Raw genomic sequence first — 56,951 nt, forward strand, 5'->3', positions numbered from 1 at the left:
GAAAAGATTTTTTCATCCTTTGTCTCGAAATCATGCGCCCGGCGCAGCATCTGACGCCAGCGCGACAGGGCCGCCGGTGCAATGGCGTGCTCTCGTTGCAGCGAAGCGCTGAAGTCAGGCCAGTGCCGCAGCAGGAAGTCGGCGAACTCCTTGCGTGGGTAGCTTTGCACAGGCAGCGCAGTCGGCGCCGCAGCGAGACGTCCAATGCGTTCAGCGACTGCCGCGCCTGTCCAGATTTCAAGGCCGGCGCTCTGTGCCATGCTCTGCATCCCCTGAATCGCCAGTTGCGCCCGCCTGGAGTTTGACCGACGGTAGGCCTGAGGGCGATAGCCGGCGACGGGCTGCAGACGCGAGGCCCGCCAGCGAGCAAATTCGCTGTAACCGCTGCCAGGCGTATGGGAAAGTCCGCTGCGTTCCTCGAAGCTGGCGCCGGCCAAAGCAAGCGCAGCGCTCCCTGTTGCGCGGGCGGCCAGCAACGCCAGTCCCAGGGCATTGCGCGTTTCATTGCGAAATTCCTCAACGCTCTTGAGCGGTCCGGCGGCCAGCCATTGATCGACAGGGAGGCTACTGCGATAAAAGATCAGCGATTCTGTACATGACTCAAGCGATGGCGAACCAGCCAACCAGCTCAAAGTGCGCGGAAGCGCAAGGGAGCGCTGCAGAGCTGCGCCGAGGTGATAGTTTGTCGCCGCGCCGCTGTCGATGGAGAGCGCCAGATCGGGGCGCAGACCGGCGGCCAGCAGCGGCGCAACGGCGGTGTCTACTGCTACCACATAGAAGCGGCGGCGCTCCTGGCGCAGCAGCGCCTGCAGCGGCGCCAGATCATCGAAAAGCGTCGGCGCGGCGCCGCAATAGAGCGTCAGCGGCGAAGGGCGTTGCAAAGGCGCCGACGCTTGCAAGAATTCAATGGCGCCTGGCTGACAGAGTCGTCGCAAGGCATGCCACAGCCATTGCTGGATAAAGCGCCGTTTGGCTGATTCATCCACGTCTCCCTGAAGCGCCGATTGAAGTTCCAGAGCCAGCGCTGGCAGCATGCGACCGTAGGCCGGATGCACTTCAATTCGTACTTTGCCTGGGGGTAGCGCACTGCGCAGGCTGGCCGTATCAAAAAAAAGCGCCAGCTGCAGTTCCTGCAGCGTTTGCAGTCGATCGCTTGCTCGCCAGAATGCCAGGACCTCAGCAAGCGGTTCGAAAAAGTAAAGGTTCTTTCTGGCGAGGGGACTTAGCTCTGCGGCCGCCTCCAGCAGGTAACCCCAGCCAAGGCCGGCAACCAGCAGCGGACCTCTTTCCGGTTCGACCTGATTCAGAAAACGCAGCGCTTCTTGCTTCGGATTGCGCCGCGAATGCAGCGCACGCCCCTGCCACTCGATGTTTACGCCGCCGTCCGGATTTTTCGCCAGCCGTAGCGGCGCGGCGTCCATCACTTCGCTGCGGCCAGGGCGGCCTCAGTCCTCGTCGCCTTCGAGCTCGCCCTCTTCGGGCTCTTCTTCATCATCGTCGCCAAGCAGCGGACCTTCATCCTCGTCTTCGTCGTCGTCGAAGTCGCTGGAGTCGGAATCTTCTTCCTCCTCCTCTTCATCCTCGTCCTCGTCTTCATCTTCGCTATCGTCGTCGAAGTCAGAATCGGAGGATTCGTCCTCTTCTTCATCGCCGAATTCGTTCTCTTCTTCCTCTCCATCGAGAGGACGCAGCGGTCGATCGGGCGGCGGCGGCGGCGGCTCTTCGCCTGCGGGCCCAAAGATTCCATCGAGCTGGCTGCGCGGGGATGGGCCGAGTTCTTCTTCCAGCGCCAGGCGTTCTTCCTCGCTGATGAAATCCCATTGTACGAGCTGGTCGTGCAATGCGGTCAGGGCTTTTACGGCCGGCTTCCTGTTTTGAACCTTTTTGGGTAGATCGATTTGCTCGATCATATCAATGACTTCAAAGGCGGCAACCGTCGTAGCGTACTTCTGGTCGCGCGAAAGTTCCAGTAAGCGTGAAATCTCGAATTCTTTGGAAGAGGACATTCGTGTTCCTAGCCGGATAGGGCCATCGTGTTCTGCAAACCTGTCAGATTTGGTGGACGGAGCGCCTGGTCAATCGGTTTCTGACCAGCACCGCCATGCAGCTAATGCTTCGGCCCGCAGGCCTGTTTTCTCTACTATTTCTGGCGCTGGCGGCCGCCCAGTGCCGCCCGGCAGCACACAGCGCCTTTGGCGTCGGCAGCTGGCAGGGGCGCAGCCCCGAGGGTCGGATTCTGCGCCTGGCGGAGCTGCAAACGCCCGCCCTGATTCTCAATTTCTACAGCCCCACCTGCGCGCCCTGCATTGCTGAGCTGCCAGCGCTCAACGCGCTCTATCGGGAGGCCCGCTCCCGGGGAGCGAAGATGTTTCTGGCCGTAGAGCTGGACCCGGAAGAGTTCCAGATCGCTCTCGCGCCTGCAGCCAGCGAGGAGGAGCGCTTCCAGGCGGTTGTGGCCCGGCTGCGCCAGGACGTTGTCCGCTATCATATTGAGCCGCCGATTCTGATCATGGACCCCGATTTTCGTATCGATCCGTCTTCCGGCCTGATCACCGGGACGCCGGAGACTCTTTTCTTTCGGACGGCGCCTCTACGGCTCGACTATAACTTTATCGGGCCGATTACTACCGCGCGCGATGGCGCGACCATTGCCGCCGACACGCGCTACCAGTTTGCAGTGCGGGCGCTAACCCGCGTGCTCTCCGCGGCGTCGCCGTCCAGCGAAGCGTACTCTTCTGCAATGTAGGGCGCCATGGTTGCCAGAGCAAGAAAGCAACTGGAGCGGAACCAAAGCGTGCTGCTTTCTGCAGCGATCATCACCTACAACGAAGAACGGCGATTGCGCGAGTGCCTGGACTCCGTGCATGGCTTTTGCGACGAAGTGCTTGTGCTTGATAGCTTCTCGACCGACGCAACAGAGCGTATCGCTCGCGAGTATTCGCGGGTGCGTTTTTTGCGACACGCCTTCGATGGGCATGTGCAGCAAAAAAATCGGGCTATTGAGCTGTGCCGGGGTCGCTGGGTATTCAGCCTGGATGCCGATGAGCGAGTAACGCCGGAGCTGGCGCAGTCCATTTCCAAATTCATCCAGGCCCATCCCGAAGAGCGCGGCGCTCGAGTTCGGCGCTTGAATCTGCATATGGGCAGACGAATCAAGCACAGCGGCTGGTACGGCGCGCGCACCCGGTTGATTCGCAAAGGCCAGGGACAGTGGGGCGGTGAAAATCCGCATGACGCTTTGTATCTGGCCGGCGATCGGCCATCGCAAGCCAATCGCAGCGGGCCAATCCTTGCCGGCGATCTGGTTCACCTGAGCTTCCGCGATTTATCCGATCAGGTGGATACCATCAACAAATTCTCCAGCATCGTCGCTTTTACTCGCGCCAGCCGCGGCAAGAGCTACCGCCTGCTGGCCATGTTGCTCAAGCCGCCCATAAAATTTCTGGAAATCTATGTCTTCAAATTGGGTCTGTTGGACGGCATGCCCGGCTTTTCCATAGCTATGGCCAGCGCCTTTTCCACCTTTTTGAAGTGGGCCAAATTATGGGAGCTGCAACGCAGCGGCCTGGAGCGTCCTTCCAATTTGCGCGCCGACTACCAGGCGCAGCAGAAACCTGGCGAGGCGAAAAATGTAGCGCCAGTTGGCCGGCGGCGACGGGCGCGTTGATCGGCCTCGCGGCTCAGTCCCGGCCCCAAAACCCCATCCGTGGAGTTTTGGGACCGGCTCTAATGCAAATTGGCTTCTCTTTCGGCGCTGAATTTGTGGAGGGCTTCGCTCAATTCGCGCGCGCGGAAAGGCTTGGTCAGTGCGGCATCAAAGCCGTAGCGCGCCGCATCGGCAATCACCGGATCATTGGAGTAGCCGCTGGAAACAACGAATCGCGCCCGCGAAGATATAGCCTGCATTCGCCGCGCCGCCTCAAGGCCGCCCATTCCGCCGGGTATAGTCAGATCCAGCAACACAACATCGAAGGCCTGACCCTTTTCAAAGGCCTGCTGGTAGCGGGCTACTGCGCCGGCGCCGTCGGCGGCATCCTCGACGCTGTAACCGAGGCGTTCCAGAATCGATCGAAGCGTCTCGCGAATTTCGGCTTCATCGTCCAGCAGTAGAATGCGGCCGCTTCCCTTGCGCAGCACGGCTTGTGGCGCGGCGGCGGCCGGAGCTGCGCCGGGCTGCGCCGGCAAATAGAGCAAGAATGTTGCGCCCTCGCCGCTGCGCGAAAGTACGCGGATATGCCCGTCATGCCGCTTGATGATGGAATAGCAGCTGGCCAGTCCAAGACCGGTGCCGCCTTCCTTGGTTGTGAAGTAAGGATCGAAGATATGGTCCAGATGCTCGGGCGCAATCCCGGGTCCTTCGTCGCTCAATTCAATTACTACATAGTGATCGGCGGGTAGCAGCGGATCGCGCTGCGTCAGGGCGCGCTGATCCAGATTTCGCAGGCCGAGGCGCAGGCGGCCGCCGGAGGGCATTGCCTGCACAGCGTTGAGCGCAAGATTATTGATCACGTGGCTGATCTGTGATTCATCGACATCGGCCGGCCAGATATCGTCCGGCAGGTCATAGTGAGCGCTCACCCGGCTGCCGCGCAGCGTAAAGTCAACGGTATCATGCAGTACTTCAGCAAGCGACGTGATGCGTTTAACCGGGGCTCCGCCTTTGGCAAAAGTCAATAGCTGCTGCGTCAGGTCGCGTGCGCGCAGACAGGCCCGCTCGGCGTCTTCCAGGCGCTTCTGGATTGCTGGCGCTGCCGGCGCGTCCATCTGCGCCAGCGATAGATTGTTCTGGATGGCCGCCAGAATGTTGTTGAAATCGTGTGCGATGCCTCCGGCAAGAATGCCCAGGGCATCAAGCGATTGAACGCGCCGCAGCTCGCGTTCGGTGCGAACCTCCTCGGTTACATCGCGCATTACCAGTACGGCGCCAATGATCTGACGAGCATCGTTGTGCAGCGGATTGGCCCGACAGCTCACAAATAGTTCAGTTCGATCGGTATTGCTGCGCAAGCGTAAGAGACATCGATAGTACTCGAGCGGTTCGCCGCGCTTCAGCGTCTGGTGCAGCGGATCGGGCAGCAGCGCCTGGCTGCGCTCCTCCAGAAACTCGCAGAATTCGTTCAGTTCGTAGAGGCCGTTCAATCCCTGGCGTCCGATCCCCAGCAGCCGCCGAGCCACGACATTCAACGAAAAAATCATGCCGCTCTGGTCGCAGGTGATAACGCCATCGGAAATGCTGCCCAGCGTCACGGACTGCCATTCCTTTTCCTGAATCAGCGCCAGCTCCGCCTGCTTGCGCCCGGTGATGTCGTTGGCCACGCCCAGAATTTGCTGGGGGATGCCCTCCGGCGTTACAGCATAGACCAATTCACGTACAGCAAGCCAGCGTAAGTCGTGTTCCGGGCGTTCCAGACGCACTTCTGATTCGTGTATTTCGCCCAGAACGCCATGCTGCAGGAATTCCAATCGTCGTTTATCCGGCGATTCCAGATCGAGGGCGCGTCGAAATTTGTGGCCATCAAGGGTCATCAACTCTGCGACGCTCTCGCCGATGATTTGCTCGGATTGTCGATTGATATAGTATGGCTTAGCTTCTTGCAAATGGTAGATGTAGAGAATGGCTGGCGCCGCTTCCATCAATCCATGTAGAAAGCGCCGATTTTCCTGCATCGACTGGTCGGTCTGTTTGCGCGCCGTGATGTCGCCGAAACTGCCAGATACAATCCAGGTGCGGCCGCTGGAGTCGCGGGTCCCTGCGGCGGTGGTGTGCAGCCAGCGAACCTCGCCATCCAGGTGTACGGTGCGGTGGATGATGTCCAGCAGCGGCGACTCGCCATCGATCAGGGCCTGCACCTCCCTGGCGAAAGTGTCACGATCTTCAGGATGGATCAGGGCCCGAAACTGGGCCATGGTCGTTGGCAGCTGGTCGGCGCCCTGTCCAAAAACAGGGCCGGCGCGCGGCGAAAAGCTCAGGCGATCCGCATTGACGTCCCAATGCCAGAAGCCATCCATCAGGAGTCGGCCGGCTAGCGGCGCCCAATCCTCTGCTCGCACCAGCGCCTGCTCGCGCCGTTGGCGGAGCTGCGCCAGTTCGAGAGCCGTGTAAAGCTCCTGTTCGTTGATCGGTTTGGGAATGTAGCCGAAGGGATCGACGCTCTTGGCGCGCTGGAAGGTAGCGGGGTCGCTGTAACTGGCCAAAAAAATCAGCGGAGTCTTGCGACTCTGGCGAATTGCCGCTGCAGCCTGGATTCCGTCCATCGCGCCGGGCAGCGAGATATCCATCAAGATCAGGTCCGGCTGGTAGAGGGCGGCTTTTTCAATGGCCTCCTCGCCGCTGGAAGCCGCGGCAGCCACATGGTAGCCAAAGCTCTCCAGCAGATGCTTTAGATGGAAGAGAACAATGGACTCATCTTCGACGATGAGAACGGAGACGTGCGGCTTCGCCTGTGGATTTTCGGCCATTGCTGCTGGGAAGGGCCGAAAGCGCGGCCATGCGATTCTTGTAGAATTCGCGAACAGCGCGCAATTCCTTTTGCTTGCGCGCCGATTTCCAGGATAGCAGTCGCGCCGCACGATCGGCAATGCGCCCCAGGGCGCGTTCCTCCGGCTGCCCGAAAGACCCCATCAGCAATCGCCGGCAAACGATATCTTTCAGTGTCAATGCCGACTCGTTGAGCACGGCAAAGTCGATCTCAGCCATTACATCAAAGACGCCCGCACCCTGGCTGATGCGTTCGCCCAGCTTTGGATTTTCGCGAATCAACTCCAGCAGGGCCTCATGACGGACGCCGTAAGTCGTAATCAAGTGCCGATGAACCTCGGGCGCCAGGCGCGGCGTTGAATGGCGGCGCAGCGCAGTTTCGATATATTCCTCGGCGGAGGCCCCAAACGCTGGCGCTGAAATGAGCGCTTTGTTGCGCGTATGTGCGCGAACGGAGCGTCGGCTGGCCAATTCGGGCCGCTGCAATAGATGATGCACCACGTCCTCGCCCAGTCGCCGCGAGGTGGTCCATTTTCCGCCGGCGACGGAAAGGAAGCCATCGAAACCGTGATCGGTGTGATCGTATATTTCCGATTTGCGCGAGGCGCGATAGGTGCTCTTGCCAGAGAAAACCAGCGGGCGAATGCCGATTGGAATAAATCGAATATGCTTCTTTTCCAGCGGCGCCCCGCTCAGGGTTTCATTAACATCGCCAAACAGTTGTTGTACCTCTTCGGCGCGAGGCGCGACCCGATCCGGATGGTCCTGGTAAGACATGTCCGTCGGTCCGGTCAGCGCGAAGCGGTTCCACGGAACGGAAAAGAAATGTCGGCCGGAGGGAGTGCGGAATAGAATGCCATGGCCGCTTTTTAAGAAACTGTCGCTCAGGAAGTGAATTCCCGTGCTGCGCGATAGCGAGGTCTCCGGCGTTTCTTCCACCATGCCAAGCACCAGATCCATCCAGGGGCCGGTGGCATTTACAAAGAGTTTGCCGCGTACTTTGTATTTCTTGTTGGTCAGTGTATCGCGAAATTCAACGGCCCGGAGTCGCTTACGATCCAGATTGCGGGCAACGTCGAATGCAAAGACTTCAGCATGGTTGTAGAGCAGAGCGCCATCGCGCGCCGCTGTCATCGCCCAGTCCATAGCCAGTCGTTCCGGAAACAGGCTCTTGTAGTCATGAAAGAGGAAGGCGCCGCGCAGTCCTTCCATTGGCACGGTTGGCTCCAGGCGAGCGACCTCATCTGCTGAAAGCCAGCGATGGCGCGGAATCCGCTTATCTTTGGGCACGCCCCAGTTGCGATCGAAGGCCAGGGTGTCATAGAAATACATCCCCAGCTGGATCAGCAATCGGCCCGGTTTGCTGTCGGCGTACATCGGGAAGAGCAGCGGCAAGGGCATCACCAGGTGCGGCGCGGCGCAACCCAGAATGCGTCGCTCAGCCAGCGACTCCCGCACCAGGCCGAATTCATAGTTTTGAAGATAGCGAAAGCCGCCATGAATCAGCTTGGAGGTGCCAGCGCTGGTGGCATTGGCAAAATCGTTCTTTTCCAGGAGGCAGGTCTTCAGGCTGCGCACGGCGCACTCGCGGGCGATGGCAATGCCGGTGATGCCCCCGCCAACGATGACTACGTCGAACTCTTGATCGAGTCTGCCAAAATCGCGATCCAATCGGGTGATGCTCACAGTAGGCGAACCTCAATTATATATACGGATCAACTGCGCTTTTTGATCAAGACCCGGCGCTCAATTTCGAAGATCTTCTCTGGGATCTTTTCCTTGCCCATGTCTTTCTTGTCGTTTTCTTTGATGAACAGGTCTGCGCCAAAGCGCTGCAAAGCCTCAGGCGTTTTGATATTTTTGACGCCAATCAACTGCATCTGTACCACGCCGGCGCCGGCAATCGGGCCCTCTTCGCAAGATAGGATCCGGGTGATGGCGCCGACGGTATCGCCGGAGATGGCCGGCTGCGTGTGGTAGCCTTCGTTATAGCCCAGATCCCACAGCATATTCTCGGTTACGTCGCGACTGGCTAGACCTGCCAGCCAGCCAAAGACCAATCCGCCGTAGACGATTGGTTCTCCGCTCATTGGACCGGAAAGTCCCTGGGAATAGAGGCGATCGTAATGCAGCGGATGCGTGTTGCCCATGCGGTAGGTCCAGGGTACATGCTCATCGGTGATGGTGCGCATATTCTTGTGAACGATGATCTGGCCCGGTTTGAAGTTCTCGAAGTAGGTTTGCGGCCAGGTATGCCACTGAAATTCCGCGGCGGGCGCGTGCAGCTCTGGCAGTTCAACGCGCGGCGCCGATATTTCCGGAAAGGGGGCGCCCGGATCGCCATGGCGCGGCTCGCCTGACTTACGCGGAGGGATCATGATCTTGCGCTCATATTGCAGCACAACCTCCTGGCGTTGATTGATGCCCAGCGTGCGCACGTGAACGATTCCCGGCTTGCCTTCGCCGCGCTCCTTTCTGGACAGGGCCTTTGACCGGGCTGTGATGGTATCGCCAGGATAGACGGGCCTTAAAAAAGCGACATTGTAATAGCCCAGATTGGCCATCGCCTTCTCGCTGTTGTTCTGTACGCCAAGCGAAAGCACAACGTTGAAGGTCTGCAGCGGATGGACCAGCATATCGCTGAAGCCATGAGCCTGCGCATATGGCGCCGAAAGAAAGAGCGGATTGGCCTCGTGGAAAACCGTTGAGAATTCCTGAGCGAAAGAGCGGTCGATGGTAAAGGCCCGGGGATGAATGAAGACATCGCCGGCGCGAAAATCATCCAGATACCGTCCGTACTCTGGCGCACTGACCTGATCCAGGGCGGCCGCCTTGCCCGGCGCCAGTTCTTGCAGCGGTTTCCAGTCAAATTGGGCCATAGAGCACGGTTTTTGCGGGCCGCCACAGCGTCGATCCTTATTGGACAGCTCTCCCGCCGCAGCTCGCCAGAACTTACGGATGCAATTTTTTTGCATCCGCCAGCGCTGCGGCGCGGTCTCAGTCTTCAGATGTCCCTGCACAGCGCCGTACTTTCGCCAGGTCCAATGCGCAAACCAACGCGTCGATCGCGCCCTGCGCCGCCACGGGCGCGTACGCCGCGCCGCACCCTGCGCGCCGCCGAAGCAGAACTGGCCGACTTGCGCGCGCGCAGCAACCGTTTGCTGGAACGCGGCCGGCGTATGACCATGCGCTGGCGCCGGCAGATTCGCGCCGAGGTTGCTAACAGCGTAACGCATGGCGTTGGCGCCGGCCTCGCGATCGCCGGGCTTTGTGTGCTGACAGCGCTGGCTGCCCGTCACGGCGACGGCTGGAGGACAAGCGGCGTAATCATCTTTGGCGCGGCTCTTGTCGTTCTGTATCTGTCATCGACGCTCTACCACAGCATTGCACACCAACGCGCCAAGCGCGTACTGCGCATCCTTGATCACTCGGCAATTTATCTAACCATCGCCGGAACCTATACGCCCTTTCTGCTGACCTATCTGCGCGGCGCATGGGGTTGGTCGCTGCTTGCTACTTTGTGGGGTCTGGCCGTTGTCGGCGTTGTCTTTAAGTCGTTCTTTGTTGGAAAATGGGACGGCATTTCCACTGCACTCTACGTCTTGATGGGCTGGATTGCCGTCATTGCATGGAAGCCCATGCTGGAGCTGATGCCAGGCGGAGCGCTCTTCTGGCTGCTTGGCGGCGGCCTGGCTTACACCGGCGGAGTGCTTTTCTATGCCTGGGAGCGATTGCCTTACAACCACGCCATCTGGCACGGCTTCGTCGTGACCGGAAGCGTGTGCCATTTCCTGGCGGTCTTGCTCTATGTTGCCGGTCCGTTCTGATTGATCGGCGCATCCGAGACGCTTTTGCGCTCTTGTAAATCCCCGAGGCTCTCAATATTGTCCAGCAGCGGAACCAGATCGGCGACGCTGAGCTTGCTGGCCTCAGCCGCCAGCAGTCGGCTCATGCGCGCATGCAAGGCGGCCAGACTCTGTCGAAGTCGCTGGTCCAGAGCGTAGTCCGGCAGTTGAAATACGTCGGCAAAGAGCGCCCGCTGCAGAAGAGCGATGGTGATTTCACCTGGCGGTCGAACCGGAAAGTATTCGCCGCTGGACGGTTCGTATGCAATCAAGCCAGCTTCGCGAATCCGTTCGCGAGCGTAATCCAATTGCAGGTGTTTCCGCTCGAAGAAATAGAGCGCCATTTCGTCGGTGAGAGGACGCTTTTCTCGATAAAGCTTGTGGTAAACCAGAGCGATTAAGATCGCCGAGTTCCACAACAGTGAATCGGTTTCGCGATCAGCCGCTTCGCCATCGCGATGGCTGCGATACAGATAGGGGTGCTGTACCACATAGGCAGTTTGCAATCCAAACAGGATGATTTGCGTGGAGGCCAGAATGACGATCATCCCCAGCGGCAACGCCGCCCAGACGCCGTAGATGTAGGCCGCCGCCGTGAAATTTGCGGCCCATGTGCGAAAGAGTATGACAAACAGCAAAAGCGCGGTCGCCGTGATTCCGGCGCCGGCGACGGCAGGCCGCCATTCCACGCGGGTATTGGGAAAGAACAAATAGATCGCAGTAAACGCGCCCAGCAGGGCCAGGAAAATCAAGAGATAGAGACCGCTCTGGATGGAGATGCTGCGCACGTAGGAAGTACGCACAATGGTGCGCAAATCGCAACGCGCCAGCGGCCGGCCGCGCCCGTCGACTTGCTGCGATTCCTCGACCGGCGAAAGCTGCGCCAGTGCGCTCTGCTCGCCGGCCAGCAACCAGCCGCCATCCTCCAGCGGTTCGGCGGCGATCAAGTCGATCTTGTCCAGCCAGCTCGATTCAAAGCGGCGCCAGTTGCGCCCGGCATCGAAGCTGATACGCAAAAGTCCGCCGGCGCCAGCGACCAGAGCAACTCCATCCTCGCGCAGTCGAATCGTTTGTACATATTGACCAAAATCCAGGTCCAGGTCCGGAGCAATCGGGCCATCGGCGGTTTGAATCCAGAAGGCGCCATTGCGCGCTGCAAACCAGTTCTCGCCGCGCGGCGATGTAGCTGCAGCGCTGAGCTGCGCCGCACTGCCGCCGCTGATCGCTTCAAAGGGACCGGCCCAGCTCTGTCCATCATCAAGAGAAAGCAGGTAGCGCCCGCGACCCAGAAGAGCGATGGGCCCGGGCGCCTGGTTCAGCACGCTGGCCGGAGGACCCGGCGGCGCCACGACTTGATCCGGGCTTTGCTCCTCAGCTGGCGCTGGCGGCAAAGGAATCGGCGCCATGGCCGTCAGGCGCTGGTAGGCATGGGAAAACTTGCGTACGGTCCAGAGCGGAATTTCACGTCCGCGTTGATCGCGCGTTAGCAGCAGTGTGCTTGCGTCGGCGTTGGCCAGAATTTGCAGCCGGCCAAAGCGGTCGGCGCGGATATCGAGCAGACTGAGCGGTGCGGCGCGCTCGCCGGCCGTCAGCAGCGTCTCGAAATTCCAGCTTCGGCCGCCATCGTAGGAATAAAAAATGATGCCGCTCTCGGACATGGCGTAGACGTTCTGCTCGTAGCCGGTCAGTCGACGGAGCGCAAAGAAATCGCTTTCGGCCAGACGACTGCCCGGCGCCAGCGGCTCGCTGAGCGTCCGCCACGAAGGACCGGCGGCAAGCTTTTGCAAATCAACGTAGACCTCGCGCATCGGCGCGCGAGCATCAATGCGCGTGCGTAAGTCAATTGTAGCGCTCTCGCCATCGCGGATCACCCGGATCTCGCCAGTGGAAACGGCAATCATTCGCTCGCCGTTGATGCTCAAGATGTCGCTGTATTCTGGCGGTCGAATCTCATTGAACAAATAGCGTGCGCCGCTCCACATTGCGCCGCTGAGCAGAGGCAGCAAGGTAAAGGCGGCAATGGCCAGCAATACTCGAATCACGATCGGACGCTGCTTGCGCGCTCGATAGATGTGATTGAAGGATGACTCGACATGCTGCAGAAGGCTAACCGCTGAAAACAGCATGAATAACACGCCGACGCCGGTGATGGCATAGGAGCGACTGAGGATTTCGTCGAGAATGGCCAGGACTTGCGAAGCGTCGGTTAATCCATAGGCCGCCAGGAAGCGGGCGATGTTGCGGCTGAGGTCCTCGCGTTCAATGGTCGCGAATCGGACCAGCAGAGTCAAGAGTGGGATGATGGATATGACAATGGAGTAGGCGATGGCATTGGCGCGGACCACACAGCCGTCGCGCAAGTAGCGCTGCGTGGCTGCGCGCAATATGCGCGCAAGGTCGGCGAGGCTTGTGGCGCCGGCCGAAATTGCCGGCGCTGGATCGCGCACCAAAGCGTCGATGGAATGCAAAGCCTCGCGTGCGCGGGCGGCGCTGCTGCGCGCCAGATCGCCCACGGCAATACGCCGCGCCATCAGCGTTGTTCCTCCGCGGCCAGCTTCAGCAGCGCCGGTCGGTAGCGTTCTGTTTCGAAGGCCAGTTCTCGAATCGCCGTCCGTTGTGCGCGCGCTCCACGACCCGGATAAAAATCAATTATCTCCAGCCGTGCGAAGATGCGCATGACGTTTTCCGGAAAGGCAATGGAGGGCAGCGGCGGCGGCGCCTGGCGCAGGTCGATGGCGATGGGTCCAGACCGATCGGGCAAGAGGCCGGCCAATTCGGTCCAGTAGAGCGCTGGCTGCGGCGGGATATGACTGCGATCGAAGTCCGTGATCTGTTGCCGGAAAAGAATCAATCGATAGCGGCGCGGCCGCGCCGGCCGACCGTCGATCTGGTCCGGGGCATTCCAGATCCAGAGTGCGCGCAGCGGATCAAGCGCCGGCGGCTCGGCGGCGGAGTGGCTCAAGGGTCCAGCCCATTGCACGAAGCTGCAGCGCAAATCGAAGGCAAAGCTGCGACCGGCACAGAGTTGTCCATTTCTATGTAGAGGACTGCGCAAGTCGGGGCCATCGCCATCCGTTTTACCGTCGATCATTGCATCGGGCGCGCTCTGCGATGGATCTGCAAACTGGCTGGAGGAAACAATGTAGTCGATGTGCGACTGTTCCATCCTGTCGAGGCTCTGCATCGAACGGCGTAATATCCAGGCATCCATCAGCAGGGCCGCCAGCGGCAGACCAGTCGCCAGAAGAACAATACGACGCGACGCGCCAGGGGCCATGGACGGAGACTCTGGATCGCCGGCCGCCTGTCGGCCAAAAAATAGTCGCGGCCGACCCCTGCTGCGGCTTCTATGGAAGAATCTCCGCTCTCTGGCTTGCGCCGCACCCACTCACGAGAGGTTCCTTGATGTTTACACGCGTCGTTCACCTGGTATTTGGCAGCAAGCATGAGCGTGACATAAAGAAGATTCTCCCGCAAATCAGCGCAATCAACGAGCTGGAAGCGCAGCTACAGTCGATGAGCAACGCACAACTTGGCGCACAGACGGAACGGTTGCGCGGCCGACTGGCGGGCGGGGAGACGCTGGAGGAGATTCTGCCGGAAGCGTTTGCAACGGTGCGCGAAACCGCCTGGCGTACGCTTGGCATGCGGCACTTTGACGTGCAGTTGATCGGCGGCATCGTGTTACACAGCGGCAAGATTGCCGAGATGAAGACCGGCGAAGGAAAGACCTTAACCTCTACCAGTCCGATCTACCTCAATGCGCTCAGCGGGAAAGGCGTCCACGTGGTCACCGTGAATGATTATCTGGCCCGCCGCGATGCCAACTGGATGCGGCCGATCTACGATTTTCTGGGCATTTCCGTGGGCGTCATCCAGCACAATATGGACTATGCTGAGCGGCAACGCGCATATGCCTGCGACATTACTTATGGAACCAACAACGAGTTTGGCTTTGACTATCTGCGCGACAACATGGTTACCCAGCGCGACTGGCGCGTACAGCGGCCTTTCAATTTTGGCATCGTAGATGAAGTCGACTCGATCCTGATTGATGAAGCGCGCACGCCCTTGATTATATCCGGTCCCACGGAAGAGAATACTGAACAATACGGTAATATTGATCGAGCCATAAGACGATTGCTCGATGACGCCGCCAGGGCGCCCGAGCCGCCGCCGATTGAAGTGGAACCGGGCAAGGAAGAGCCGCATGTCATCCGCGGCTATTACTACGATGTCGACGAAAAGGCGCGCAATGTGCTCCTGACCGAGGAGGGCGTCAAACGCGTCGAAGAGATTCTGCACGTTGAAAACCTGTTTGCTCCTGACAAGACGGAATTGGTGGCGCACGTTTACCAGGCCTTGCGCGCACATTTGATCTTCAAGAATGAAGTCGATTACATCGTTCGTGACGGAGACGTGATCATCGTCGACGAACATACCGGGCGCACGATGGAGGGCCGGCGCTATAGCGATGGTCTGCATCAAGCGCTGGAAGCAAAAGAGCGGGTCACGGTAAAACAGGAAACGCAAACTCTGGCCAGCATCACATTCCAGAATTTCTTTCGAATGTATCCGAAGCTATCGGGTATGACCGGCACCGCCGATACGGAAGCCAACGAGTTCCACAAGATCTACAATCTCGATGTCGTCGTCATTCCTACCAATGTCATCGTGCAGCGCAATGACGCTCCGGACCGCGTCTACCGTACCGAAGGGGAGAAGTGGAACGCCATCATTGGCGAGATCCGGGATTGCAATGAGCGCGGACAGCCGGTGCTGGTAGGAACGATATCGGTCGAAAAATCAGAGTACCTTTCGAATCTGCTGAAGAAGGCTGGCGTGGCGCACAACGTGTTGAATGCGAAGCAACACGAGCGCGAGGCGGAAATTGTGGCCCAGGCCGGCAAGCCTGGCGCCGTGACCGTCGCCACAAACATGGCCGGACGCGGCACGGACATTGTCCTCGGCGGCTTTCCGCTCTACAGCAAAGATCTTGAGAAGCTGGAAGGCGTCGAGGGTCCGCTGGGCGAGTTTCGCGATCTGATGCTGAAAAAGAATTTTGATGGCGCGGCGCAATTCCTCCCCTCGCTGCCCGCAGAAAACGATCGCAGATCGGCGCGCGAGATCTATGAGCGCTCTCAGATCTGGCTGGCCGACCACAATCGAGTCAAGCAGTCCGGCGGTCTGCATATCCTCGGCACGGAGCGACATGAATCGCGGCGCATTGACAATCAGCTGCGCGGGCGCGCCGGACGCCAGGGCGACCCCGGTTCCAGTCGCTTCTACTTGAGCCTGGAAGACCATTTGATGCGCATCTTTGGCGGCGAACGCATCAAGCGCATCATGGGTTGGGTAGGCATGGAGGAAGGTCAGGAGCTTGAGGCAGGAATGGTAGATCGCGCCATCGCCCGCGCCCAGAAGCGAGTGGAAAGCCACAACTTCGACATCCGGAAGCACCTGCTGGAATACGACGAAGTAATGAATCGCCAGCGCGAGTTTGTTTACCTGGAGCGCAACAAGCTGCTCGATAACGATCAGGTGCGCGACGAACTCCTGCACTGGGCGGAAGAGGTTCTGGAAAGTCGCATTGTCAACTTTTGCGAGGGCAATGATTCGGCGCGCTGGGATCTTGAGGGTCTGCGCGAGTGGCTGCGCGGCGGCCTGGCCATCCAGCTGCCGCTGGATGGGAGCGAGTTTCATTCGGCGCGCAACGCGCAGCTGGCTTTGTTTGAGACAATCTGGCAGGAGTGCAAGTCCCGCTATCAAGCGAAGGTGGAGCAGATTGGCGATGCCAACTTCAACTATGTCGAACGTCGGATTGCGCTCGATGTCATTGACGCGCGCTGGAAGGAACATCTGTATTCCATGGACCAGTTGCGCGAAGGGATCTGGGCCACCGGCTTTGCAGAACGAAATCCGCTGGTTGAATTCAAGCTGGAAGGCTTCCGTCTGTTTGATCAGATGGTGGAGTCCATCAAGGAACAAATTACGGAGTTCCTCTTTCGCGTGCAGATCGAGGGTCCGATGACTCAGCCAGCGGATACACGGCGAACGCAGGGAGTTGCCCAGCACCAGGCGCTCGATGGCTTTGGCGGCGATCGTCAGCGACCCGCGCCGGCAAGTTCTGCGGCCAATTCGCCCAACTCCGCGGTATCTGGCGGAGGGGCCTCGCAGCGTCGTTCATCGCGCCGCCGTCGGCGCTGAGTCAGCAGCCAGGTTCCGCTCTGGCGACGGACGCGTTTCGGCGAGCGCGTCGTCGCGGTTGGATCATTCGCAATCATCAGGAGCGAGGAGCAAACAGGCTGCGGCCACATTGACATTGGGCTGAGCGCCGCTGCAAAGGGGCGCTCCGGGGCTGGCGGATCCGCCGCAACTGCGGGCCAGATCAATGTAGCCCAGCAAACATGCCGCCTGTAGATCAGTCTGCTTATCGCAGCGGCGGGGATCGCCGCCGCAGCCAGCCAACGCGACCAGAATGAGGGCCGCAGCGGCCAGTCGGTCTTTGAGCGACATGGGCCAATGCAAGCCCTGATGCCCTGCGCGGCAATCGAACATTTTGCAATTGCCGGCGACGGCGCCTGGAACAGGCTGCTGGCGAGGGACGGGATGCTCGATCTATCATCGCAAGGGCGCAGAGAGAACGGACTCATTGTCTGGCGCAGCGGGCGTCAGGACATTGAATTCACCGAATCTGAATTTGAGGAGCTCATTCTGGCCCTGCGCCGGGAGCGCCTCTTCGATCTGTTGTTGCGCAGCCGTCCGGCGTTGCGCGACCAGTTGATAGCTCTCTTCGGGCCAGATCTTGCTGAGGAAGGTTTGGAACTGGAAGACTTCCAGAATCGTCTGGAAACCGCCCTTCTGGATCTGGCCGCCCGGCTCGACGGGCGCTAGTCGAGGCGCGGCAATACTCGCACAAAATAGATCAGGGCCAAAAAGTCGTAGAGACTGTGCAGAGCGATTGGCGCCAAAAGACTGTTGCACCAGTACATCGACCAGCCCAGGAGCAGGCTCATTGCAGCGGCAAACAGTGCATAGAGCGGAGTAATCCAGTGCAGCAGCCCAAAGATCAAGCTGGCAATAGTCAATGCAGGGATCCAGCCCAGCTGCGAGGTCAGCCAGTTCTGCAAAAATCCGCGAAACAAGAATTCTTCAGCGACGCCGGCCAGTAGCGAGATGATGGCCAGATCAACGATACTGCAATGCCCGAGCAATTCGCGCAAAGTGTGATCCAGGCGCTGGCGAATCTGCCGTACCGGTCCCGGCGCAAAACGCAATAGCGCCATAAAAAAGGCGGCTGGCGGCAGGGCAAGGAGTGCGCCGTAGACCAGCGCCGTCCATTGCAGACGCAACGCGTGCAGCGGCCAGCTATCCAGCAGCCAGCCAAGCAGTAAGGACAGGCCAAGCAATGCCAGTTCAAACAGCACCGCGACCGAAAGCGCCGATGAGGCGCTGCTATTTTCTGTGGGCATAGCTGACAGCTTTTCAGGACGCTCTGTGAACGCTGCTGAAAAAGCGCCGCGGCAATCTATTCCAGCCAGGGTCCGAGAACGGATTCTGTATTTCGCTGCGGCAATCGATAGCGAATCGCAGCCTGCTAGTTCAATGCAGGATTCTGATCGCTATCGGCGAAGACGCGGTAGATGCCGCCCTTCTTGCGCAGCGCTTCTTTCCATCCGGTTTCTGGATCGGGATGAAAGACAATCTGAGCATCGGCCGCCTGATGAATCCAGGACCCAAGCTTCAGCTCGCTCTCCAGCTGGCCGCTGGCCCAGCCTGAATAGCCCAGAAACAAATGAATCTTCGGCCGATCATCGGCAGGTATTGCCTCCCAGAATTCATCCTTGAAGAATTTCTCCACGTTGCTGAAGGAAGGTTCGAAGATCACGCGCGGCGCCGGCCGAACTGCCGCCGCGGAGGGTTGATGGTCGGCGATCTCACTGTGGACTACAAACAGGAATTCCTGTTGCACCGGCCCGCCGACATAGACCGGCGTACTGCGGCTGCGCGGGCTGTCCAGCCGGGGCAATATGTCGGCCAGGCTCAGTTTGGAGCGACGATTGACCACCAATCCAAAGGCGCCTTCCTCATTGTGTTCCAGCATAAGTACAACGGTCTGGAAGAAGTTGGGATCGGGCATATTCGATTCGGAAATCAGGAAATAACCCTTCAACGACGAAGGATAGCGCGGGCCGCCGTGACCGGAGGGGCGAAAGAATGGATTGCCGGCTTCGCTCATTGTGACACTAAGAGCTTCCGGGGCGAAGTTCAGGCAACCGAAATCAATGCGGCGGATGCTCTAGAAGTTCCGTGTCCGGATTGTTTTTTTGAAAGCTCTGCAGTCGGTACTCGCTCTTAAACAGAACAACAGGTCGGCCTTCAGTATCTTTCACAAACATGTCATAGGCTGAGAATTTGTCGCGGTCGCGCTCATGAAACCAACGCGAACGCTCGTAGGACAGCGGTTCCAGACGACAGGGCGCCCCGTATTCATCCTGTAAGCGAAATGCAAATACATCAAACTGCAGCTGGCCGACGGCCCCCAGCACGTTCTGATTGTCCGCGCTCAAGAAGACCTGCACAATACCCTCTTCCGCAAGCTCCTCCAGACCTTTGCGAAATTGTTTCAATTTGCCGGTATCGGTCGGAATCAGACGGGCGAACATCTCCGGAGCAAAGCGCGGCACGCCTGGAAAATCTGGCGCCGGCCCGGCCGAAAGGGCGTCGCCAATCTGAAACTGTCCTGGATTGATCAATCCGATGATGTCGCCAGCCCAGGCGTTGTCCACCGTGCTCCGTTCTTGACCGAAAAAGGCCACCGGGCTGGAGAGTTTGACCGTTTTGCCCAGCCGATTGTGGCTGACGCTCATTCCCCGCTCAAAGGCGCCGCTGGTGATGCGAATGAAGGCAACGCGGTCGCGATGTTTTTGGTTCATGTTGGCCTGGAGCTTGAAGACAAAGGCCGTGAATGCGCCGTCGCCTGGATCGAGCAGGCCGCCTCCGCGGAGCGGAACCGGACGAGGCGGCGGACAGATCTCCAGAAATTGGTCCAGAAAAAGTTCAACGCCAAAGTTGTTCATGGCGCTTCCAAAAAAAACAGGCGAAATCCTTCCGTCTAAGAAGGACTGTCGGTCGAAGACGGGCAGGGCGCCCTGCGCCAGCTGCGCTCCTTCGTAAAACTGCTGGTAGGTTTCAGCGTCCATTATGGACTTCAATTCCGGGTCGTCAAGGCCGGCGGCGCTAACCGGCGCCATGAAGGCCCCGCCCGTGGTCCGTTCATAACGATAGACCCTTCGACTTTGCAAATCGTAGACGCCGCGAAAGTCCTTCCCTGAGCCCATGGGCCAGAGCATGGGCGCCGCGGTGATGCCCAGAGTTTGCTCAATATCATCCATCAAGGCAAAGGGATCGCGCGCCGGCATATCCATCTTGTTTATGAAAGTTACAATGGGCGTCCCGCGTTCGCGACAGACGTGAAAGAGCTTGATGGTCTGCGGTTCCACGCCGCGCGAGGCATCAAGCAGCATGACTGCGCAGTCGGCGGCCATCAACGTACGGTACGTGTCTTCGGAAAAATCCTCATGTCCCGGAGTATCCAGCAGGTTGAGAACATGGTTCTTGTATTCAAATTGTAAGGCGGCGGTGCTGATGGAGATGCCGCGGTCCTGCTCCATCTTCATCCAGTCCGATCGTGTCTTGCGTCGATCGCGTTTGGCGCGGACGTGGCCGGCCAGATGGATTGCGCCGCCGTAAAGCAGGAGTTTCTCGGTCAGCGTCGTCTTGCCGGCGTCGGGATGAGCAATGATGGCGAAGGCGCGACGCCTTGCAATTTCCTGCATCTGTGCGGCGTTGCGTTCGGCGGACATGCGGTCACAAATTCCAGCGTGCAGGCCAGGGCAAACAGATTCACTGCCAGCTGGAATGGCAAAAAAAAGTCCTGGCCAGTACGAAGGCAAGATGCCATGTTTTGCCGGGGACGCTACGTGAAGCAATGGCAACCGGAAGAGAGCTTCGAGAAGGCTGATTTTCCCTCCCGCAAACGACAAAAGCAAGATGCCGCTCCGCCTGCCTGGCGTCCGGAGCTTGATTTTGAGCGAGCCGACTTTCCGCGCCCGGCGACCCCGGCGCAGACTCCGTCGGCAGAATCGCCGCCAGCTGCAGGCAATGACTCTGGCGGCTCGCGCAGCATTCGTCGCTGGCTGCCCGGCAAAACCTCAGAGGCGTCGCCGGCGCGCGCCATTGATGCTGGCCAGGTTCTGGGCGGCGGCAAGGCGTCAGCTGCTTCGCCAGCTGGCGGCGACGGTGCGGGCGTTCAAAATCGGCTCCTACAGGAAGCAGCCTTGACGCGTCGCGAGGAGGCCCGTCATGTTCTGCGCCGCTGGTACTGGGAGAAAGCCGGGCAGGCGCAGGGAACGTTGGCGGCCATTGACCCGCACGATCGGATTGCGATAGTATTGAATCTGCTGGGCGCTGACGTGGCGCGGCGTTTGCTCGAACTTTTCTCGCCGATGGAGCGGCAACAGGTTCTATCAGTCCTGCGTCGGCCGATGCGACGCTATGCCGTTAACGAGCTGGCGCTGGTCCGCGCCGGATTCATGGAGGCCTTGCGCACTCCAGATCCGCAGTGATGCTCTGCTTGTTTGATATGGAATTGACCGGGCGTCGGTTTGCTCCAGGGTGATCGTCATGGGCAAGCGCAGCATCGAGGTCGGCGTGATAGCGGCGGCCGGCAAAGGGACGCGCGCCTATCCGCGCACCAGTTTTGTCCCGAAGCCGTTGTTTACTTTCGAGGGACAGAGTATTCTGGAACGAAATGTTGCGTTGATGTTTGAGACCCTGAAGGTAAAAAGACTCTACATCATCGTTGGCCATCTGCAAGAGCAAGTTCTGGCAGAAGTTGCACGAATTCGCCAGCTGTATCCGGGCCGTCAGATTGAAACTGCGCAATGGACCCAGCAAGGACTGGCGGCGGACGTTGCCAGTTTACGCGATCGGATCTCGGGCGACTTTGCGCTTGTACTGGGCGACGAGTTTTACTGGGATACAAACCATCAAGAAATGGCGCGAGTCTGGAAGCGTCAGACGCGCGCCCGGGCGCTGATTGCTATTCTGCGCACCTCGCTCCTTTCCGATATCCGCAAGAACTATTCCGTAGAACTGAGCGGATCGAGAGTCCAGGAGCTCATTGAAAAGCCGGAAGATCCTCCCAATGATTTGCTTGGGCTTGGATCCTACGTATTTTCCAGGGACTACTTCGACTTTTTCGATTCCACGCCGCCGGCCTCGCGCAGCGGCGTGGTTGAGCTAACGCAAGTCATTCATCGCATGGCCCATCAGAGCGACGTTCGCGCAGCGCTGCTGAAGGGACGCTATTTCAATATCAACTCGCTGGCCGACTACTACGCCGCCACCTATTCCATTCGCAGCGAAAAGTTTAATCGTTATCGAATCAGTCTGATTATGCCGGCCTTCAACAATGAAGCGACGATTGCCGATGCGGTTCACAATTTCAAGAATCAAGTACACGAGACCCTGGTGCTGGACATGGGCTCAACGGATCGCACGGCGCAAATCGCAGCCAGGGCGGGCGCTCGCGTAGTCCGAAACGCGCCGCCCGAATCTATGGCCTCGGCCCACTACGCCCCCGCCATCTATGCCGCAATGCGCGCGGCGCGCGGCGATATCCTGGTGCTGGCCACGGCAGACGGCGCCTTTCGCGCCGGCGATTTGGGCAAGCTGCTGGAGTATCTCAAGGATTGCGATATGGCCGCCGGAACGCGCACCACGCGTCAGCTCATTGAGCAGGGTTCTAACTTGAGTCCCTTCTATCGCTGGTTGAACGTATTCTTTGGCAAACTGGTCGAAGCGATGTGGTGGGCGCAGGAACCTCGACTGACTGATATTGGCTGTATCTACCGGGCCATCTGGAAGGAGTCCTTTTTGCGCGTAGCCAGCGGATTGCAGGCCCAGGATCGAACTTACTGCCTGGAGATGGTGGTAGAGATTATGCGTTTTCACATGCGCTGTATCGAGGCGCCGGTTTCCTACTATCGCCGTTACGGACAGGCGCCGGACGAGAGTTGGCCGGAGAAGTGGCGCTACTTTATGTCCGTGCTGCGACTGATCTTGCGCAAGCGGCTGCAGCGTTCCTGAGTTCGGGCGAGCTCAGTTAATTGGCGCGGTCGCTCTCCATCCAGTTCCTGATCATTTGCGCCGCTTGCTCCGGCTGGCTGCGCGCCAGGTTGCGTACGCCGTCGAGCATTGCCAGTCGTTCGGCTTCGCTAAGCGGACGCGCGCGGTCCATGCCAGTTGGCGCCGGCGCCGCCAGTCGCGGAGGCGCAGCATTTCCGGCCCTCTTGCGGAAAACAAGCCAGCCGCAGAGGGCAAGCAATATGGCGCCGCCAAGCAGCGCCCCGAGAATCTGCCAGTTACCGTCCATTGCCAGCCGCCGCCGGATCGGCTTGACTGCAGAAGGAAATCGCCAGGTCTTGCAGTATGCTGACTGAAGACGAATTTCGGCGACTTGCGCAGCTGTGCCGTCTGGATCCGGACGATACTAGCGTGGCGGCGGTGCGCGACGATTTCAACAAGATTCTGGACTACGTCGACAGTATCAAGGCTGCGGAAATCGGCGCGGTCAGCGTTTCGCCGGGGGAAGATGATACGCGCAACACCTTGCGCGTAGATCAAGCGCAAGCCCCGCTAAGCGCCGCAGAGATCGCCGCCATCGCGCCGCGCTGGGAAGCAGGGCACTTTGTAGTGCCTGGCGCAATTGAGTCGGAGGGTTGAATACAGAATGACCCTTAAAGTTGAAGAACTGCAGCGTAGCGCGCTGGATCATGCGCGCAGTCTGGAGCAAGGAGACTACACGGCACAGGAGCTTGCTGAAACAGCGCTGCAGGCTGCGCAGACGGAGGCTGATCTTGGCGCTTTCTTGCGTCTGGAAGGGGATCGGGTTCTGGCTCAGGCGCGAGCAGCTGATGATCGTCGCCGCAGCGGCAAGTCCCTGGGTTTGCTGGATGGCATTCCGGTAGCGATTAAGGACAACATTACGGCGCGCGGCGAATTGTGCACCTGCGCTTCGCGCATCCTCGAGAATTTTGTGGCCCCTTACGACGCCACCGTCATCAGCCGATTGCGAGAGCAGGGCGCCGTGCTTTTTGGCCGGACCAATATGGACGAGTTTGCCATGGGCTCGTCCACCGAAAACTCCGCCTTCCAGCGCACGCTCAACCCGCGGGATCGCAGCCGTGTGCCTGGCGGTTCCAGCGGCGGCTCGGCGGCGGCAGTGGCCGCGGGCATCGTGCCGCTGGCGCTTGGCTCGGACACTGGCGGCTCCATTCGTCAGCCTGCATCCTTTTGTGGAATCGTTGGACTGAAGCCGACCTATGGTCGCGTTTCGCGCTACGGTCTTGCCGCATACGCATCGAGTCTGGACCAGATCGGCCCGTTTGCCCGCAACGTGAGCGATGCGGCCTTGCTGCTGGCGGCCATCAGCGGCGTAGACCCGCGCGATAGCAGCACGCATCCCGAAGCGGATCGTCATCCAATCAGCTGGCAGTTGCCGCCGATTGGCGATTCCGAATGGAAGAAACTGCGTATCGGCGTTTTTCACAATGGCCAGCCGCCGGTTGGCGTGGAGAATGCGGTTGCCGCGCGTTACCAGTACTGCGTGGACGAATTTCGTCGGCGCGGAGCGACTGTACGGCCCTTGCAAAGCGCACTTGAAGAATACTTGATACCAATTTACTATATTCTGGCAACGGCTGAAGCATCAAGCAACCTCAGCCGCTATGACGGCGTGCGCTATGGATCTCGCGAGGAAAGCGCCGGGAATCTAATGGAGCTATATGTTCGCTCGCGTACGCGCGGCTTCGGCCCGGAGGTGAAACGGCGCATTCTGCTGGGCGGTTTCACGCTCTCCTCCGGCTACTACGACGCCTACTACAAGCGCGCGCAGCAGGCCCGGCGCCGAATCCAGGCGGAGTACCAGCAGTTTTTCCAGGAAGTCGACGTGATTTTGACGCCGACCTCGCCTGGCGTCGCCTTTCGCTTTGGCGAGCGCACGGCGGACCCGATTGCCATGTATCGCAGCGACGTCCTGACGATTGCCGCCAATCTCGCCGGCCTGCCGGCTATCAGTGTAGCCGTCGGCAACGACGACCAGGGCCTGCCTATCGGCATGCAGCTGACCGCAGCCTACTTCATGGAAAATTCGATGCTGCGCCTGGCCTCGGCGCTTGCTGAGTTTGCGGAGAATCGCCCCGTTGCTGGCGAAGCCTCCATCCAGCCTGCAAAGTCGACGGCGCCGACACAGCGCAAGGCTGTGCGCGAGTTGGCGACGGCGCCCGAAGCGAAGGCTGCGCCAAAAGCGAAGGCTGCGCCAAAAGCGAAGGCTACGCCAAAAGCGAAGGCTGCGCCAAAAGCGAAGGCTGCGCCAAAAGCGAAGGCTGCGCCAAAAGCGAAGGCTGCGCCAAAACGGCGCCGATGAGATCGTACCCCACCGGAACGCGACTGCCCGACTCGTTGCATGCTGTCTCCTGCAGTTTGCCAACGATGGAGTCGGTGATTGGCTACGAGGAAAAGAGGCCTGAGCTGCTGGCGCAATTGAGCAGCGGCTATCCGCGCTTTGTCAGCCATCCACTGGTGTTACGCTCAAGCGAGGTAGCGGCTCAGGAACTGGGCCTTGATGCCCAGACGCCGCGCGCGCTTCTCGGCAGCGAGTCGGCGGCGCGCGCCGCCATTGCCTATGCTGGCGGCGGACAGCTCCATGCCATTGATGATCTGTTTCTGGCGGCGACTGACGCCGGCGGCGATAGCGAACGATTGAGGCGCTTTGTGCAACACAGCGGCGCAGGCGTCTTCTCCAGGCAGGCCGAGGAGTTCTTGCTGCGCCGCGGACTGCTGTGGCAGCGCTTTGCCGAACAGCGAATGGATGCACAAGCCGCAGCGGAACACGCAGCGCAGGCAGTGGCAAAGGCCATTGGAGTCGGCTCTCAGGATGTCTACTTTGCCCGCTCCGGGATGAACGCATTCTACGCAATCTTTGAAGCGATTGGACGCATCCAGTCGCGCCGTGGACGAAGCAACTGGATTCAGCTTGGCTGGCTCTATCTCGACACGATCGAAATCCTTGCCGGCTTTCATCAAGGTCGCGTGGATATACTGGATGATGTCCAGAATCTCGATGCGCTGGCCAAAATCCTGAAACAACGCGGTCGACAGGTAGCCGGCGTGGTTACTGAGGCCCCGACCAATCCGCTGATTCAATGTGCCAGGCTCGATCGGTTGCAGGCCATGTGTCGCGAAGCCGAGGTTGCACTGATTGTAGATCCCAGCGTTGCCTCGCCGCTCAATGTGCGCTCCTTGCCCTTCAGCGATGCGGCGCCGGTCAGCCTGACCAAATACGCCGCCGGCAAGGGAGACGTCATACTTGGCGCGGTCGCGCTCAATCGGGACTCTCCCTTTTATGCGGAACTGCGCGACGAGTTGCCGCTGCAGTTGACCGCGCCCTTTATTGGCGACCTGCAACGATTGGCCTGCGAAGTGGATGAGTGGCCTGCACTCTGCAAGGCCATCAATTTCCGTACATTGATTCTGGCGCGCCACCTGGAGAAGCATCCCGCTGTGGCCAGGGTGCACTGGGCGCTCGCGGCGGAAAGCAGCGCAGCCTACTCGCAGCTTGCCTCGACAGACGCTCCGGGCGGCCTTCTGACCATCGATCTCTGCCACAAGAGCGCCGAATTCTACGACGCCTTGCAGTGTGCAAAAGGGCCCAGCTTTGGCGTCGAGTTCACTCTGGCCTGCCCCTTTCTGTATCTGGCGCACTACGATCTGGTGCGAAGCCCGGAAGGTCGAGAACGATTGCAAAGGGCGGGGCTGCAGCCGGAGTCCATTCGCATCTCGGTGGGCATCGAACCCGTTGCCGAGTTGCTGGAATGTTTCGATCGCGCCCTTGATGTGGCTCGTTAGTCGTGCGAATCACGCACGTGGTCGGTCAGTCCATGAGGCGTATAAAGCAACAGGCTGCCGCGTCCGGCGCGTTCCTCGTGCCATTCGCCGCGAATCTCCTCCAGCTCGCCGCGATCAAGGAACACGCCGCCGCACCCCGGGCATTCATCGATGGCCACAGAATCGAGCAGCTTGGTTTGCATTGTGGCCGCGCATTGCGGGCATTGCAGGCCGCGTTGCTTTAAGTCGCGCTGTGGCGCAGTTCCAGCGGCGCCGCCCGCAGATTCGTGGCGCAGCTGCGTCGCCGGCGTATGTTCAGCGCTGCGGCCGGCCTCCGCGCCGGACGCTCCATGGGGAGCTCGAATATCGGAGTCCGGCGCGCGAGTGCTTAACGGCCGCAGCGCTTTGATCAGATACTCCCACATGCCGCTGGTATGCAGCTCAGCTATGTAAAATCAAGTAACGTTTTTTTCCGATTTTGATATGGTATTCGCCCGGAAAGCTCAGCGTCCGCCGCGGATCTTCAACTACCTGTAGATCTTCGCCGATGCGAATTGACGAGGATTCGATCAACCGGCGGACCGCGGAGGCGCTCTTTTCCACCCCGGCCTCCACCAGCAGCTGCACAAGGCCGCGTTCGCCCTCGCCCTCTACGCGCATCCGAGGAGTATCTGGCGGAAGCACCATCTGTTTCCGACCGGCGCTGCCTTTTTCTCGCTCCCAGGCGGCGCGCGCTTCGTCGCCGGCGCCGGCGGAATGGAAATCATCGGTCACCAGCTGGCCCAGTTTCTTTTTCAAGTCAAAGGGCGCTTCTTTCAAACCGCTTTCGACTTCCGTCGGATCCAGGCGCGTCAAGAGCAGACAGTAATCGCGCAGCAACGAATCAGGAATGGACATGATCTTGGCAAACATCGAGAAGGGCGTTTCATTGATGGCAATATAGTTGCCGGCTGATTTCGACATCTTCTGAACGCCGTCCAGACCTACCAGCAGCGGCATGGTCAATACGACCTGCGGCCGCTGCCCGTACTCTTTTTGCAATTCGCGACCAACCAGCAAATTGAACTTCTGATCAGAGCCGCCCAGCTCAACGTCGGCCTTGAGCGCTACGGAGTCGTAGCCTTGAATCAATGGGTACATGAATTCAATCAGGGAAATAGACTCTTGAGCAGAATAGCGGCGCGAAAAATCCTCGCGTTCAAGCAGGCGAGCAACCGTATAACGCGCAGTCAGCGACAGTACATCTTCAAACGAAAGGCCCTGACACCAGCTGGAATTGAAAACAATTTCGGTGCGATCGCGATCCAGGATCTTGAAGACCTGTGTAGCATAGGTCTCGGCGTTGCGCGCCACATCTTCCCGGCTCATACGTTTGCGTGTAGCGTTGCGACCGGTGGGATCGCCAATCATGCCAGTGAAGTCGCCGATCAAAAAAAGTACATGATGGCCAAGATCCTGAAAGTCGCGTAGCTTGCGCAGCAGAACGGTATGACCGAGATGCAAATCGGGGGCTGTGGGATCAAAGCCGGCTTTGATGCGCAGCGCCTGCTTGCTTTGCCGGCTGGCCTCCAGTCGCTCCAGCAATTCATTTTCCGGGAGAATCTCGAGGGCGCCGCGCTGCAACAGGGCCAGAGCCTTCTTGCTTTCCGGCGATGCTTCTGGCGCGGCGGCGGAGGAACTCGGCTTCATCGTCGACATTCCGTCAGGGCGGGGTCCGCAGGCCAGGACTTTTCCACGGCCAGCGACGTCCTCAGGATGGGTTCCATGCTGGAAAGAGCCGGTGATCGATGCCAAAGAGAGCCAGCGCTCGACCGACGATAAAACAGGCCAGGTCCTCAAAGTTCTGGGGCGCCTGGTAAAAGGCCGGGCTGGCTGGTAGAATGATGGCGCCGGCCTCGGTCAAGGCTGTCATGTTGCGCAACTGCAGCAAAGAGTAGGGCGTTTCGCGCGGAACCAGCACCAGCCGGCGCCGCTCCTTCAGGCAAACCTCCGCGGCGCGCTCCAGCAGATTGCTGCTGTGACCGTGAGCGATGGCGGCGAGACTCTTCATCGAGCAGGGCGCCACTATCATTCCATCCGAAGGCGCTGAGCCAGAGGCGGCCCGCGCGCCAATATCGTGGTAATCCTGAATCAGGAACCTCGCTGGAACTTCTGCCGGCGCCAGGCACTCCGCAAGGTAGGCGGCCGGCGTCGCCGCCTCTCGGTTCAACTCCTGATTGTAGACGCGCAAAGCCGCTGGACTGACTATCAGCTGCACGCTCTGCAAATCGTGGACGGCAAGGGCGCGCAGCAATGCGCGGCCGTAGAGCGCGCCGCTGGCGCCGCTGATAGCAACAATCAGATTTCGAGGGCCGGCGCTCATGAACGTTGCAGCCACCAGTCGGCCAGGGCAAATACAAACAGGGCCAGCGAAACGACTGAATTTACCTGAAAGAATGCGGCCGGAATGCGGTGCAATCTGCCGCCGCGCACCATCCAGTGCTCCAGAGAAAAAAGCGCCGCCACCAGCGCCACGCCAAGGCCGAAAACCCAGCCTGCGCCGGCCAGCAAACCGGCCAGACAGAAAAAGCCAAGCGCCGCCAGATGGGCGAGGCGAGCGACGCCAAGGGCGGCGGCAACGCCAAAGCGCGATGGCAGGGAATGCAGGCCTTCGCCGCGATCAAAGTCCGCGTCCTGGCAGGCATAGAGAATGTCGAAGCCGGCGATGTAAAACATCAGGCCAAGACTCCACGCCAGCGGCAGCCAATCAAATTGTTCCAGTAAGGCAAGCCAGGCGCCCATTGGCGCAAGACCGATGGCAGCGCCGAGCGCAAAGTGACAGAGCCAGGTGAAGCGCTTGGCGTAGGAGTAGCCCAGTACCGCCGCCGCGGCCAGCGGCGACAGGGCAAAGCACAGCGCATTGATCGACCAGGCTGCAACAAAATAGACTGCCAGCGCCAGCAAGGTAAAGATCTGCGCCTGCCGCAAACCAACAACCCCGCTTGGAATTTCACGGCCAGCGGTGCGCGGGTTGCGCGCATCGATATGTCGATCCACGATGCGATTGAAACCCATAGCTGCGCTGCGCAGGGCGGCCATCGCCAGGGCGGCTTTTGCCGCCAGCGCCACCAGATCCAGCGACGGGCGACTGGCAAAAAGCAAACCGGAACGGTCGATGCCCTGGACAAAGGCAATGCCGGCGAGCGGCAAGGCAAAGATAGTGTGCGAAAACTTGATCATTCTCAAGTAGTCAGCGATTGCCTTCATGCTTCTTTCTCCTCCAGCAGGCCGCCAATTGGCGCGTCCAGCTCTTTTAGAACCTCGGAGAAATAGGCGAGACTCCGACGATCCTCGGCGTCGAGTTGATAATGCAGCGATTCGCTCAAATAGGAAAGGGCGTCGCGGTAGGGAGTCGCTGCCGCAATCTGGGGCAGCGCCGCCAGGCCGGCAAGCAGCGAATCCTCAAAGAGCGCATCGGGCAGCGGACGAAGACGAGGGTAAGCCCACAGCGCAAAAACAAAGGGAAGACCGCTTTGGGCCCGCCACCACTCAGCCAGATCTCTGCATTGCAGACCTTCCACTGGATTTGCTTCGAAGTCCAGGGCGGAATCGCCAATCAGCAGGCCAGCGCAATCGGCTTCTTGCTGGCAACGTTCAACAACCAGATCGGCGCTCAGGGCGATAACCTCGGGTCGTGCGCCAAACTCGCTGAATAGAAGCCATCGCAACAATGCCGTAGAGCTGCGCGAGGCTGCGTCGGCATAGAGTCGACGCGGAACGTCCGACGCTGCGCCAGAATAGAGGTACAATATCGAGCGTACGCGCTCTCGGGCGCAGACGCCGACCTTCTGGCAAGCCCCAAGGGCGTCGCCATGTCGTAGAAATTCCACACTGCTGATCAGCGCTGCATCCAGTTCGCCCTGTAACAGCAGATCACAGAGCGTCGCCGGAGTTGCTTCCAGGAGTTTGTATCCCTTCTGACTGGCATCGTTGCGCAGACCGTAGTCCAGAGGGCGGGCATTCACGAAACGCACCAGGCCAAGGCGCATCGCGCCAGACTCCCGGCCGCCCTCTGTTCGGCAATTCTCTCCCGCAACCAGGCGGCGAAACTGTTGCCGTCGCGAAAGCGCCGCCCATAGCATACCGGATGCGCCCAGGCATTTGGCAGCTCCTCTTGCCGAAGCGGTCGACGCTATTTGGCCGCAGCCAGTGCTCGAAAGGCGCTGCCGTCCGCGGCTTGATCCTCCTGCTTCTTGCCAGCCTGACCGTCCTTGTCGCACAACGATCCGCCCCGGCGCCGACCGAAAGCGGGCGGCTGGATCCCTTTCTGGTCCAGCCGCCCTTCGGTCAGGGTTACGGCCAATGTATTCGGGCCCTCGAAGGAAGAAGTGTGGTCTCGATTGTAGCCGGTCGAGAGATCCAATTTCAATCGGGCGCTCTGGAATTCACCTACCGTTTTGACCTGGCAGAGAGGCTTGAAGCGATAGAGACCGATACCCGCGAGCAGCAAGGACGCCAACAGGTTGTATTTCGCAGCGTTCGGCTGAGCCCCGCGATCGATCCCGACGATAGTCCGCTCTATGCGGTCCACTGGCAAACCACGCCCCATAGCATGGACTTCGATGGTCACGATGGTCTCCTTGCCAGGCTACGAGAGCTTTACCCGCAGCTAGAACGAAGCGATTCGCGACTGCTGCTGCAGGGCGGCGGTGTACAGATGCTGATCCCGCTGCAAAAGCGCGGCGAGCAATGGTACTGGCAATCGGCCCAGATTGTTTCGCTGGAGCTGACGCGCAGGCGCGCGCAGAGAATCCAGGCCTTGCAGCTGGAAATCGATCGAGCCATTCAGCGCACAATTGAGGAGAAATCACGAGAACTGCGCAGCAGCGAGGGCCAGTCTTTACACTGACAGAAGGCTGAAGAAATCGTTGGCCGGTCCTTTGCTGGCAGCGTGACAGTGCGAATTTCATGATTTCGCTGCCAGCCGGCTGCGTGGAGGCTGGTCCTCGTGTCCGCTTTCCCTGCTGCGCTCCAGGCAGACTTCCCCGCATTTCGGGTATTGCTGCGTGCGCTGGGTGAAACCCGATTGATAGATTCAAAGAGCGAAGCCTCCCGCATCGAACCTGGTCAGGCTGCCCTGATGGCCTGCCGCGGCTCAGTGCGGAGCTGGCGTTGTCTGTTTGTGACGGTACACGGCGCTGCCAGTCTGCCGCTGTCTGATTTTCTAGAATCCCTGCATTCCACGACAGTGGCCGGCGATGCCCTTGCAGCGCTGGGGGAGAAGATCCGGCATCCAGGCGGAGAGGCCAGACTGGCCATGCTGGAGATTTCTGCGGAGGAGGCGGAGGAAGAAGTCGATCAGGAAGAACTGCGCCGCATTATGGGCCGACGCTATCGGGCGGTGAAAGCCGATTCCGGGCGGCCGCTCCTGACGCTTGGCGCCTGCGTGGGCGGTCTGCCGCCCTTGATACATCTTGGCGCCGAAGGTCTTACATTGCCGATTCGATCCTGGGTTCCGGCCGGTTTGACCGAACGCTGGCGACCGCTCTGCCAGACGATCGAATGCCGACCTGGCGATCGTATGTTACTGCATAGCGAAGCGCGCGGCGAACACAGTCTGCGGTCTTTTCATGATTTGCTCAAGAAGAGCCCGGAGGATTGGACGCTGCCGGAGGGCATTGCCGCGGGCATGGAACTGCGCTTCGAGGACGGCGCTACTTGATGAGCTTTCGCCATCGCGCTTTGCTCCTGGCAGCGATCGTTGGCCAGCTTGCCTGCAAGCAGTTGCATGTTGATTCGCAGGTCCTGCCGCGCGATGCAAGCATTGCCGATCCACAGCAGGGGCCTGTAATTCAACTGCAGTTTACGGGCCAGGAAGGCGTGCGAAGCGACTTTGCCTGGTCGCGTACACAGTACCGGGTGATCTCGTCGCGCATGGAGAACGTAAGCGGCAGCCTGAATGCACTGCTGGCCCCGGCTCTGGTTGAGGCCTTGCGCCGCCAGGGCTTGCGCAGCGGCGCGTCGGGGACTACAGTCCTGCGCGTCCATTTCCAGCGCTGGCTGTTGATCTGGACCCCGCCCCGGGAGTTCATTCAAACCCCGGCGCCGCTTCGTCGAGGAATCGTGGAAGCGGACCTGGAACTGCGCTTTTCCTTGAACGCCTTTGGCGAGGAGGGCCGCTGCCGCTGGCAACGCTCAGCGGAGGCCTACGATGGCGAAGAAACCTTTTATATGGAGCAATTTGCTGCGGAGGCTTTGCGTAGCTGTGCATTGCAGGCAGCCCGCTGGACCACACAGCGGCTGAATCGTGAGGCCCGGCCTTGATTTACCTCTGGTTGATTGTATCCGCTTTGCTTGGATCGCTGGGGCAGATTCTGATGAAGATTGCCATGAATCGTGCTGGTCCCTCCCCGGAGTTCAGCAGCGGCGTTTCTGTGGCGGCGCTTTACTTTGCGCGGGCGCTATTCAGCTCGCCCATGATTGGGGCCGTAGCCGCCTACGCCCTGAGCTTCCTGCTGTGGCTGGCTGCCCTGAGCCGTACGGATTTGAGCCTCGCGCGGCCTTTTGTCTCCATCAGTTATTTGGTCGTGGCAGTCTATGGCTATTTTGCTGGCGAACGCCTGAGCTGGGAACGAGTACTGGGTATCGCCTTAATTACCGTGGGGCTGTTTTTTGTAGCCCGCAGCGGGCTGCGCACCTGATTTCTAGAACTGCTCGAATCGCCAGCTGGCCGATCAATAAAGCAGCGGCTGGCCGGGCTGCGGAGCGGAACCATGATCGTGAAGTCCCATTCCTTGATGCTGGGTTACCGTCAGTTTGACGCCCAGTTTCGTCGCCACAATGGCAAGCTGGTCCTGAGCGTGGAGGACATCGGTCCCATCTCTCCTTCTGACTACATCAAGAATGGATTTCGCGTCCTGCGAGCTTCGACTGAAGAACTGCAGGCGCTGGTACAGGGCGGCTACGAGTCGCGCACGGCGCTCTTGCGTTTCTTTAGCGATTGACCTAGATCAAGAGCTGGCGTTTTCCTTGAGTCGTTGGTAGGCCTGCATCGTGGTTCGCGCCACTGGCTGCAGACGTCGCGGCAGGTTGTGATACATCAGCGCAACTTCCATCGCTTCATTGGAAAGCCGCCCTTGCGCCTGCTTGATGAAGATCGGCTTTTTTCCGGAGAGAATCCATTCGGCGCTGATCCCGTAGGAGGCCTGGATAGCAAGGGCCACCACCTTTCGAATTCGATGGTGGCCGGTAAAGTACATGGCTACGGAGGAAAGGGAGATTCCAAGGGTGGCGCTCAATTCCTGTCGAGAGACATTGATCCGCTTCATAATGCGTTCGGTTCGTTGTTCTGCGGTCATTGCCATTCAAGGAACTTCCTGTGCTCTTGCTGCCGCCCGGTAGTATTCATCGAGCGCAAACCAGCTGGAAAAGCCGTGAATCGATTTAGCATCAATCAAATATTTCTGAAAAATCAATTTGGTTGTTCAACTAATATTGGGCGTTCAAATATTAGCGCTGACCATGATGATGCAGAGATATGGTCGATTGGCCCCTGGCAGTTCTGGTCAGGCCAGTACGTAGTTCTGCGAGCGGCAAGGCAAGGGAGCTCCGGCAACAAAAAGCCCGGCCTTTTGGGCCGGGCTTTTTGTTGCCAATCTGTCTGGCCCGTTGCCAGTCAGCTCTGGCCTTTGATGAACTTGCGCAGAACGGCATGAAGGATACCGCCGTTCTGATAATACTCGATCTCCACCGGCGTATCCAGGCGACAGATCGCCTTGAATTTCTTGCCGTCTGCCTCCACTTCCAGCGTTTGCCGCGGCTTTAGCTGGGCGTTGATCCCACGAATGGTGAATTGCTCCTTGCCGCTTAAGCTAAGGGATTCGTGGCTTTCGCCAGGCAGAAATTGCAGCGGCAACACGCCCATGCCTACCAGGTTGGAGCGATGAATCCGCTCATAGCTGGCAGCGATCACGGCGCGCACGCCAAGGGTGTAGGCGCCTTTGGCGGCCCAATCGCGCGAGGAGCCTGTACCGTATTCCTGACCGGCGAGCACTACCAGCGGGGTGCGGTCTTTGCGATAGCGTTCACTGGCTTCGAAGATGGTCATCTTTTCGTCGCCGGGCTGAAAGTTGGTCCAACCGCCTTCGGTACCTGGCGCCATCTGGTTGCGCAGCCTTATGTTGGCAAAGGTGCCGCGGGTCATGATGCGGTCGTTGCCGCGGCGCGCGCCGTAGGAGTTGAAGTCCTTTTTGGCTACGCCCTTTGATTTCAGATACTGGCCGGCGGGCGTTTCTTCGCTGAAAGAGCCGGCGGGGCTGATGTGGTCGGTCGTTACGGAGTCGGCGACCTTGACCAGACAGCGTGCGCCCACAATATCGCTGAGCGCCGGCGGATCCAGCGGCATGTCCAGGAAGTAAGGCGGTTCCTGAATGTAGGTAGAATCCAGGTTCCACTTGTAGACCTGGCCGCCAGAGGCTGGAATCTTATTCCAGCTTTCGTTCATCGTCGCCACATTACCGTAGCGTTGGCTGTACATTTCCGGCTTCAAATTTGCTTCAACCGCTGCCGCCAATTCTTGATGGGAGGGCCAGATATCCTTGAGGTAAACGTCCTTTCCGTCCTTGTCCTTGCCCAGCGGGTCATTCTGCAGATCGATATCGACAGTTCCGGCAATGGCATAGGCCACCACCAGCGGCGGGCTGGCCAGATAGTTAGCCTTTACATTGGGACTGATGCGGCCCTCGAAGTTGCGATTGCCAGAGAGCACGGAAACTGCCACCAGATTGCCGTCGTTGATAGCCTTCACTACCGGATCGGGCAGCGGCCCCGAATTGCCAATGCAAGTTGTGCAACCGTAGCCGACGGTGTGGAAGCCAAGCTGGTCCAGGTATTGAGACAGTCCGGCCTTGTCCAGGTAGTCGGTAACCACGCGCGATCCAGGGGCCAGGCTGGTCTTTACGAAGGGTTTCACCTTGAGACCGCGTTCCACTGCCTTGCGCGCCACCAGGCCAGCGCCGATCATTACGCCTGGGTTCGAAGTGTTGGTACAGGACGTTATGGCTGCAATGACCACATTGCCGTGGGTGATTTCGGCCTGGTAGCCATTGTCAATGCGACCACTGGCTTTGAGTTGTGCATCGTTCAGTTCAAATCCGCGCTCTTTGATCGGGGCCGTAAGACTCTTGCGCCACACGGATTTCATTTCTTTCAAGTTCACGCGATCTTGCGGCCGCTTAGGACCGGCAAGCGCCGGCTCGACCTCGCTCATGTCCAGGGACAGCGTGTCCGTGTACTCGGGGTCAGGGCTTTCGTCGCTGCGGAACAGTCCCTGCGCTTTGTAGTACTTTTCGACCAGGTCGACCAGTTCTGCTTTGCGACCGGTGCGTTCCAGGAAGCGCAGCGTCTCTTGATCCACCGGAAAGAAGCCGCAGGTCGCGCCATATTCGGGCGCCATATTGGCGATGGTTGCGCGGTCGGCCAGCGCCAGATTGCTTAGGCCGCTTCCGTAGAACTCGACAAACTTGTTCACCACGCCTTTCTTGCGCAGCATTTCCGTCACGCGCAGCACCAGATCGGTGGCCGTGGCGCCCTCGCGCAATTTTCCGGACAGTTTGAAGCCGACCACCTGTGGGATCAGCATGTAGATTGGTTGGGCCAGCATCACCGCTTCGGCCTCGATGCCGCCCACGCCCCAGCCCAAAACGCCAAGACCATTGATCATCGTGGTATGCGAATCGGTTCCCACCAGAGAATCCGGATAGGCAACGCCGTCTTTGACCAGAACAACTGAAGCCAGGTGCTCCAGATTGACCTGATGGACAATGCCGGCGCCAGGTGGTACAATGCCAAAATTTTCAAAGGCCTGCTGGCCCCATTTCAAGAATTCATAACGTTCGCGGTTCCGTTCAAATTCCAGCTCCATATTTTTCTGAAGCGCATCGCTGCTGCCGAAATAGTCGACCTGGACGCTGTGATCAATCACCAGGTCTACGCGCACTTTAGGATTGATGCGCGCTGGATCGCCGCCGGCCTTTACCATTGCATTGCGCATTGCCGCAAGGTCGACCACCGCCGGGACGCCAGTAAAATCCTGCATGATCACGCGGCCCGGCATGAAGGCGGTCTCTTCATCGGGTTCTTTGCGCGGGTCCCAGTTCAACAGCTTCTGGATGTCGGCTTCGGTGACAATGTAGTCATCGTAGTTGCGCAGGGCGGCTTCCAGCAGCACGCGCATCGAGTAAGGAAGACGCTGCAGGCGACTGGCGTCGCCAAGTGCGCCCAGCTTGAAGTATTTCAGCGTTCCCGCCTTGCTGTCCAGCGTCGCCTCGGCATTGAATTTTGCGGCCATTCCTGTCTTCCCTCTTTGATGATCCGGATGGTATTGCTGACTGCAGGGCCAACGACCGGGACCGAATTAGAGTCGCAAACTCGGCCTTACAGTGCGCTCAGTCAATCCTGAATTGCAGGAAGCGTGCGGCTCTCAAGGATCGGGCGCACGTACGACCTTGTTGCGGCTGCCCTGGCCCCGCAGCAAATGCAACGAGGAAACCGGGACATCGAGTTCGGCGGCAATCGATTTGAGGATTGCCTGATTGGCTTTGCCATCAATGGCCCGTTCCCGGACGCGTACCACCCAGACGCCGTCGGGTCTGCGCTCGATGCCAGGTTTATGGACGCCGGCCTTGGCCACTACGTGAATATCCATGGTTCTGGGCCGCGCCGCTCAATGGACTACAATCGATTCCAGCTGTAAGCTGCGTAGCGGCGCGCTGTCATTCATTGAGGAGAGCACGTCAATCTGTCCGGGCAGAGTCAGCCCCTGTCCCCTGACCAGCCCGGCCAGGCGCAAGATCGACCGCGAGCCGGCATAGAAGCCTCCGCCTGTAAAATCGACGTAGCGCGGCGAACCTCCGGCGGCATCCATCCACAGCACATACTCATTCTGGTCCTCCGTCCCATCCGGATTGGGACCGGCAAAGATGCGATTGCAGAGGCCTTCGCCGCATGGGCGCGCGTTCAAGCGCGCCGCACGCGGCCGGCGCGCCAATCGATAGAGCACCTCGATATGATCGACCAGCGATTCCAGGTAGAGCCGAGTCAAGGGCTGACTGGAATAATGTGGTCTTCCGGCCTCAATCGTATAGCACTCGCCTTCATCGAGGCCGATGACCTGGCCTTGGCGTTCGCCATCCAGAAATTCCAGTTGAATTCGTGCGCCGCCTGGCGAGAAGCGCAGCGCCAGGCGCTGTTCGTTGGAGGGTAGCGGAGTTAGCCAGCGCAGCCACGTGGATTGCCAGCGGTCTGTCAGTTGCACGCTGAGCTCGGCGCTTCTCTCCCAGACCGCGCTGCCGTATAGAGCGGAAATTCGCTGGAGCTCAGCATCGCCGCTGGTGGTCCGCACCGGGTCTTCCAGAAGGGTCGCGCCGCCGCAGCTGATCAACAACGGTGCTGCAAGCATCGCTGCCAGCAAGCGCATGAACTTCCGGCCTGCGGACATGGGCGCCAGGTCAGAACGCCGGCGCGGGCCGTCGAGGACAAGTCTATCGTCGGGTCCAATCAAAGCAGGAGACCAAGTTGATCGAGTCGCTCGCCGCCCTGCAGCGCCAGAAAGGTACGATCCAGGCCCAGGGCGACGCCGCTGCACTCGGGCAATCCGCGGTCCATGGCCCGCAGCAAACCGGCATCCGCCGCCATCTCGGGCTTGCCCAGCTTGATCCGACGCTGGTTTTGCTCGACCATTCGGCTGCGCAGCTCCGCAGCATTGGCAAGTTCCTGATAGCCATTAGCCAGCTCCAGCTTACCCCAGTAGAGTTCGAAACGCTGGGCACAGTCGCCCTCGACTACGGCCAGCGCTGCCAGGGCAGCGGGGTAGTCGTAGATAAAGAAGGGAGTCGCTGGCAACTGCGGTTCCACCAGGTTCAGGAACAACAGGAAGAACAAATCATCGTCGGCCAGATCATCGATGGCCGTCGTTGCGCTTCGCAATCCCGCGCCGGCAAGCGCGCTCTCCATCGAGGATCGTCGGAAATCGCACTGACAGTAGCGCTCCAGTAGTTCGCCGGCAGAAAAACGCGGGAAGGGCGTTTGCGGCAATCGTCGCGCGCTGCATTCGGAGTGGGCCAGGCGCCGTAGCAAGGCCTCGCATTCGTTCATCAGTTGCCGGTAATCGGTCCCCACGCGGTACCATTCCAGCATCAGGAACTCTTCCGTATGATGCGCGCCGCTGTCGCCTTCGCGAAAGCAGTGCGCAATTTGATACATATCGCAACGCAGTGTAGCCAGCGCCTCCTTCAGTCTGTACTCAGGACTGGTAATCAGATATCCTGCCGGCAAGCCGGGTGCAAAGCTCTCGGCTTCGGCGCTTTTGCGCACTCCGCTGCGGAGTACCAGAAAAGAGTCAAGCTGGGCTTCAAATGAACCGCTGGCGTTGAGCAGAGGGGTCTCCATTTCCAGCGCTGGAAACTCACGAAAGTACTGGCGAATTTCGCTCAGCAACGCGGCCCGTTTGCGAAATCGATCCAGCGAGAGTTCCATGCGAGTTCTTCAGCGCGAAACCGGGATGGCCGAGACGGTCGCAGGCAACGCGATCATTTTCCGCGAGCCAGATACAGTTCCTTCGGACACAATGAACGCCGCGCTCTGACCTTCGGCCAGCAGATCCGGTTGTCGAAAAAGCTCAATGACCCGCGCGTTGCGCTCGTACACACGACCCTCGCTGGACGCATCGCTGCGATTGATCGGCAACCAGCCGAGGCCGGGCAGGTAAGCCTCGACTGTATTCACCTGACGCGGAGTCTGCGCTGCGCCGCGCGGACCAAGCTCCAGCAGCCGCTGCCAGCGCGCAGCAGCGCCGGCTTGACGAATGGAAGGCTCGGTGGCGGCGCCGGCCTGCAGGCGCAAGCGTTCGAAGACTCCCGGATCATTGAAGGCGCTTTCTGTGCCGTCGTAATAATAATAAGCCGGCCCATTGCGCAAGGCCTCAGCCTCCGGTCGGAAATCTGGCGGAATCAGATAGCGTATGTTGCGCACCGCCGCGTTAAATTCATACTCAAACTCCACGGCGCCGGTTGTCCGACGGCGCATTTCAAAGACGCGTTCACCGGAGGCTGTGAAATCGCGGTTTTCCCAACCAGGAGTTATGGCTCGCACGCCGCTGACCTGCTGGTTGCTGGTGTTTGGCGGCTGCAGTACAATGATTCGGCCCTGCACGCCGCTCTCTGGCGACTGAAAACGAAGGCGCACGCGAATGCGGTAGCGTTCTTCGCCGCTAAGGATGAAGTAGCGTTGTTCGGCAAAGGATACGCGTTGCAGCGTGTTTGTTCCACGAAAGACGACCCACAATTGCCCGTCTGCAAAGGTCAAGCCGCGGGGGCCGCTGGCCGGCGTTACCAGGCTCCCGGTCAGGGCGCCATCGCCCGGCGAGAGGCGCAGGACCAGGTCGCGTTCTGCGTCCGTTGCCCAGAGGCTCTCCCGATAGTAGGTGATATCGCGCAGTTCCGGTCGGCCGGTATGGAGTTGAGAGATTGTACGCTGTAACTGAGGATCATAGAGGTGGATGATGCCTTTGCCCTTTTCCAGCAGGTACCACAGGTCGGGCCCAAAGGCAATGCCGGCCACACGGCTGACAGGCAGGCGCAACCGGGCATCAATGCCTCCGGAAAGCGGAGAAATCCGAAGCGCTCCGTTTTCGACTCCGAGATACAGGCTCCCGTCCCATGGATTGAAGGCCATGCCGTAGAGGCGTCGGTCGCCCATCGAAACGCGCTGTGGCTGCGCGTTGGAGCCGGCAAGGGGGATACGGACGATTTGTTGCGCCCGAATATCCGAGTACCAGAAATTGCCGCCATCATAGGCCAGACCGTAGGGGGTAAAGGGGGCCGGGTACTCTTCTACGGCAGGGCGACGGGCAGCAAGGTCTACTGGAAGAAGGGCCTGGATCAGCAAAGAAGTACTTGCAGCCATACAGAATTGACTTAGAATGGTTCTAAACATCGCTTGATTCCGGGAATGAGGTGTCCTGAAACCGCGCCCTGATTCGTTCGTCTGATACGGAAGGCGCGGGGGCAAGGGGCGGCTCCCGGGGATCTGCTGACGAGGAGGGTGCGTCCATGGATCAAGAATTACCAGAGGCAGCACAGAGCGCGGAGGTGGAAGAAATCCTCAGCGAATCCGTCGCCAGCGTTCCAGCTCCCCGTCCGGCCCGGAAGAGCCGCAGCAGCCGTCGTCGCGAGGGCGGCGACTCCGGCGAGTCGATTCTGAATTGGTACCTGAATGAAATCCATAAGATTCCGATGCTCAGCCGCGAGCAAGAGCTTGATGTAGCGCGTCGCGCCCGCGACGGCGAGCAAAGCGCTCGCGATCTTCTGGTGCGGTCCAATCTGCGCTTCGTCGTAACCGTCGCCCGTCGTTACCAGTCCTCCGGATTGACCATGATGGACTTGATCAATGAAGGCAATCTGGGATTGATCAAGGCTGCGGAAAAATTCAATCCAGATCGCGGCTTCCACTTCATTTCCTACGCCGTATGGTGGATCAAGCAATCGATTCTCTTTGCCATCCAGCAGAAGGCGCATCTGATCCGGCTGCCGCTGAATCGCACTGCTGAACTGCGTCGTCTGGAAGAAGCCGAGCGCTGGATCGAAAACCAGGATAATATGGAGAGCAATCTGCACTCTCTGGCCCAGGTGCTCGATATGCGTCCCGAGGAACTCAGCCACCTTTTGACGATGAGTCGGGATCACCTCAGTCTGGACGCACCGATGGCCGATGGCGAGGACTTCTCGCTGGGCGACAATATCGAAGACCGATCGATCGTCTATCCTGACCGGAAAATAGAGCAGGAGCAACTGAAACGCGATATTGCTGATTGTCTGGAAGGGCTTACGGTCCGCGAAAAGCGGGTGCTTTCGCTCCGTTTCGGGCTCAATGGCAGCCCGGTACTGTCGCTGCAGAAGATCGGCAGCAAGATTGGGCTTTCCAAAGAGCGAATTCGGCAGATTGAGAAAAAGGCCATCCGCAAAATTCGAACCGGAAAGTGCGGACAGGATCTGATCGCCTACCTTTGATTTCTGAGGCAGCGGCCGGGCCTGCGCCCGGCCCCTTTTTTTGAGCCCAGCCGGGCGCACGAATCGTTGCCAGCGACGCGGGAGCATTGCAACTGGCGTATGCTTCGCATTCTGGCATTGACCTGGCTCTGCTCCGCAGCCTTGTTTGCGCTGATTCCGCGGAGCATCGTCGAATCGGCGCGCATCGCAAGTATCTGGCGCTTTCATCTTGATAGCGGCGATGCTTCGACGCCGCCGCGCTCGCTGGGCTCTCCGCCCTTCAACCTGGTTCGTTATCAAGAGGAGGAGGGATTCAGCCTGCGCGGGCCAGGCGTTGTGCCGCAACCATTGCAGCGCAGCGATCAGGCAACAGCTCCCTTCCTGGGTCGCGGTTTCTTTCTATACTCCCAGATCGGGCGCCAGATTGCTTTTTTCAGCCGCGAAGGCGAAGAACTCTGGCGAAAGCCCTTTTTCTCTTATCCGGTCAGCGACGAAAGCGGACAGTGTGTGCTGTTACTGGCCGGCGATGGCAATGTGGTGGAGCAAATTGACGCCAGCGGCAATTCCATCGGTCATCCGCTACAGGCCAATCTCATCGCCGACTATGCCTTTGCGGCGCGCAGGCCGATTGCAGCTGTGGCCTTTCTCAACGGTCGATCGATTGTCGTGAATCAAAAAGCTGAGCGCCTGGGAGATATTCAGCCTGACGCCGACGAACCGATGGCCTTCAAGAGCGTGGCTCTTTCCAGCGACGGCCATTTGCTGGCCTTACATGCACGACGAGATCAAGAAGAACTGCTGCAAGTATATCGTTTAGCGGAGGGCGAAGCGGAACTGCTGGATGAGTTTTCATTACCGCGCGAGTATGCGCATCCGATTTCCCTTGCCGTTTGGTCGGGGGGCGTGCTGGCAGTAGCCCCGGACGAAGCCTACTATTTTCCGCTGCAAAGCGGCGGGCAGTATTCGGCGCCGCTTGGTCCGCTCTCCCCGGCCTCTGGCATCTATCGCCCGGCCTACGCTGAAGACAGCTTCGCGGCCTATGGCGCCGGAACAACGCTAAGCGTTCTGTCCGCCGACGGCCGAAATCTGGCCGCGCTGGAGCTGCAAAATACGGAGGGCCATTGGCGCATCGTCGCCGCCCTGGCCCCGGATACCTTCGCCGTGCAATCGGCGAAAACCGTTGAGTTCTTTCATTTCTCTTCTTTTTGAAAGATGGAGATGGCGCGCGTCCGAATGCTGGCATCCACGGGGAAAAAGCCCAGAATCTCGGTGCGGCGACCGGGTTCGATGTTGAACACCAGATGATCGGCATTCTCGCGACTGATGTAGAGTCCGCGTCCATGGGCGTCGGTCAGCCCGACAGGCAGGCCGCTTTCTGAATCCAGAGTGGTATGTCGTTCCAGTCGTGAAAGAATTGCTTCGCGATCCAGCGAACCCTTATAGTCCGTGACGCCGACAACCGCGTTGCGCCCCAGCATTCCAAAGCAAATGTCAAAGGCATCCTCGCTGCGCATTGGATAGTTCTCTGGCGTCATAGCCGGATCGGGCCCGGGCCGATCGCCGCCTGGGGCATGGATCATAGCATTGGCTGCCAGCTCCTCCAGCACCATGCGCACGACCGACGGTGCGCCCGATGCGGTCAGCAAATCGCCCGCCTTGTCGCACACCGAATTGCTTTCGCCCGCGCTGCTCACGCGGCAGATGTAAAAGACATCGTGCGCAAGGCCCTCTTCTGGAAGTTTACGGTGCATTCGATGAACATCGGCCAGCTGCGCTGTTTCGCTGCGCGCCTTTGGGAAGTACTGTTGCACTCCAAAAATTTCGTCGCCAAGCAACTTGTGCGCCATGGTGCGGATGTGATTCAAATCCAGTGCAGTGCTCTTTGGAATGATATTCCAGACTCGCTCTACCCGCGCAAAGCGGATGTAGTCATCCGGATTGTAGGCTGTCATCAGCGCAAACTTCATGTGCGGATACTCCGCAGAGAGACGTTTGATCAAAGCGAGGCCGCCCATGCCGGGCATACGAATATCGGTGATGACCAGGTCGACTTGCTTGCCGCTGCAAGCTTCCAGAGCGGCATAGCCGTCGGCCGCCTCCAGCGCGGAAAACTCGGCGCTCAAAAACTCGGCGATTGCAAATCGAATCGACTCGATGTCGTCTACGACCAAAACCGTCTTCTTCATGGCGGCTGTCCGGCGCTGTGTTGCATTGGCAGTGAAATATAAAAGCGCGTTTGACCGCTTTGAGACCGGGCGTGGATGCGACCGCTATGCTCGCGCACAATGCTGTGGCAGATAGTCAAGCCCAGTCCGCTGCCACGTCCATCGCGCGAGTTCGAAAAAAATGGCTTAAAGATGTGCTTGAGTTGATCAGCGGGGATGCCGCCGGCATTGTCCTGGATTATCAGTTGCACGCTGCGGCGCGTCTGGCGGACGGCAGTACGAATGTAGCCGGGCGCATAGTCCATGGCCTGCAGCGAATTGCGGTAAAGATTGATCAACAGCCGTTCGATTTTCTCAGGATCAAATGGAAAGGCGACGCCTTCGCCCTCGTTTTGCCATTCCGTCTGTCGGGAGAGCACTGGATAGAGGCGGCGGGTCTTGGCCTGCGCCTGCTCCACGGCCTCGCGAATATCCGCCACCGCCAGTCGCAAGTTGCCGGGCCTGCTGAAGCTCAGAATATCGGATACGATACGCGCCGCTTGCTGCAGGTCCTTTCTAAGTATAGAAAGACGCTTGGCAATTTCGTCAGGCGCCATTGCCGCCAGGTTGGCCGCCAGATTCTGCAAATTGAGGCCCATGCCGGTCAGCGGATTGTTCAGCTCGTGAGCGATCCCGCTGATCATAATGCCCAGTGAGGCGAGGTTCTCTTTGCGCAGGGTCTCCTCCTGACTTTGTTGCTGGGCAGTGATGTCCTCAACTGCCTCCATGAGACCTTCGCTGTCCGCTCGCGGCGAGAACAGCAGTCGCAGCGATTTCTCTTCGCGCCGCGTATTGCGCCAGGATATTAGCTTTTCCAGAACTCGTTCGCCCAGCTGCTTGCGCTCGGTTTCCTGCAGCAGCGGACAGTAAGGGCACACCTGTGTCCGTCCGTACAGTGCATGGTAACAGCGCTCTGTATTGCCGGCGCCATTGGGCTGCAAGCGTTCGCGGCCGGCGCGGTTGATGGCCTGCAGTCGGTAGCTGGCGTCAATCGCATACAGGGCGAGGGGCGCGTCTTCAAAAAGCGCTGTGGCGCCGCCGGCTATGCCGGGTCCGACCTCTGACCAGGGGCCTGGCTCCATGTTTGCAATGCGGAGCTGGCGTCAAAGGCCGGCAATAAAAAAGCCGCCCCCGGAAGGGCGGCCGCAGCAAAACCAAGTTAGGCGAGTGACTCAGTAGTCCATGCTGTGTTCGAGACGCTGCAGGACCTCATCATTGTAATCGTTATCATCTTTGCTGGCGTAGTTTGCCACCATAGAATACAAACGATAAAAGTGATCGAGCATGCGCGAATAGTAGCGCTGCTTGAAAATCATTCGGTGCGGGTTGGTCGTTGTGTTGGACATCATGCCGAGCACGGTGATATTCGTGGGCTTCATGTTGTAGCGATCCAGAATGATCACGTCATCCATCTTTTCGTCCTGGGGACTGGGATCGATGATCAACTGAACATTGCGCACGCCCTGGCGGAAGTTGTCTTCCACGATCCGTGAGACGACCAGCGAGAGGTTGAATTGTTGCTCGGCGTCGGGCTGCTGATTGGTTTGCGTAAAGAAAAGCGTCAGCGACTTGCGCCGCGAACCAATTGCCCGCCGCTGGTCCGGATCGTTAGCGTAGATGAAGTCGAACTGAGTCAGTTCAATGCCATCGCGGGTCTGAAACTGGATGTCCGTTGCGCCTGTGACCCCGGCGCTCTTTGCCGCCTGGACCTTGTTCGCAATAGCGCCCCGAATCTGATCCACGGCGCCAAAAGAGTTCAATAGAAATTGAGGCTCTTCCTTTACGTAGCGAATGTAGGTGTTTCTGGGGGTGTACTTGATAAAACGAAAGGTGTACTCAAAGTTCAGCGGGTCCTGGGCTTCTTGAAAGCCGGTGGCGCGGTCCGCCTGCGCCATCTGTACCAGCCAGCCGACAGTTGCCAGTCGCTTGTAAGCTTCAAAAATGTTCTTCTGGTGCTGGTTTTCTGTCGCTTGCAGATCGGGGTAGTCAGCCGCTTCCTGCGTCCGGTTCACGGTGCGCGGTTGGGCGCTCAAAGAACCAATCAAAAGCGCGATCAGGCCAGCTGTTATCAGCGCGATGCGTTTCATAGTGTCCGCCGTCCTTGGTTACATTCCAGAGCAGGGCGCGGCGCCGCCACGTCCTGGTATGGATCTCTATCATTATTGGCTGGAAGGCTGCTCGAAATTAAGGGCGCCCCAAAAAAAAGCGGGCCGAGCCCGCTCTTTTGACGAAGATTCGCCGCTAGGGGTTGAGCGGCGCTGCCGGCGGATTGGATGGAATGCTGCCGCCGCCCGGCGAATTCGCTGCCGGTGCGCCAGGAACCTGGCCAGGAATCTGGGCGCCTGGCTGCTGATTCAGACGGGGGCCAGTGTCGGCGAAGACAATGGCAGCCAGTATGGCCAGAGCAAAGAACAGACCGCCGGCCCACCACGTTGCCTTGGTCACGACGTCGACCGTGCTCGATCCGAAGGGTGTATTGGAACCGCCCCCGCCAAAAATAGCGACGCTTCCGCCGCGACCGGATTGAATCAGAATGAACAGTAACAGCGCCGCACAGCAAATGAGAAAGAGTACAACAACAATGGTCTGCCAGATTTCCATCCGGGCCAGCTTCGGCCTGGATGGCGACGCGGCAAGCAGGAAAGATTGCTGGAGCAGCAGGTCACTCCGCGTCGTCTTCGGCGGCCGGAGCAAGGGCCGCCAACCCGGGCAGCGTCACTCCACTTAGAAAGTCCAGCACCGTGTCGCTATCCAGCGAAACCAGGTCGACGGACCGGTCGAGCTTCCAGGCGCTCATCGATGCGGCGGTCAGTGCGCCGACGGCGACGCGCAGACCCCTGGCCTTGGCCATAGCCTGGCCGATCGCCCGGGTTCCCTTTTGAAAGGGCTCCAGTTCTACGGCGCCCAGCGGCCCGATCCAGAGCGTAGCGCCCGCTGACTTAATCGACTTCTCCATGCGGCTTGCCGTCTTCGGTCCAATGTCCAGCGCCATCCAGCGGTCCGGGATCTGGTTGGCCGCGCAAACTTTGGTCCTGGCGTCCCGCGCAAATCGATCAGCAACGACAAAATCCTGGGGCAAAAAGAACTCAGTGTCCGCCAGTTCCGACTTCTCGATGAGCTGAAATGCCCCGACCTCCAGATCGCGTTCGACAAAGCTCGCGCCCACCGGCAAGGCGCGCGATTTTAGAAACGTTGCAGCTATGCCGCCGCCGACGTGAACCTCGTCAGCCTTCTCCATGATCCTGGCCAGCATCTTGATTTTCCGTTCGAGACGCATCCCGCCCACAATGATAACCAGCGGCTTACGATCGCGGGATAGTAGAGCGCCCAGTGTGCTGTACTCTTGATAGAGCGCGGGGCCCGCGAAACGTGGAAGCAGTCGCGGAAGTGCAGTGATCGACGCCAGTTTCTTGCGGCAAACGCCGAAGGCATCATTCACATAAAGATCGCCGAGCTCTGCCAGTTGTCGTGCAAAGGCGGCGTCGCATTTTGCTTCGCCCGAATGGATAAGCAAGTTTTCCAGCAGTACGACTTCGCCAGGCCTGGCCTGCGCGCTGCTCAATGGCGCATAGCGGACCGGCCGTCCCAGTATCTGCGTTAGACTTTCCGCTGCCGGCGCCAGCGAGATCGATCCGCTATTGGGGTCTTCAACCTTCCCGGCGTGAGCCAGAATGATTGGCGCCGCGCCGCGCGCCAGCAGCAACTCCACCGCTCCGCGCAGCGCTTGCAACGGCGCCTCGGATACGATTCGCCCCGAGGAGTCGATGGCCGATTCGAGATCAGCGCGTAGCAGGACGCGCTGATCGGCAACATTGGCATTTTCCAATCTGGCGAAGACCATAGGCAAAGTCAGGGCGCTCCGACCGGCGCTTTCCGGCAAATGCTTTTTAGCATCCTGCCTGGTGCGATCAATCTTCGCTGATCTTTATTCCAAGGATGCGTTGACTGGTGCGCCCCTGGTATTGCGTGCGCGAATAGAGAAACTTGAGTATCGAAAATTTGCGAAAATCTGTGGCCGATTCTTCCTCGTAGTTCCACAGAATCCCCCATAGAGATCCGCGACTGCGATAGCCGTTCTCTGGATCCTGAATTTGCAGGTAGGCGGCGCCGAGCAAGAGATGCGTTGTGGATTGAGCAATGCGATCATCATAGCCGCGATAATAGAGTGCGCCGAGGCCCAGAGCAGTCCAGCCTTCATCGCGGCTGTAGCTCCCGCCGCTCAAGGCCGGCAACAGAAACCAATCAAGCGAATCGCCGTCGCGATCATAGTGCCAGAAGGGCGCGAAGCTGCTCATTCGTCGTTGTTGCGAGAAGATCTCGCGCCACCATAGCAGATTCATTTGTGTTCGATCCATGTCACTCTGGTATCCGGCCAGCAAGCCGTAGCCCAGGCGAAAATCAGAGCTTCGATCATCGCCCTCGTAGGAAACAAAGTGGAATGCCAGGCTCCATTCCAGCGAGTTCGCCCGAGCCTCGCGATCAAAAAGGTACAGGAAATTCTGGCGCGAATAGCCCGGCTCGTTGCGCAAGTAGAGCCCCGCAAGGAAGGCGGTGAAGCGATCCTGTTCGCGCCAGGTCCAGAACAGCGGCATCAAATGCAGCGATGTCTCCCTGCTAACATCATTCCAGCCATAGTATACCGGGATAACATAGGCCCAGCCGTCTTCGCCGCTGCGGCCGCCAAAGAGCGGGAAGAGCAAAAAGCGACGATAGTCCGAAGGGTCGCCGTCGACAGACGACTCATAGTCGGCCAGCAGCAGCGCGTTCCAGCTAACGCTCTTCGGCCGCGAATCCAGATAGAAGCCGGGCACAAGCAAGGTCCAGTCTTCCGACTGCTGCCCGCTGGCATCAAGCGTGGTCTCGCGATTGGAGTAGTAGAGCCAGGAAATCGTCTGGCGACTGCTCTGTGTTGGCGTCTCCCGCCCGGACGTGTAGAAGAGCGGGGTCAGAAGCGAGCTCTCGTAGAGTTCGCTTTCACGGCGGCTGTTCCAGGAATACAACGGAAATAGGCTGTGTTGACCTTTGTCGTCGCCGCCCTCGAAATAGAACGGGCCTAGCCACAGATAGGCGTCCTTTCCGCGGCGCCAGCTGAACAGCGGCAACAGCGCAAAGCGCGATCCATCCGGATCGCTTTCGTAGTCCGCAATGATCAAACCGTTCCAGTGGAAGCGACCTCCGTCCCAGGAACAGTAAAGTCCGGGCACAAGCAGCCAGGCATCTTCTCCCTGGTCTCTGCTTGCCGTGGCGTCGTCCAGCGATCGGTACTGGTAGGAGTAAAAGAAGAGAGGCAGCAAGAGGCTCCAGCCGCCATCGCGCGCTGATTGGCGAAAATACAACGGCGAAAGAAATAAGCTGGAGGCGGAGTCCTGTTCCCTGTCTTCCCTGTAATAATAGAACGGGAGAAAGCGCGATCCGCTGGCCTGCGGCGAATGATGCCAGTTGATCAGCGGCCACAAAATGGTGCCTTCGCTGCGCTGCTCATCGGCATCATACTCGTTCCAGTAAAGAGCTACGAGATAGGCCTCGGCGTAGGAATCGCCGCTGCGTTGCCGACCGTAGATGGGCAGAAAAAGCGGCGTCAAAGCAAAGTACTCGAGGTCCTTTTCCCTGTAAGAAAAGTAGGCGCCAAAGACGAAGGAGACCTGATCCTCGTTCGCTTCGCTCCAGCGAAACCACCACAGCGGCGCTGCGCGAAAGCTACGCTCGTCGTCGGCTCGTTCGTAGGCGATGAGACCGAAGAGCGCGGTGAGACCGAAGAAGTTGCGCGACTCCTCGCGGGAGAAGCCGGGATCGTCGGAGAGTTCGCCGCCTTCGTCTCCCTGACGACGGAAGGCAGAGCGGCGCGGCGGCGCATCCTCCGGCAACGTTTGAACAGTTTCAAAGTCCGGCGCCTCAAACTGTACGCCCTCGATGGCGCTGCCGTCGGACGGGACGGCCGCCTGGCCATCGGCGGCGTTGGCGGCCGACTGCGATGCATTCGATGGCGCCGCCGGACGGAGAAAGCTGGTGCGCCAGGAGAGGCGAAACAGGTTGTAGAGCAGGCTGATATCCTGGTCGTAGCTGAACTCTTGCATGCCCGGCGGCGCAGCGGCCGCCTCCTGGAGACTGAGTTGTTGCGAGAAAGCAAGGCCGACGGCGTAGAGATTGACCAATTTGCTGCGGTCTTCGTAGCGCAAGCGCAGCGGAATCAAGAGATTCCCGGAACTTTCCGGCGTTTGCCAGTCAAAGTAGAACGGAATAAAGCCGACGTAACTTTCGCCTTCCGCCGGGCGCTGCAGATCGTAGTAGTTTATGATCCAGACGGAACTCCGCGAGCCGTCGCGCGAGTAGTAGTGCAGGGGGCTGAAGGACAGTTGAGCGTCATCACTTGAGTCCGGCTGAAAATAGAACGGGAAAAAGTAAAGGTAGCTTCCTGGCGAGTAGTAAAAGAGCGGCAGCAACCAGAGGCGTTCAAGGTCGCCATCGCGATTGGTTTTCCAGTGGGCAAGCAATGCGGCGGTTGAGGTTCCTTCCTCCGAGTCAGCGCTTCGATACACCAGCGGCAAGAGCGGCGCGTGCCAGTGCGTATGGTATTGTAGCTGCGTGCCGTTTTGAATGATCGAGTCGGAATAATAGAACAGAGGATTGGCCTGCACAACGGCCTCGGAATTCCAGCCATGCTTCTGCCGGTGCGATTCGTGGGCGCCGTAGTGCAGCAGCATGAAGTAACTCAGTAACTTATCGTCCTCCCGCTCCCGTCTGTGCCAGTAGAGCAGGGGCGCCAGCCAGCTCAGCTCCGTTTCGCTGCGATCATAGTAGAATAGAGGAGCTACAATGCTGCGCTGCAATTGCACATCTCCGCGTTGCCGCGATCGGTAGTAGCCGAGCAGTGAAAGCATCGCAAAATCGTGCAGTTGCAGATCGGCGTTCTCCCGCGTGCGCCAGCCAAGCAAGGGTAAGAAGATCCACTGCGATCGGTGCTCGCTGATCGAGTGGTAAATAAGCGGCAGCAGCGCCTGGCTCGATTGATGCGCCGCCGGATCGTCGCGCCAGTAGACCAGGCCGTACCAATTGGTTCGGCGCTGCTCGCCCTGGGCGTAGCGGTAAAACACTGGCGATGCCAGCGTGCTTTCATCGCTGGCATCCAGGCGATCGTAGTAGAACAGCCAGCTCAACAAGCTGAATTCCCCCGGTCGCCAGTCGCTCACAAACAGCGGAGTCAGCAGGAAGTTCCGTTCCGGAGTATCGCTTCCTTCGTGGTAGAAGAGCGGCGTGATCGTTGCACCGTAGCCATCCGCGTCGCGGGCGCTACGGTGCAGCAACGGGAATAGAGTAAAACTTCCGGAGGCGCCGTCGTGGCGCGAGCTTCGAAAAAGAATCGGCCAGAGCGCCCAGTAGCTGTCCTCAGCGCGCCGAACATGGTAGAAGAGCGGGAGTACATAGCTCCATGTTTCCGTCTGGTCTCTCCAGCGAAATCCAAGCGGAGTCATCAGGAAGGATTGCTCGGCGGCGCTTCTGTAATAGTAGAAGGGAAAGACAAAGTGCGATTGCCGATCATCGATCAGGCTGTGGCGCGCACCGTAAAAGGGCCAGAAGTAGAAGGAGCGAAATTCCGGATACCTGGTGTAACGCGTCTGGCCCCAGAAAACAGAGAGCGACCAGTGTTCGGGCCAGGACTCGGCCTGGACAATCAACATGTCCACGGCAATCTTCTCTTCCTTTTCGCTGCCCCGGTAGGTACGGGGCTCAAGATCATCCCAATCCCACAGCCTGGGCGCTGCCATCAGAGCGCTGGCTGGCAGACAGATCGTCAGCAGGCAGAAGAGCAGGCGCGCAAGTCCCGGCCCTGGCAAACGACGGCGGGAGCGCGCCCTAGCAGGCATGAACCTTTGGACGCCCAATCCAGCGCTCCGGTTCAGCCAGGTCTGCGCTGCCGACTCTTTGCGGGGCATCGCAGCATATTCGCCTTTTTTGCTTGTGCGGTGCATAAAGGGGGCTAAAGGGGTCACTGGACCGGGCATGAAGCTCATCAAGCGATACGCAAACCGCAGGCTCTATGACTCGGAGACCAGCAAGACCATCACCCTGGATGACGTTGCCGACCTGATCAAGGCAGGCAATGAGGTGCGGGTAGTCGACAACATCAGCGGCGAGGACATTACTGCTCGGGTGCTGGGCCAGACATTTTTGAAGATCAGCACCGACCAGCAAAACCTTGAATTCAGCACCTTCCTTCTAACCGCATTGATCCGCGAGGTCTCCAGTAATGTTTCGCGGCTCTTCAGCCAGCTGGTGGAGGGGGGAATCGGGATCGGCCAGCTGACACTTGACCGCCTGGAGAAAATCGTTCAGGGCATGGTCGAACAGGGGGAGATCAATCTCTCGGAAAAGAACACCTACCTGGACCGCGTTTTGACCCAGATCAAGAATGCCAGCGAGCGCATGCTGCGCAGCGCGGCCGAAGGCCGCGATGTGCTGCGCTCCGAATTGCTCGATGTGCGCAACCGTCGGGTCGAAGAGCTTTCAGAAAAGCTGGACGAAATGGCCCGGATCATCAAAGAAATTCAAAGAAAATAGCAGCCGAAGCTTGATTCCGACCGATATTCTCTGCTTGCTCCTCAAGGGCGAGGGGGCCGCGGGCCGATCCGTGGTACCAAAGGAGCTTTGATCCTATGACCCGCGCCCGCCTTTGCATTTATGTCGCCCTGGTTCTATGCCTCAGCGGCGCGGCCCCCGCTGCGCTCGTTGCCGGTTCCGACGATGACGCCCGCAATTACTGGCAGGCGCGCTACGACGAGGCGATGCGCAATCTGCAGACCGGCTCCGCCGAGGAGCGCGCACGCGCGGCTATGCTGCTTGGTGCGCACCGTCAATATGAGTTTGTGCGTCCGCTGGCCAACGAACTGCTGCGTGAACTGGATGATCCGGCCAAGCGCAGCACTCCAATCAATGATCCATATGTAAAAACAGCCATGGCCTGGGCGCTGGGCGAAATCGCTCATCCAATCAGCGTCGGCCCTCTGGTCAAGGCCCTGGAAATCAGCCGCAAAATTGTTGGCGAACAGATCCAGCAGGCGACGGAACGCCAGACGCGCGAGCGCCAGCGCCTCGAACAACTGCATCAGGCCAATGCCAACGAATTCTTAGTCGGTACGGTGAATCTTTCTCCAGACCGGCCGGCGCCCTTTAATCAGCCTGGCTTCAGCTTTGGCTACAGCCCGGATATGATGTACAGCGTTTCGGACAGCTTCAAGTCGATGGATCCGGACGTTAACGATGAAGGCCATCGTCTTCGCTTGCAGAACTACAACTACCTCAACCTGACGCGTCAGATCTTCCTGTCGCTTGGCAACATTGGATCGGAAGATTCGGTGCAGGCTCTTGCCGGATTCTTGAAGGATGAGATCCCCATGATACGCTACATGGCGGCGGCGGCCCTTGGTCGTTCGCGCAGCCAGCGCGCTCTGGCCGAAATCAACGCACGTTTTAACGAAGAATCGGATCCCTATGTGAAAGTTGGTCTTTCCTATGGCGGCCTCACCATTGACAAGAGCCAGGCGCCGCTATTCATGAACCTGCTTGCCGCACTGAAAAGCGATGATACCTACGTGCGCTACCATGCAGCTGCGGCGCTGCGCGAATTGGGCCTGGGTGAGAGCGTCGAATCGCTGCGCGCCGCGCGTCTGATCGAATCGGAGCCTCAGATTCAGGGCATCCTGGACGAGGCCATAGTCAAGGCCGAGATTGATAACATCATCCCGGTAAATTATTGATCCAGAGCTGCGGTCGCGGAGGCTGGCGGGATGAGGCTCCTGCCTGCGCGCCAGCTTGCATCTTACACTGCGTCTCTTTTGATCGCTCTGGCCGGCTGCGGCAACCAGCCGCCGGATGAAGCTTCCAACCTGCATGCTGACGTCGTCAATGATAAGGCCAGCTTGCGCATCGATCCTGTCACCAGCTCGTCGGAAATCGAATTTCTGAAGCGCGGCATTCGCGTACAGGTCCTCAATCGTACGCGCCAGAAGCAGGCCATAGGCGAGGCCAACGACTACTGGTATCGAATTCGTCTGGAAGACGGCGTGGAGGGATGGATCTACGGCGCCAACCTGAGTATCGGCGATTCGGCCGGCCGTGGCGCGGACAGCGGCATTGATGAGTTGTTGATTCGAGGTCTGGTTGGAAAATGGTGGGAGGTGCGCCGTGATGGTTCAACCGGTCTGCGCCGCCTCTATCTCTGGAATACAGGCGAGTACGCCTACGCCTACGGGCAGGGCGAGCAGATGCAGCGCGGCAAGTACAAAATCGATTCTCCAGAATTGCTGCTGCTCGATCCGCCATCCGGCGTTGGCGCTGAAATTTCGATTCGCAAATTGGGCAGCGAGCTGCGTTTGACCGGCCGCGCCGACGATCGCGAAATCTCCTTTCGCCGCGCCTTCATCGATCCGGATGCACCGGAACCAAACGAAGAGGCTGTCGGGGAAGATGGATTGCCGGTTGGTCCCGGTACGTCGACGGCGCCGGCTGCGGCCCCGCCGGCCGCTTCGACCACGCCCTGAGCGAATGAAGGACTGGCGGATCAACCGCTTCCTTGCTGCGGCGGGCCTCGGTTCGCGTCGCAGCGTCGAGCGCTTGGTGCGCGAAGGTCGCATACAAATCAATGATCGCGTTGTTTCCGGACTGGAGCAGCGTGTACAAACTGGCGATCGCGTATCGTGCAATGGCCAGGTTGTCGCCTGGCCGCAACAGAGTCGGTTGATCGCGTTGAACAAGCCGCCCGGTTATGTGGTTTCCAGACGGCCGCAGGGGGGCGATCGCAGCGTCTATCTCTTGCTGCCCGAGAGCCTGCACTCTTTGGCCTACGGCGGCCGCCTGGACCGCGAGAGCCGCGGGCTGCTGCTCTTTTCCAATGATGGCGAACTGCTGCAGCGTAGCGCGCATCCATCGGGAGGCGTGGAAAAGCGTTATCTGGTGCGCGCCTCCCTGCCGCGCGGACTTTCGCCGGCCCAAATGCTGCGGCAGTTGCGCGATGGCGTCCGCGATCAAGGCGAGCTGCTGCAGGCCGCAAAGGTTGAGCTGTGCGAGGATGGCCGTTTTCGTCTGAGTCTGCATGGCGGTCGCAAGCGTCAGATCCGTCGCATGTTTGCAGCGGCGGGCGCGCCAGTTTTGGATCTCTACCGCTACGCGGTCGGCAATCTCTCGCTGGAAGAGCTTCGCCTTCCTGAAGGACGCTGGACTGACGCGGCAATCGATGCCATCTGACTTGACGGGCGCCTTGCCGGAACGAGCCTGCACGCTAGATGCTCTTTGTTACTGAAGAATTTCTATTCTTCTTTCTGGCCGTTTTTGCGCTCTACTGGCTGCTGCCCGGGCGCTGGCGCTTTGGCCTCTTGCTTCTATCCAGTTTGTATTTTTATGCAACCTGGAGCCGTCCCTTTCTGGTTCACCTGCTGATCATCGTTTCGGTAAACTACGCCGTCATGGAGCTATGGCGAATCTATCGCCGCGCCTGGATTTTCTTTGCACTGCAGGCGGCCAATGTATTGAATCTGGCCTTCTTCAAATACTTCTACTTTCTTGCGGACATCCTGGCTCGACTGTTGTTCATCCCCGGCTGGCAGGCGGAGAGCCTGCGCGCCGCAATGCGCAGCAGCGGCGAAGAGATACTGCTGCCGCTGGCCATCAGCTTTTACACCTTTCAGGTGATGGCCTATGGCATCGATATCTACCGCGGCGTCTATGAGCGCCGCCATAGCTTCTGGCAAGTCCTGCTTTTCAAGACCTACTTTCCGCAATTGATCGCCGGACCTATCATGCGCAGCAGCGAATTGTTGCCGCAGCTTGAGAGCCTGGCGGAGGGTCAGGCGCCTCGCCCGGACGCGGCGATGGTACGCCGGGGGCTGGCGCTGATTTTTATCGGCCTCATAAAGAAAGTAGTCATTGCCGACCAGCTGCTGACACTTCTGGGGCCGGCGTTGAGCGGGGAACCGGGCCGACTGTCAGCGCCTGATGTCCTGCTGGTTTCTCTGAGTTCGCTGACGATGCTGTATGCCGATTTTTCCGCCTACTCCGATCTGGCTCGCGGCTTTGGCTACCTGATGGGCATTGAGATTCCAATCAATTTCAAGGCGCCCTTCCTGATGCGTTCCGTCTCCGATTTCTGGCGCCGCTGGCACCTGACTTTTTCGCGCTGGCTGCGCGATTATATCTATATCCCGCTGGGCGGGAGCCGCGTCAGCCAGGGGCGACTGTATCTGAACTTCTTTGTTACTTTCTTGCTCGGCGGTTTGTGGCACGGCGCCAGCTACAACTTTCTTGCCTGGGGCGCAGCGATGGGGGCGATGATTGCCCTGGAAAATGCCCTGGAGCGCGCTGGCATTGCCGAATGGCCATCGCGCTGGCCAGGCAAGATTCTACGCCTGGCAACGACCTGGGCATTCATGCTGCTCAGCTCGTTGTTCTTTTTTGGAAAGCAGTTTGCCTGGTCGGCAGGCGCCATCGCCCAGGTGTTCCAACCGGCAGCCTGGATCAAGGCCAGCGCTGTCGATGGCCTGGGGCAGGCCCTTGCATCGCTGGCGGCGGTGTTGTTCTTTCAGTGGATCGAAGAGAAGCCGGAGAGTTTCGCCTGGGTCGACCGCTACAGTCGCTGGCTGCTGCCTCTAGCGGCCCTGCTGGTAGTGTTGCTGTTGACGCAATTCGCCGGCGGTCCAAAAGATTTCTTTTATTTTCAGTTTTAAAAATATGGACTACTTACGATCTCCCTATCTGCTCTACCCTCTCATGTTTTCGGCAGCGCTGTTGTTGCTGGATAAGCTATTCCTGCTGCCGGAGGTGCGCGATTGCTTTTTGCAGCCCGGCGGCATGGTCTACTACCGTCAGCGTCAGGGTATGCTTGAAACGCTGCCGGAAAAACTGCGCCCCTCCGCAGGCGCTGGCGTCGCCGTGGTTTTTGGCGACTCGCGATCTTTTGCTGTGAGCAATTGGAGTCTCTACGCGACCGGCGACCATCGTCTGTCCGTCTACAACTTCGCCGGTCCGCAGGCCAATCTAGCCTACCATGCCTACCTCGCGGAACGCATCTTTCAGGGGCCGCTGCGGCCGGAGATTCTCTGGCTTGGATTGTCGCCGGATGCCTTCAATCGCAATGGCTTCCTCTTCGGCGACCCGGTCTTGAAATTTGGCGTAGATTCCACATTTGTGGATCAATACCGCAGCGAAATTCCGGCGCCGGATCTCGAGGTATATGAGAGCAGTCGTCGCTTTGCATTGCCAGGAATGAATTTCTCCTTTCGGGCGCTGGTGCGACGTCTGCGCGGCGAGCTGCAGGGCGAAGCCCGCTATTCGCCGCTGGTGGCGCAAGCGCAAGCCGGGGCGCTGATGCAAGGCTGGCAAATTCCAGAAAGCCAGCGCGCAGCTTTTGCTGATGCAGTCTTTCGTCCGCAGCGCGACTCGCTGGAGGACTACTGTTATGCGA

General features: G+C 59.3%; 52 protein-coding genes (2 of these 52 cut by a window edge). 23 read left to right on the plus strand and 29 right to left on the minus strand.

Annotated features, from left to right (window positions below):
* Positions 1 to 1,421, minus strand: the 5' portion of a protein-coding gene (locus tag K1X75_08300; GenBank protein MBX7058055.1) for a hypothetical protein. Its footprint begins 16 nt before the window's first position; the window shows 1,421 of its 1,437 coding nt (coding positions 1-1,421); the start codon lies at positions 1,419 to 1,421; its stop codon lies off the left edge, out of view.
* A gap of 24 nt (positions 1,422 to 1,445) precedes the next feature.
* Positions 1,446 to 2,006, minus strand: a complete 561-nt coding sequence (locus tag K1X75_08305) for a DNA primase (GenBank protein MBX7058056.1) — start codon at positions 2,004 to 2,006, stop codon at positions 1,446 to 1,448.
* Between the two features lie 104 nt (positions 2,007 to 2,110).
* Here K1X75_08305 and K1X75_08310 point away from each other — a divergent pair, with 104 nt between their 5' ends.
* The gene (locus K1X75_08310; GenBank protein ID MBX7058057.1) at positions 2,111 to 2,746 is read left to right on the plus strand and encodes a TlpA family protein disulfide reductase; all 636 of its coding nucleotides are present in this window, start codon (positions 2,111 to 2,113) and stop codon (positions 2,744 to 2,746) included.
* A 6-nt stretch (positions 2,747 to 2,752) separates the two neighbouring features.
* Positions 2,753 to 3,667, plus strand: a complete 915-nt coding sequence (locus K1X75_08315) for a glycosyltransferase family 2 protein (protein ID MBX7058058.1) — start codon at positions 2,753 to 2,755, stop codon at positions 3,665 to 3,667.
* Between the two features lie 59 nt (positions 3,668 to 3,726).
* Here the strand turns inward: K1X75_08315 and K1X75_08320 are convergent, their stop codons facing one another.
* The 3 genes from K1X75_08320 to K1X75_08330 are packed head-to-tail and all read right to left on the minus strand — an operon-like array spanning position 3,727 to position 9,357.
* Entirely contained in the window at positions 3,727 to 6,459 is a 2,733-nt protein-coding gene (locus tag K1X75_08320; protein ID MBX7058059.1) for a response regulator, read from the minus strand.
* Complete coding sequence (locus tag K1X75_08325) at positions 6,404 to 8,164, minus strand: glycerol-3-phosphate dehydrogenase/oxidase (protein ID MBX7058060.1); 1,761 nt, start codon at positions 8,162 to 8,164, stop codon at positions 6,404 to 6,406. Before K1X75_08325 ends, K1X75_08320 begins: the two co-directional genes overlap by 56 nt.
* Positions 8,165 to 8,193: 29 nt before the next feature.
* A complete protein-coding gene (locus K1X75_08330; GenBank protein MBX7058061.1) occupies positions 8,194 to 9,357 on the minus strand; it encodes a MaoC family dehydratase in 1,164 nt (387 codons plus the stop codon).
* 12 nt (positions 9,358 to 9,369) lie between these two features.
* On the opposite strand from K1X75_08330, the gene K1X75_08335 reads away from it, so the two are divergent.
* The gene (locus tag K1X75_08335; protein MBX7058062.1) at positions 9,370 to 10,305 is read left to right on the plus strand and encodes a hemolysin III family protein; all 936 of its coding nucleotides are present in this window, start codon (positions 9,370 to 9,372) and stop codon (positions 10,303 to 10,305) included.
* On the opposite strand, the gene K1X75_08340 is transcribed toward K1X75_08335, so the two are convergent.
* Together K1X75_08340 and K1X75_08345 are read right to left on the minus strand one after the other, a co-directional pair.
* A complete protein-coding gene (locus tag K1X75_08340) occupies positions 10,284 to 12,854 on the minus strand; it encodes a YihY/virulence factor BrkB family protein (protein ID MBX7058063.1) in 2,571 nt (856 codons plus the stop codon). The two genes, K1X75_08335 and K1X75_08340, sit on opposite strands and share 22 nt — an antisense overlap.
* Positions 12,854 to 13,600, minus strand: a complete 747-nt coding sequence (locus tag K1X75_08345; protein ID MBX7058064.1) for a hypothetical protein — start codon at positions 13,598 to 13,600, stop codon at positions 12,854 to 12,856. Before K1X75_08345 ends, K1X75_08340 begins: the two co-directional genes overlap by 1 nt.
* Before the next feature lie 128 nt (positions 13,601 to 13,728).
* Between K1X75_08345 and secA the strand changes: the two genes are divergently transcribed.
* A complete protein-coding gene (secA, locus tag K1X75_08350) occupies positions 13,729 to 16,530 on the plus strand; it encodes a preprotein translocase subunit SecA (GenBank protein MBX7058065.1) in 2,802 nt (933 codons plus the stop codon).
* Positions 16,531 to 16,593: 63 nt separating this feature from the next.
* Here secA and K1X75_08355 read toward each other — a convergent pair whose 3' ends face one another.
* The gene (locus K1X75_08355) at positions 16,594 to 16,839 is read right to left on the minus strand and encodes a hypothetical protein (GenBank protein MBX7058066.1); all 246 of its coding nucleotides are present in this window, start codon (positions 16,837 to 16,839) and stop codon (positions 16,594 to 16,596) included.
* Between the two features lie 6 nt (positions 16,840 to 16,845).
* On the opposite strand from K1X75_08355, the gene K1X75_08360 reads away from it, so the two are divergent.
* Positions 16,846 to 17,217, plus strand: a complete 372-nt coding sequence (locus K1X75_08360; protein ID MBX7058067.1) for a hypothetical protein — start codon at positions 16,846 to 16,848, stop codon at positions 17,215 to 17,217.
* Here K1X75_08360 and K1X75_08365 read toward each other — a convergent pair.
* The 3 genes from K1X75_08365 to K1X75_08375 all read right to left on the minus strand — a co-directional run bounded on the left by K1X75_08365 (position 17,214) and on the right by K1X75_08375 (position 20,189).
* On the minus strand, positions 17,214 to 17,795 hold the full coding sequence (locus K1X75_08365; GenBank protein ID MBX7058068.1) for a CPBP family intramembrane metalloprotease: 582 nt from the start codon (positions 17,793 to 17,795) through the stop codon (positions 17,214 to 17,216). The genes K1X75_08360 and K1X75_08365 overlap by 4 nt on opposite strands.
* A gap of 125 nt (positions 17,796 to 17,920) precedes the next feature.
* A complete protein-coding gene (locus K1X75_08370; protein ID MBX7058069.1) occupies positions 17,921 to 18,562 on the minus strand; it encodes a YqgE/AlgH family protein in 642 nt (213 codons plus the stop codon).
* A 43-nt stretch (positions 18,563 to 18,605) separates the two neighbouring features.
* A complete protein-coding gene (locus tag K1X75_08375) occupies positions 18,606 to 20,189 on the minus strand; it encodes a peptide chain release factor 3 (protein ID MBX7058070.1) in 1,584 nt (527 codons plus the stop codon).
* Between the two features lie 117 nt (positions 20,190 to 20,306).
* Here K1X75_08375 and K1X75_08380 point away from each other — a divergent pair, with 117 nt between their 5' ends.
* The gene (locus K1X75_08380) at positions 20,307 to 20,951 is read left to right on the plus strand and encodes a hypothetical protein (GenBank protein MBX7058071.1); all 645 of its coding nucleotides are present in this window, start codon (positions 20,307 to 20,309) and stop codon (positions 20,949 to 20,951) included.
* A gap of 85 nt (positions 20,952 to 21,036) precedes the next feature.
* On the plus strand, positions 21,037 to 22,476 hold the full coding sequence (locus tag K1X75_08385) for a glycosyltransferase (protein MBX7058072.1): 1,440 nt from the start codon (positions 21,037 to 21,039) through the stop codon (positions 22,474 to 22,476).
* 16 nt (positions 22,477 to 22,492) lie between these two features.
* On the opposite strand, the gene K1X75_08390 is transcribed toward K1X75_08385, so the two are convergent.
* Positions 22,493 to 22,762, minus strand: a complete 270-nt coding sequence (locus tag K1X75_08390; GenBank protein MBX7058073.1) for a hypothetical protein — start codon at positions 22,760 to 22,762, stop codon at positions 22,493 to 22,495.
* Positions 22,763 to 22,818: 56 nt separating this feature from the next.
* On the opposite strand from K1X75_08390, the gene gatC reads away from it, so the two are divergent.
* From gatC to K1X75_08405, 3 genes are read left to right on the plus strand one after another with little or no spacing between them, the layout of a single operon-like run.
* A complete protein-coding gene (gene gatC, locus K1X75_08395; GenBank protein MBX7058074.1) occupies positions 22,819 to 23,112 on the plus strand; it encodes an Asp-tRNA(Asn)/Glu-tRNA(Gln) amidotransferase subunit GatC in 294 nt (97 codons plus the stop codon).
* A gap of 7 nt (positions 23,113 to 23,119) precedes the next feature.
* Positions 23,120 to 24,814 carry an Asp-tRNA(Asn)/Glu-tRNA(Gln) amidotransferase subunit GatA gene (gene gatA, locus K1X75_08400; protein ID MBX7058075.1) on the plus strand — a complete coding sequence of 565 codons (1,695 nt, stop codon included), beginning with the start codon at positions 23,120 to 23,122 and terminating at the stop codon, positions 24,812 to 24,814.
* Positions 24,811 to 26,295 carry a PLP-dependent transferase gene (locus K1X75_08405; protein ID MBX7058076.1) on the plus strand — a complete coding sequence of 495 codons (1,485 nt, stop codon included), beginning with the start codon at positions 24,811 to 24,813 and terminating at the stop codon, positions 26,293 to 26,295. Before gatA ends, K1X75_08405 begins: the two co-directional genes overlap by 4 nt.
* Here the strand turns inward: K1X75_08405 and K1X75_08410 are convergent.
* The 5 genes from K1X75_08410 to K1X75_08430 all read right to left on the minus strand — a co-directional run bounded on the left by K1X75_08410 (position 26,292) and on the right by K1X75_08430 (position 30,302).
* Complete coding sequence (locus K1X75_08410) at positions 26,292 to 26,699, minus strand: zf-TFIIB domain-containing protein (protein MBX7058077.1); 408 nt, start codon at positions 26,697 to 26,699, stop codon at positions 26,292 to 26,294. The two genes, K1X75_08405 and K1X75_08410, sit on opposite strands and share 4 nt — an antisense overlap.
* A 16-nt stretch (positions 26,700 to 26,715) precedes the next feature.
* The gene (tyrS, locus tag K1X75_08415; protein ID MBX7058078.1) at positions 26,716 to 27,963 is read right to left on the minus strand and encodes a tyrosine--tRNA ligase; all 1,248 of its coding nucleotides are present in this window, start codon (positions 27,961 to 27,963) and stop codon (positions 26,716 to 26,718) included.
* Between the two features lie 61 nt (positions 27,964 to 28,024).
* Positions 28,025 to 28,636, minus strand: coding sequence for a UbiX family flavin prenyltransferase (locus tag K1X75_08420; GenBank protein MBX7058079.1), 612 nt, complete (start codon positions 28,634 to 28,636; stop codon positions 28,025 to 28,027).
* On the minus strand, positions 28,633 to 29,520 hold the full coding sequence (ubiA, locus tag K1X75_08425; protein MBX7058080.1) for a putative 4-hydroxybenzoate polyprenyltransferase: 888 nt from the start codon (positions 29,518 to 29,520) through the stop codon (positions 28,633 to 28,635). The genes K1X75_08420 and ubiA overlap by 4 nt, the downstream gene beginning before the upstream one ends.
* Positions 29,517 to 30,302: a menaquinone biosynthesis protein gene (locus tag K1X75_08430; GenBank protein MBX7058081.1), complete on the minus strand. Its 786-nt coding sequence runs from the start codon at positions 30,300 to 30,302 to the stop codon at positions 29,517 to 29,519. Before K1X75_08430 ends, ubiA begins: the two co-directional genes overlap by 4 nt.
* A 188-nt stretch (positions 30,303 to 30,490) precedes the next feature.
* Here K1X75_08430 and K1X75_08435 point away from each other — a divergent pair, with 188 nt between their 5' ends.
* The 5 genes from K1X75_08435 (at position 30,491) to K1X75_08455 (ending at position 33,257) form a co-directional block, all read left to right on the plus strand.
* Positions 30,491 to 31,162, plus strand: coding sequence for a hypothetical protein (locus tag K1X75_08435; GenBank protein MBX7058082.1), 672 nt, complete (start codon positions 30,491 to 30,493; stop codon positions 31,160 to 31,162).
* Positions 31,163 to 31,261: 99 nt separating this feature from the next.
* Positions 31,262 to 31,975, plus strand: a complete 714-nt coding sequence (locus K1X75_08440; protein MBX7058083.1) for a hypothetical protein — start codon at positions 31,262 to 31,264, stop codon at positions 31,973 to 31,975.
* Positions 31,975 to 32,577, plus strand: a complete 603-nt coding sequence (locus K1X75_08445) for a hypothetical protein (protein ID MBX7058084.1) — start codon at positions 31,975 to 31,977, stop codon at positions 32,575 to 32,577. The genes K1X75_08440 and K1X75_08445 overlap by 1 nt, the downstream gene beginning before the upstream one ends.
* Positions 32,574 to 32,954 carry an EamA family transporter gene (locus tag K1X75_08450; GenBank protein MBX7058085.1) on the plus strand — a complete coding sequence of 127 codons (381 nt, stop codon included), beginning with the start codon at positions 32,574 to 32,576 and terminating at the stop codon, positions 32,952 to 32,954. Before K1X75_08445 ends, K1X75_08450 begins: the two co-directional genes overlap by 4 nt.
* A 72-nt stretch (positions 32,955 to 33,026) precedes the next feature.
* Positions 33,027 to 33,257, plus strand: coding sequence for a hypothetical protein (locus K1X75_08455; protein ID MBX7058086.1), 231 nt, complete (start codon positions 33,027 to 33,029; stop codon positions 33,255 to 33,257).
* A 6-nt stretch (positions 33,258 to 33,263) separates the two neighbouring features.
* Here K1X75_08455 and K1X75_08460 read toward each other — a convergent pair whose 3' ends face one another.
* From K1X75_08460 to K1X75_08485, 6 genes are all read right to left on the minus strand, one after another.
* Entirely contained in the window at positions 33,264 to 33,611 is a 348-nt protein-coding gene (locus K1X75_08460) for a helix-turn-helix domain containing protein (protein ID MBX7058087.1), read from the minus strand.
* A 317-nt stretch (positions 33,612 to 33,928) separates the two neighbouring features.
* Positions 33,929 to 36,601 (minus strand): aconitate hydratase AcnA, encoded by a 2,673-nt coding sequence (gene acnA, locus K1X75_08465; protein MBX7058088.1) that lies wholly within the window; start codon positions 36,599 to 36,601, stop codon positions 33,929 to 33,931.
* 132 nt (positions 36,602 to 36,733) lie between these two features.
* Positions 36,734 to 36,958: a DUF167 domain-containing protein gene (locus K1X75_08470; protein MBX7058089.1), complete on the minus strand. Its 225-nt coding sequence runs from the start codon at positions 36,956 to 36,958 to the stop codon at positions 36,734 to 36,736.
* An 18-nt stretch (positions 36,959 to 36,976) separates the two neighbouring features.
* Positions 36,977 to 37,750, minus strand: coding sequence for a hypothetical protein (locus tag K1X75_08475; GenBank protein MBX7058090.1), 774 nt, complete (start codon positions 37,748 to 37,750; stop codon positions 36,977 to 36,979).
* Between the two features lie 59 nt (positions 37,751 to 37,809).
* Entirely contained in the window at positions 37,810 to 38,787 is a 978-nt protein-coding gene (locus K1X75_08480; protein ID MBX7058091.1) for an elongation factor P--(R)-beta-lysine ligase, read from the minus strand.
* Positions 38,788 to 38,796: 9 nt separating this feature from the next.
* Positions 38,797 to 40,215 carry a hypothetical protein gene (locus K1X75_08485; protein ID MBX7058092.1) on the minus strand — a complete coding sequence of 473 codons (1,419 nt, stop codon included), beginning with the start codon at positions 40,213 to 40,215 and terminating at the stop codon, positions 38,797 to 38,799.
* A 146-nt stretch (positions 40,216 to 40,361) separates the two neighbouring features.
* Between K1X75_08485 and K1X75_08490 the strand changes: the two genes are divergently transcribed.
* Positions 40,362 to 41,318 carry an RNA polymerase sigma factor RpoD/SigA gene (locus tag K1X75_08490; protein MBX7058093.1) on the plus strand — a complete coding sequence of 319 codons (957 nt, stop codon included), beginning with the start codon at positions 40,362 to 40,364 and terminating at the stop codon, positions 41,316 to 41,318.
* 99 nt (positions 41,319 to 41,417) lie between these two features.
* Positions 41,418 to 42,506 (plus strand): hypothetical protein, encoded by a 1,089-nt coding sequence (locus K1X75_08495; protein ID MBX7058094.1) that lies wholly within the window; start codon positions 41,418 to 41,420, stop codon positions 42,504 to 42,506.
* Here the strand turns inward: K1X75_08495 and K1X75_08500 are convergent.
* The 6 genes from K1X75_08500 to K1X75_08525 form a co-directional block, all read right to left on the minus strand.
* Complete coding sequence (locus K1X75_08500) at positions 42,488 to 43,483, minus strand: response regulator (protein MBX7058095.1); 996 nt, start codon at positions 43,481 to 43,483, stop codon at positions 42,488 to 42,490. The two genes, K1X75_08495 and K1X75_08500, sit on opposite strands and share 19 nt — an antisense overlap.
* Positions 43,480 to 44,583, minus strand: a complete 1,104-nt coding sequence (locus tag K1X75_08505) for a HAMP domain-containing histidine kinase (protein MBX7058096.1) — start codon at positions 44,581 to 44,583, stop codon at positions 43,480 to 43,482. The genes K1X75_08500 and K1X75_08505 overlap by 4 nt, the downstream gene beginning before the upstream one ends.
* A gap of 90 nt (positions 44,584 to 44,673) precedes the next feature.
* The gene (locus tag K1X75_08510) at positions 44,674 to 45,588 is read right to left on the minus strand and encodes a hypothetical protein (GenBank protein ID MBX7058097.1); all 915 of its coding nucleotides are present in this window, start codon (positions 45,586 to 45,588) and stop codon (positions 44,674 to 44,676) included.
* A 154-nt stretch (positions 45,589 to 45,742) separates the two neighbouring features.
* On the minus strand, positions 45,743 to 46,102 hold the full coding sequence (gene secG, locus K1X75_08515) for a preprotein translocase subunit SecG (GenBank protein ID MBX7058098.1): 360 nt from the start codon (positions 46,100 to 46,102) through the stop codon (positions 45,743 to 45,745).
* Between the two features lie 61 nt (positions 46,103 to 46,163).
* A complete protein-coding gene (locus tag K1X75_08520; protein MBX7058099.1) occupies positions 46,164 to 47,342 on the minus strand; it encodes a phosphoglycerate kinase in 1,179 nt (392 codons plus the stop codon).
* Between the two features lie 67 nt (positions 47,343 to 47,409).
* Complete coding sequence (locus K1X75_08525) at positions 47,410 to 51,363, minus strand: hypothetical protein (GenBank protein ID MBX7058100.1); 3,954 nt, start codon at positions 51,361 to 51,363, stop codon at positions 47,410 to 47,412.
* 136 nt (positions 51,364 to 51,499) lie between these two features.
* Here K1X75_08525 and K1X75_08530 point away from each other — a divergent pair, with 136 nt between their 5' ends.
* The 6 genes from K1X75_08530 to K1X75_08555 all read left to right on the plus strand — a co-directional run.
* Positions 51,500 to 52,057 (plus strand): polyhydroxyalkanoate biosynthesis repressor PhaR, encoded by a 558-nt coding sequence (locus K1X75_08530; GenBank protein ID MBX7058101.1) that lies wholly within the window; start codon positions 51,500 to 51,502, stop codon positions 52,055 to 52,057.
* 95 nt (positions 52,058 to 52,152) lie between these two features.
* Positions 52,153 to 53,253, plus strand: coding sequence for a HEAT repeat domain-containing protein (locus K1X75_08535; GenBank protein MBX7058102.1), 1,101 nt, complete (start codon positions 52,153 to 52,155; stop codon positions 53,251 to 53,253).
* Positions 53,254 to 53,283: 30 nt separating this feature from the next.
* On the plus strand, positions 53,284 to 54,036 hold the full coding sequence (locus K1X75_08540) for an SH3 domain-containing protein (GenBank protein MBX7058103.1): 753 nt from the start codon (positions 53,284 to 53,286) through the stop codon (positions 54,034 to 54,036).
* A 4-nt stretch (positions 54,037 to 54,040) separates the two neighbouring features.
* The gene (locus tag K1X75_08545) at positions 54,041 to 54,739 is read left to right on the plus strand and encodes a hypothetical protein (protein ID MBX7058104.1); all 699 of its coding nucleotides are present in this window, start codon (positions 54,041 to 54,043) and stop codon (positions 54,737 to 54,739) included.
* A 38-nt stretch (positions 54,740 to 54,777) separates the two neighbouring features.
* Positions 54,778 to 56,214, plus strand: coding sequence for a hypothetical protein (locus tag K1X75_08550; protein ID MBX7058105.1), 1,437 nt, complete (start codon positions 54,778 to 54,780; stop codon positions 56,212 to 56,214).
* A 4-nt stretch (positions 56,215 to 56,218) separates the two neighbouring features.
* Positions 56,219 to 56,951: the 5' portion of a DUF1574 domain-containing protein gene (locus tag K1X75_08555; protein ID MBX7058106.1), read on the plus strand. Its footprint extends 431 nt past the window's final position; 733 of the gene's 1,164 nt are visible here — the first part of the coding sequence; the start codon lies at positions 56,219 to 56,221; its stop codon lies off the right edge, out of view.

Source organism: Leptospirales bacterium, assembly GCA_019694655.1.
Lineage (GTDB): Bacteria > Spirochaetota > Leptospiria > Leptospirales > Leptonemataceae > SSF53.

Coding starts and splice junctions, on each gene's coding strand:
- K1X75_08305 (MBX7058056.1), bottom strand. CDS start 2,006: ATGTCCTCTTCCAAAGAATTCGAGATTTCACGCTTACTGGAACTTTCG.
- K1X75_08310 (MBX7058057.1), top strand. CDS start 2,111: ATGCTTCGGCCCGCAGGCCTGTTTTCTCTACTATTTCTGGCGCTGGCG.
- K1X75_08315 (MBX7058058.1), top strand. CDS start 2,753: ATGGTTGCCAGAGCAAGAAAGCAACTGGAGCGGAACCAAAGCGTGCTG.
- K1X75_08320 (MBX7058059.1), bottom strand. CDS start 6,459: ATGGCCGAAAATCCACAGGCGAAGCCGCACGTCTCCGTTCTCATCGTC.
- K1X75_08330 (MBX7058061.1), bottom strand. CDS start 9,357: ATGGCCCAATTTGACTGGAAACCGCTGCAAGAACTGGCGCCGGGCAAG.
- K1X75_08340 (MBX7058063.1), bottom strand. CDS start 12,854: ATGGCGCGGCGTATTGCCGTGGGCGATCTGGCGCGCAGCAGCGCCGCC.
- K1X75_08345 (MBX7058064.1), bottom strand. CDS start 13,600: ATGGCCCCTGGCGCGTCGCGTCGTATTGTTCTTCTGGCGACTGGTCTG.
- secA (MBX7058065.1), top strand. CDS start 13,729: ATGTTTACACGCGTCGTTCACCTGGTATTTGGCAGCAAGCATGAGCGT.
- K1X75_08355 (MBX7058066.1), bottom strand. CDS start 16,839: ATGTCGCTCAAAGACCGACTGGCCGCTGCGGCCCTCATTCTGGTCGCG.
- K1X75_08360 (MBX7058067.1), top strand. CDS start 16,846: ATGCAAGCCCTGATGCCCTGCGCGGCAATCGAACATTTTGCAATTGCC.
- K1X75_08365 (MBX7058068.1), bottom strand. CDS start 17,795: ATGCCCACAGAAAATAGCAGCGCCTCATCGGCGCTTTCGGTCGCGGTG.
- K1X75_08370 (MBX7058069.1), bottom strand. CDS start 18,562: ATGAGCGAAGCCGGCAATCCATTCTTTCGCCCCTCCGGTCACGGCGGC.
- K1X75_08375 (MBX7058070.1), bottom strand. CDS start 20,189: ATGTCCGCCGAACGCAACGCCGCACAGATGCAGGAAATTGCAAGGCGT.
- K1X75_08390 (MBX7058073.1), bottom strand. CDS start 22,762: ATGGACGGTAACTGGCAGATTCTCGGGGCGCTGCTTGGCGGCGCCATA.
- gatC (MBX7058074.1), top strand. CDS start 22,819: ATGCTGACTGAAGACGAATTTCGGCGACTTGCGCAGCTGTGCCGTCTG.
- gatA (MBX7058075.1), top strand. CDS start 23,120: ATGACCCTTAAAGTTGAAGAACTGCAGCGTAGCGCGCTGGATCATGCG.
- K1X75_08405 (MBX7058076.1), top strand. CDS start 24,811: ATGAGATCGTACCCCACCGGAACGCGACTGCCCGACTCGTTGCATGCT.
- K1X75_08410 (MBX7058077.1), bottom strand. CDS start 26,699: ATGTGGGAGTATCTGATCAAAGCGCTGCGGCCGTTAAGCACTCGCGCG.
- tyrS (MBX7058078.1), bottom strand. CDS start 27,963: ATGAAGCCGAGTTCCTCCGCCGCCGCGCCAGAAGCATCGCCGGAAAGC.
- K1X75_08420 (MBX7058079.1), bottom strand. CDS start 28,636: ATGAGCGCCGGCCCTCGAAATCTGATTGTTGCTATCAGCGGCGCCAGC.
- ubiA (MBX7058080.1), bottom strand. CDS start 29,520: ATGAAGGCAATCGCTGACTACTTGAGAATGATCAAGTTTTCGCACACT.
- K1X75_08430 (MBX7058081.1), bottom strand. CDS start 30,302: ATGCGCCTTGGCCTGGTGCGTTTCGTGAATGCCCGCCCTCTGGACTAC.
- K1X75_08445 (MBX7058084.1), top strand. CDS start 31,975: ATGAGCTTTCGCCATCGCGCTTTGCTCCTGGCAGCGATCGTTGGCCAG.
- K1X75_08455 (MBX7058086.1), top strand. CDS start 33,027: ATGATCGTGAAGTCCCATTCCTTGATGCTGGGTTACCGTCAGTTTGAC.
- K1X75_08460 (MBX7058087.1), bottom strand. CDS start 33,611: ATGACCGCAGAACAACGAACCGAACGCATTATGAAGCGGATCAATGTC.
- acnA (MBX7058088.1), bottom strand. CDS start 36,601: ATGGCCGCAAAATTCAATGCCGAGGCGACGCTGGACAGCAAGGCGGGA.
- K1X75_08470 (MBX7058089.1), bottom strand. CDS start 36,958: ATGGATATTCACGTAGTGGCCAAGGCCGGCGTCCATAAACCTGGCATC.
- K1X75_08475 (MBX7058090.1), bottom strand. CDS start 37,750: ATGTCCGCAGGCCGGAAGTTCATGCGCTTGCTGGCAGCGATGCTTGCA.
- K1X75_08480 (MBX7058091.1), bottom strand. CDS start 38,787: ATGGAACTCTCGCTGGATCGATTTCGCAAACGGGCCGCGTTGCTGAGC.
- K1X75_08485 (MBX7058092.1), bottom strand. CDS start 40,215: ATGGCTGCAAGTACTTCTTTGCTGATCCAGGCCCTTCTTCCAGTAGAC.
- K1X75_08490 (MBX7058093.1), top strand. CDS start 40,362: ATGGATCAAGAATTACCAGAGGCAGCACAGAGCGCGGAGGTGGAAGAA.
- K1X75_08495 (MBX7058094.1), top strand. CDS start 41,418: ATGCTTCGCATTCTGGCATTGACCTGGCTCTGCTCCGCAGCCTTGTTT.
- K1X75_08500 (MBX7058095.1), bottom strand. CDS start 43,483: ATGAAGAAGACGGTTTTGGTCGTAGACGACATCGAGTCGATTCGATTT.
- K1X75_08505 (MBX7058096.1), bottom strand. CDS start 44,583: ATGGAGCCAGGCCCCTGGTCAGAGGTCGGACCCGGCATAGCCGGCGGC.
- K1X75_08510 (MBX7058097.1), bottom strand. CDS start 45,588: ATGAAACGCATCGCGCTGATAACAGCTGGCCTGATCGCGCTTTTGATT.
- secG (MBX7058098.1), bottom strand. CDS start 46,102: ATGGAAATCTGGCAGACCATTGTTGTTGTACTCTTTCTCATTTGCTGT.
- K1X75_08520 (MBX7058099.1), bottom strand. CDS start 47,342: ATGGTCTTCGCCAGATTGGAAAATGCCAATGTTGCCGATCAGCGCGTC.
- K1X75_08525 (MBX7058100.1), bottom strand. CDS start 51,363: ATGCCTGCTAGGGCGCGCTCCCGCCGTCGTTTGCCAGGGCCGGGACTT.
- K1X75_08530 (MBX7058101.1), top strand. CDS start 51,500: ATGAAGCTCATCAAGCGATACGCAAACCGCAGGCTCTATGACTCGGAG.
- K1X75_08535 (MBX7058102.1), top strand. CDS start 52,153: ATGACCCGCGCCCGCCTTTGCATTTATGTCGCCCTGGTTCTATGCCTC.
- K1X75_08540 (MBX7058103.1), top strand. CDS start 53,284: ATGAGGCTCCTGCCTGCGCGCCAGCTTGCATCTTACACTGCGTCTCTT.
- K1X75_08545 (MBX7058104.1), top strand. CDS start 54,041: ATGAAGGACTGGCGGATCAACCGCTTCCTTGCTGCGGCGGGCCTCGGT.
- K1X75_08550 (MBX7058105.1), top strand. CDS start 54,778: ATGCTCTTTGTTACTGAAGAATTTCTATTCTTCTTTCTGGCCGTTTTT.